General features: G+C 70.7%; 41 protein-coding genes and 4 tRNA genes. 10 read left to right on the top strand and 35 right to left on the bottom strand.

What is annotated here, in order from left to right:
• Window positions 1-41: 41 nt before the first annotated feature.
• The 5 genes from BIU90_RS11625 to BIU90_RS11605 all read right to left on the bottom strand — a co-directional run bounded on the left by BIU90_RS11625 (window position 42) and on the right by BIU90_RS11605 (window position 5,298).
• Entirely contained in the window at window positions 42-881 is an 840-nt protein-coding gene (locus tag BIU90_RS11625) for a carbohydrate ABC transporter permease (protein WP_071300318.1), read from the bottom strand.
• Complete coding sequence (locus tag BIU90_RS11620) at window positions 874-1,869, bottom strand: carbohydrate ABC transporter permease (protein ID WP_071300317.1); 996 nt, start codon at window positions 1,867-1,869, stop codon at window positions 874-876. The genes BIU90_RS11625 and BIU90_RS11620 overlap by 8 nt, the downstream gene beginning before the upstream one ends.
• A 122-nt stretch (window positions 1,870-1,991) precedes the next feature.
• Entirely contained in the window at window positions 1,992-3,299 is a 1,308-nt protein-coding gene (locus BIU90_RS11615; protein WP_071300316.1) for a sugar ABC transporter substrate-binding protein, read from the bottom strand.
• Between the two features lie 104 nt (window positions 3,300-3,403).
• Window positions 3,404-4,555 carry a Gfo/Idh/MocA family protein gene (locus tag BIU90_RS11610; RefSeq protein ID WP_071300315.1) on the bottom strand — a complete coding sequence of 384 codons (1,152 nt, stop codon included), beginning with the start codon at window positions 4,553-4,555 and terminating at the stop codon, window positions 3,404-3,406.
• Window positions 4,552-5,298, bottom strand: a complete 747-nt coding sequence (locus BIU90_RS11605) for a sugar phosphate isomerase/epimerase (RefSeq protein WP_071300314.1) — start codon at window positions 5,296-5,298, stop codon at window positions 4,552-4,554. The genes BIU90_RS11610 and BIU90_RS11605 overlap by 4 nt, the downstream gene beginning before the upstream one ends.
• A gap of 141 nt (window positions 5,299-5,439) precedes the next feature.
• Here BIU90_RS11605 and BIU90_RS11600 point away from each other — a divergent pair, with 141 nt between their 5' ends.
• The gene (locus BIU90_RS11600) at window positions 5,440-6,651 is read left to right on the top strand and encodes an ROK family protein (protein ID WP_175470198.1); all 1,212 of its coding nucleotides are present in this window, start codon (window positions 5,440-5,442) and stop codon (window positions 6,649-6,651) included.
• 178 nt (window positions 6,652-6,829) lie between these two features.
• Entirely contained in the window at window positions 6,830-7,405 is a 576-nt protein-coding gene (locus BIU90_RS11595; RefSeq protein ID WP_083403921.1) for a YqaJ viral recombinase family protein, read from the top strand.
• Here the strand turns inward: BIU90_RS11595 and BIU90_RS11590 are convergent.
• From BIU90_RS11590 to BIU90_RS11565, 6 genes are all read right to left on the bottom strand, one after another.
• A complete protein-coding gene (locus BIU90_RS11590) occupies window positions 7,402-8,016 on the bottom strand; it encodes a Pr6Pr family membrane protein (RefSeq protein ID WP_071300312.1) in 615 nt (204 codons plus the stop codon). The genes BIU90_RS11595 and BIU90_RS11590 overlap by 4 nt on opposite strands.
• A 76-nt stretch (window positions 8,017-8,092) precedes the next feature.
• Window positions 8,093-8,782: a 50S ribosomal protein L1 gene (gene rplA, locus BIU90_RS11585; RefSeq protein ID WP_071300311.1), complete on the bottom strand. Its 690-nt coding sequence runs from the start codon at window positions 8,780-8,782 to the stop codon at window positions 8,093-8,095.
• 89 nt (window positions 8,783-8,871) lie between these two features.
• Complete coding sequence (rplK, locus tag BIU90_RS11580; protein ID WP_056118868.1) at window positions 8,872-9,303, bottom strand: 50S ribosomal protein L11; 432 nt, start codon at window positions 9,301-9,303, stop codon at window positions 8,872-8,874.
• Window positions 9,304-9,442: 139 nt separating this feature from the next.
• Complete coding sequence (gene nusG / locus BIU90_RS11575; RefSeq protein ID WP_071300408.1) at window positions 9,443-10,552, bottom strand: transcription termination/antitermination protein NusG; 1,110 nt, start codon at window positions 10,550-10,552, stop codon at window positions 9,443-9,445.
• Window positions 10,553-10,755: 203 nt separating this feature from the next.
• Complete coding sequence (secE, locus tag BIU90_RS11570; protein ID WP_175470201.1) at window positions 10,756-11,019, bottom strand: preprotein translocase subunit SecE; 264 nt, start codon at window positions 11,017-11,019, stop codon at window positions 10,756-10,758.
• A 36-nt stretch (window positions 11,020-11,055) separates the two neighbouring features.
• Window positions 11,056-11,128 (bottom strand) — tRNA-Trp (locus BIU90_RS11565).
• A 138-nt stretch (window positions 11,129-11,266) separates the two neighbouring features.
• Here BIU90_RS11565 and BIU90_RS11560 point away from each other — a divergent pair.
• Window positions 11,267-12,499, top strand: a complete 1,233-nt coding sequence (locus tag BIU90_RS11560; RefSeq protein ID WP_071300310.1) for a pyridoxal phosphate-dependent aminotransferase — start codon at window positions 11,267-11,269, stop codon at window positions 12,497-12,499.
• A gap of 21 nt (window positions 12,500-12,520) precedes the next feature.
• Here BIU90_RS11560 and BIU90_RS11555 read toward each other — a convergent pair whose 3' ends face one another.
• From BIU90_RS11555 to BIU90_RS11545, 3 genes are read right to left on the bottom strand one after another with little or no spacing between them, the layout of a single operon-like run.
• On the bottom strand, window positions 12,521-13,549 hold the full coding sequence (locus BIU90_RS11555; RefSeq protein WP_071300309.1) for a UDP-N-acetylmuramate dehydrogenase: 1,029 nt from the start codon (window positions 13,547-13,549) through the stop codon (window positions 12,521-12,523).
• Window positions 13,546-13,977: a MaoC/PaaZ C-terminal domain-containing protein gene (locus tag BIU90_RS11550; RefSeq protein WP_071300308.1), complete on the bottom strand. Its 432-nt coding sequence runs from the start codon at window positions 13,975-13,977 to the stop codon at window positions 13,546-13,548. Before BIU90_RS11550 ends, BIU90_RS11555 begins: the two co-directional genes overlap by 4 nt.
• On the bottom strand, window positions 13,974-14,423 hold the full coding sequence (locus tag BIU90_RS11545; RefSeq protein WP_071300406.1) for a MaoC family dehydratase N-terminal domain-containing protein: 450 nt from the start codon (window positions 14,421-14,423) through the stop codon (window positions 13,974-13,976). Before BIU90_RS11545 ends, BIU90_RS11550 begins: the two co-directional genes overlap by 4 nt.
• Before the next feature lie 103 nt (window positions 14,424-14,526).
• On the opposite strand from BIU90_RS11545, the gene BIU90_RS11540 reads away from it, so the two are divergent.
• Window positions 14,527-14,907, top strand: a complete 381-nt coding sequence (locus BIU90_RS11540; RefSeq protein WP_071300307.1) for a hypothetical protein — start codon at window positions 14,527-14,529, stop codon at window positions 14,905-14,907.
• An 836-nt stretch (window positions 14,908-15,743) separates the two neighbouring features.
• Here BIU90_RS11540 and BIU90_RS11535 read toward each other — a convergent pair.
• The 5 genes from BIU90_RS11535 to BIU90_RS11515 all read right to left on the bottom strand — a co-directional run bounded on the left by BIU90_RS11535 (window position 15,744) and on the right by BIU90_RS11515 (window position 18,512).
• Window positions 15,744-15,817 (bottom strand) — tRNA-Met (locus BIU90_RS11535).
• A 32-nt stretch (window positions 15,818-15,849) separates the two neighbouring features.
• Window positions 15,850-15,921 (bottom strand) — tRNA-Thr (locus BIU90_RS11530).
• Window positions 15,922-16,011: 90 nt separating this feature from the next.
• Window positions 16,012-17,235, bottom strand: coding sequence for a M23 family metallopeptidase (locus BIU90_RS11525; protein ID WP_071300306.1), 1,224 nt, complete (start codon window positions 17,233-17,235; stop codon window positions 16,012-16,014).
• A gap of 147 nt (window positions 17,236-17,382) precedes the next feature.
• Window positions 17,383-18,204, bottom strand: a complete 822-nt coding sequence (locus BIU90_RS11520) for an inositol monophosphatase family protein (protein ID WP_071300305.1) — start codon at window positions 18,202-18,204, stop codon at window positions 17,383-17,385.
• A gap of 226 nt (window positions 18,205-18,430) precedes the next feature.
• Window positions 18,431-18,512, bottom strand: a tRNA-Tyr gene (locus BIU90_RS11515).
• A gap of 124 nt (window positions 18,513-18,636) precedes the next feature.
• Between BIU90_RS11515 and BIU90_RS11510 the strand changes: the two genes are divergently transcribed.
• Together BIU90_RS11510 and cls are read left to right on the top strand one after the other, a co-directional pair.
• Window positions 18,637-19,125, top strand: coding sequence for a YajQ family cyclic di-GMP-binding protein (locus tag BIU90_RS11510; RefSeq protein ID WP_071300304.1), 489 nt, complete (start codon window positions 18,637-18,639; stop codon window positions 19,123-19,125).
• Between the two features lie 30 nt (window positions 19,126-19,155).
• Window positions 19,156-20,616, top strand: a complete 1,461-nt coding sequence (cls, locus tag BIU90_RS11505; RefSeq protein WP_071300303.1) for a cardiolipin synthase — start codon at window positions 19,156-19,158, stop codon at window positions 20,614-20,616.
• 63 nt (window positions 20,617-20,679) lie between these two features.
• Here the strand turns inward: cls and BIU90_RS11500 are convergent, their stop codons facing one another.
• Genes BIU90_RS11500 through BIU90_RS11485 form a run of 4 tightly spaced genes read right to left on the bottom strand, consistent with a single transcriptional unit; the run spans window position 20,680 to window position 25,119 of the window.
• Entirely contained in the window at window positions 20,680-21,777 is a 1,098-nt protein-coding gene (locus BIU90_RS11500; protein ID WP_071300302.1) for a DUF418 domain-containing protein, read from the bottom strand.
• A 3-nt stretch (window positions 21,778-21,780) separates the two neighbouring features.
• A complete protein-coding gene (locus BIU90_RS11495; protein ID WP_071300301.1) occupies window positions 21,781-23,154 on the bottom strand; it encodes an FAD-dependent oxidoreductase in 1,374 nt (457 codons plus the stop codon).
• 47 nt (window positions 23,155-23,201) lie between these two features.
• Window positions 23,202-24,278: a polyprenyl synthetase family protein gene (locus BIU90_RS11490; protein ID WP_071300405.1), complete on the bottom strand. Its 1,077-nt coding sequence runs from the start codon at window positions 24,276-24,278 to the stop codon at window positions 23,202-23,204.
• A 49-nt stretch (window positions 24,279-24,327) separates the two neighbouring features.
• On the bottom strand, window positions 24,328-25,119 hold the full coding sequence (locus BIU90_RS11485) for a demethylmenaquinone methyltransferase (RefSeq protein WP_071300300.1): 792 nt from the start codon (window positions 25,117-25,119) through the stop codon (window positions 24,328-24,330).
• A 136-nt stretch (window positions 25,120-25,255) separates the two neighbouring features.
• On the opposite strand from BIU90_RS11485, the gene BIU90_RS11480 reads away from it, so the two are divergent.
• Window positions 25,256-26,515, top strand: coding sequence for an isochorismate synthase MenF (locus BIU90_RS11480; protein WP_071300299.1), 1,260 nt, complete (start codon window positions 25,256-25,258; stop codon window positions 26,513-26,515).
• Between the two features lie 224 nt (window positions 26,516-26,739).
• On the opposite strand, the gene menD is transcribed toward BIU90_RS11480, so the two are convergent.
• Together menD and BIU90_RS11470 are read right to left on the bottom strand one after the other, a co-directional pair.
• Window positions 26,740-28,407, bottom strand: a complete 1,668-nt coding sequence (gene menD / locus BIU90_RS11475; RefSeq protein WP_368086278.1) for a 2-succinyl-5-enolpyruvyl-6-hydroxy-3-cyclohexene-1-carboxylic-acid synthase — start codon at window positions 28,405-28,407, stop codon at window positions 26,740-26,742.
• 58 nt (window positions 28,408-28,465) lie between these two features.
• Window positions 28,466-28,819, bottom strand: coding sequence for a PLDc N-terminal domain-containing protein (locus BIU90_RS11470; protein ID WP_071300298.1), 354 nt, complete (start codon window positions 28,817-28,819; stop codon window positions 28,466-28,468).
• Between the two features lie 98 nt (window positions 28,820-28,917).
• Between BIU90_RS11470 and BIU90_RS11465 the strand changes: the two genes are divergently transcribed.
• Window positions 28,918-29,241, top strand: coding sequence for a DUF4229 domain-containing protein (locus BIU90_RS11465; protein ID WP_071300297.1), 324 nt, complete (start codon window positions 28,918-28,920; stop codon window positions 29,239-29,241).
• A gap of 30 nt (window positions 29,242-29,271) precedes the next feature.
• Here the strand turns inward: BIU90_RS11465 and BIU90_RS11460 are convergent, their stop codons facing one another.
• Genes BIU90_RS11460 through BIU90_RS11445 form a run of 4 tightly spaced genes read right to left on the bottom strand, consistent with a single transcriptional unit; the run spans window position 29,272 to window position 32,761 of the window.
• On the bottom strand, window positions 29,272-30,267 hold the full coding sequence (locus tag BIU90_RS11460) for a 1,4-dihydroxy-2-naphthoate polyprenyltransferase (protein WP_254787025.1): 996 nt from the start codon (window positions 30,265-30,267) through the stop codon (window positions 29,272-29,274).
• An 11-nt stretch (window positions 30,268-30,278) separates the two neighbouring features.
• The gene (locus tag BIU90_RS11455; RefSeq protein ID WP_071300295.1) at window positions 30,279-31,424 is read right to left on the bottom strand and encodes an AMP-binding protein; all 1,146 of its coding nucleotides are present in this window, start codon (window positions 31,422-31,424) and stop codon (window positions 30,279-30,281) included.
• Window positions 31,424-32,353: a 1,4-dihydroxy-2-naphthoyl-CoA synthase gene (locus BIU90_RS11450; protein WP_071300294.1), complete on the bottom strand. Its 930-nt coding sequence runs from the start codon at window positions 32,351-32,353 to the stop codon at window positions 31,424-31,426. The genes BIU90_RS11455 and BIU90_RS11450 overlap by 1 nt, the downstream gene beginning before the upstream one ends.
• Window positions 32,354-32,407: 54 nt before the next feature.
• A complete protein-coding gene (locus BIU90_RS11445) occupies window positions 32,408-32,761 on the bottom strand; it encodes a hypothetical protein (protein ID WP_071300293.1) in 354 nt (117 codons plus the stop codon).
• A gap of 351 nt (window positions 32,762-33,112) precedes the next feature.
• Here BIU90_RS11445 and BIU90_RS11440 point away from each other — a divergent pair, with 351 nt between their 5' ends.
• Window positions 33,113-34,102, top strand: coding sequence for an o-succinylbenzoate synthase (locus tag BIU90_RS11440; protein ID WP_254787024.1), 990 nt, complete (start codon window positions 33,113-33,115; stop codon window positions 34,100-34,102).
• 360 nt (window positions 34,103-34,462) lie between these two features.
• On the opposite strand, the gene ccsB is transcribed toward BIU90_RS11440, so the two are convergent.
• The 6 genes from ccsB to BIU90_RS11410 form a co-directional block, all read right to left on the bottom strand.
• Window positions 34,463-35,464, bottom strand: a complete 1,002-nt coding sequence (ccsB, locus tag BIU90_RS11435; protein ID WP_071300402.1) for a c-type cytochrome biogenesis protein CcsB — start codon at window positions 35,462-35,464, stop codon at window positions 34,463-34,465.
• Window positions 35,461-37,185 (bottom strand): cytochrome c biogenesis protein ResB, encoded by a 1,725-nt coding sequence (locus BIU90_RS11430; RefSeq protein ID WP_083403903.1) that lies wholly within the window; start codon window positions 37,183-37,185, stop codon window positions 35,461-35,463. Before BIU90_RS11430 ends, ccsB begins: the two co-directional genes overlap by 4 nt.
• Window positions 37,169-37,870 carry a cytochrome c biogenesis CcdA family protein gene (locus BIU90_RS11425; RefSeq protein WP_071300400.1) on the bottom strand — a complete coding sequence of 234 codons (702 nt, stop codon included), beginning with the start codon at window positions 37,868-37,870 and terminating at the stop codon, window positions 37,169-37,171. The genes BIU90_RS11430 and BIU90_RS11425 overlap by 17 nt, the downstream gene beginning before the upstream one ends.
• 45 nt (window positions 37,871-37,915) lie before the next feature.
• Window positions 37,916-38,539: a TlpA disulfide reductase family protein gene (locus BIU90_RS11420; RefSeq protein ID WP_071300292.1), complete on the bottom strand. Its 624-nt coding sequence runs from the start codon at window positions 38,537-38,539 to the stop codon at window positions 37,916-37,918.
• On the bottom strand, window positions 38,536-39,192 hold the full coding sequence (locus BIU90_RS11415) for a histidine phosphatase family protein (RefSeq protein WP_071300291.1): 657 nt from the start codon (window positions 39,190-39,192) through the stop codon (window positions 38,536-38,538). The genes BIU90_RS11420 and BIU90_RS11415 overlap by 4 nt, the downstream gene beginning before the upstream one ends.
• A gap of 67 nt (window positions 39,193-39,259) precedes the next feature.
• Complete coding sequence (locus BIU90_RS11410) at window positions 39,260-40,750, bottom strand: SulP family inorganic anion transporter (protein ID WP_071300290.1); 1,491 nt, start codon at window positions 40,748-40,750, stop codon at window positions 39,260-39,262.
• A 41-nt stretch (window positions 40,751-40,791) separates the two neighbouring features.
• Between BIU90_RS11410 and BIU90_RS11405 the strand changes: the two genes are divergently transcribed.
• The coding region (locus BIU90_RS11405; RefSeq protein ID WP_071300289.1) for a MerR family transcriptional regulator at window positions 40,792-41,083 on the top strand (292 nt) is incomplete at its 3' end.

Below are 41,083 nucleotides of genomic sequence, written 5' to 3'. Positions count from 1 at the left end.
GGGGATCTGTCGCTTCCGCGAGGGGGAAGGCGTGCTGGCGGCTACTTCACCGCGCCGGCGGTCAGGCCGGCGACGAACTGCCGCTGCACGACGAGGAACGCGATCACGACCGGGATCGACACGACGAGGCTCGCCGCCATGATCTGGTTCCAGTACACGTTCGTCTGGGTCGAGTACTGCTGCAGACCGACCGCGAGCGTCTGCCCGTTGCCGTTCGTCATCACCGAGGCGAACAGGACCTCGCCCCAGGCCGTCATGAACGAGTAGATGCCGACCGCCACCAGACCCGGACGGGCCGAGGGCAGGATGATCCGGAACAGCGCACCCATCGGGCCCGAGCCGTCCACCATCGCGGCCTCGTCCAGCTCACGCGGGATCGTCTCGAAGTAGCCCGCGAGCATCCAGATCGAGAACGGCAGCGTGAAGGTCAGGTACGTGATGATCAGACCGGTCCAGCTGCCGACCAGCTGGATGCCGAGCGAGTTCCCGAGGTTCGTGAAGATGAGGAACAGCGGCAGCAGGAACAGCACACCGGGGAACATCTGCGTCGAGAGCACCGTCGTGGTGAAGGCGCTCTTGCCCTTGAAGTTCCACCGCGACACCGCGTAGGCGGCGAACGTGGCGATGATGAGCGAGAACACCGTCGCGACCGTGCAGACCACGAGCGAGTTGATGAAGTACTGCCCCAGCGGCACCGTCGACCACATGTCGATGAACGGCTGGAAGGTGATGTTGGTCGGGATCCACGTGAAGTCGTTCTGCACGTCACCGAGCGGCTTGATCGCCGTGGTGATCATCACGTAGAGCGGCACGACCGTGAACACGGTCAGGAGTGCCAGGACGATGATCTTGAAGGACTTCGCGCCCACTGTTTCACGCACGGACGGACCTCCGGTTGGTCACGGCGAGGTAGATGCCGGTGACGACGAGCAGGAAGAGGAGCAGGAGCACGCTCATCGCGGCACCGGACCCGAAGTTCCAGGTGATGAACGAGGCGTTGTAGATGTGGAAGCTGAGCAGGTCGGCTGCCGGGGGCTGCGCCGTCGAGCCGAAGAGCACGTACGGCGTGTTGAAGTCGTTGAAGGTCCAGAGGAACATCACGAGCACGAGCGTCACGTTGACCGGGCGGACCATCGGCAGCGTGATCGAGCGCCACTGCCGGAAGGGCTTCGCGCCGTCGACCGAGGCGGCCTCGTACACGTCGGCCGGGACCGACTGCAGGCCGGCCATCAGCATGAGGAACGCGAAGGGCCAGGTCTTCCAGATCGCCACGACGACCACGGCCACGAAGGCGTTGTTGCCGATGAGCCAGAACGGCCCGCTGCCGCCCATCAGGTGCAGCTGGTCCACCAGGATGTGGTTGATCGCACCCGAGTCACGCTGGAACATGAACTTCCACGTGATGACGCCGGCGTACATCGGCAGCGCGTAGGGCACCAGGAACAGCGTGCGGAACAGGCCGCGGCCCTTGAAGGGCTTCTGCAGTGCGACGGCGGCCATCATGCCGAACGCCCACGACAGCCCCACGACCAGCACCGTGAAGGCGCAGGTGATGAGGAACGAGTTGAGCAAGCCCTTGCCGATGGCCTGGTTGAAGTCCACGGCCACCGAGTAGTTGCGGAGCCCGGCGAAGGGCGCTGCGCCCCAGTTGGCGATGAAGTACTTGGTGAGCTGGATGAAGCTGATCCAGATGCCGGTGAGCATCGGCACGATGTGGATCAGGAGCTCGAACAGGATCGCAGGGCCGACGAGCGCGTAGGGCAACCAGCGCAGGTGCTGCTTGCGCTTCGGCGGCGGACCCGAGACGTTCGGGGCCTTCGTGCGCGTCAGGTCGAGGGCCTCGGAATCGGGCAGGACCGTCGTGGACATGGGCAGTGCCTTTCGGCTTCAGGGAGTTCGGGTGCTGAGCCGGCCGTGGCAGCGGCGGCTGAGGGGGTGGAGACCCGGGGCGGTCCTTGCGGACGCGCCCCGGGCCTCCTGGCCGGTGTGGATCAGCCGTTCGCCTGGGACACCTGGTCCTGGGCCGTCTGGAGCGCCGACTTGATGTCGCTGTCCGAGACCGTGCCACCGGTGGCGATCTTGGCGAACATGTCGTTCATCGCCTTGCCCACCGTGGACTCGAACTGGTCCTCGGCCGGCACGAGCGGGAGCGGCTTCGCCTTGTTGTTGTAGATGTCGAGGAACGTCTTCGTCTGCTCGTCGGTGACCGAGTCCGCAGCCGAGGCGAGCACCGGCAGGGCCGAGTACGGCTTGTCGAGCGTCGTCTGCGTGTCCGAGCTCGTCATGTACTTGACGAACTTGAGCGCGCCGTCCTTGTTCTTCGTGTTCTTGAAGATCGACAGGTTGATGCCAGCCGGGAAGCTCGCGATGTCCTTGCCGCCCTGCGGGGCCGGGAAGGGGACCACGCCGAAGTCGTCGGCGGACATGCCGTTCGACGTGATCGTGGCGTTCGCGTTGTTCTGCGTCAGCATCATCGCGGCCTTCTTGTTCGCGAAGTCCGAGACCGCCTGCGTGCCGTTGTCGTACTGCGCGTTCGACGGGTTGACGACCTTGTCGCTCTGCATCAGGTCGAGGTAGCGCTTGATGCCGTCGACGTTCGCGGACGAGGTGAAGGTCGGCTTGCCGCTCTTGTCGAACCACTCGCCACCGTTCTGCGCCGAGTTGATGAACGCGAAGTGCGCGTTCTCGGTGTACGAACCGCCCGCGATGGTGAAGCCGTAGTTGCCGCCCGTGGTGAGCTTCTTGGCGTCCGCGGTCAGGTCCTCCCAGGTGGTGGGGGCTTCGATGCCGGCGTCCTTGAACATCTGCTTGTTGTAGTAGAGGCCGTAGGCGAGGCCGTAGAGCGGGACGCTCGTGACGGTCTTGCCGGGGGCACCACCGGTGGAGAGCGCGACCTTGCCGAACTTGTCGGCACCGCCGATCGCCTTCATCTCCGAGTCACCGAACTCCTGGAAGGCGCCGGTGGCCTGGAGCGAGGTCGCCCACGTGTTGCCGATGTTGACCACGTCCGGGCCCTGGCCCGAGGTGACCGCGGTCTGGATCTTGGTCTGGAGGTCGTTCCAGCCGATGACCTGGAGGTTGACCTTGATCCCGGTCTCCTTGGTGAACTTCTCGAGGACGGGGGTCAGCACCTCCTTGTCGTTCTGCAGGGACGTGCCCTGGTTCGACGCCCAGTAGGTGAGCGTCTTGGTGTCGCCGGAGGATCCGGATCCGGATCCGCCGGCGGAGCAGGCTGCGAGGCCGGTCACGGTGAGTGCCGCGGCCGCGGTGATGGCCAGTGCGCGGATGGCAGTGCGCATGACTCTCTACTTTCTCGTCGTTGAGATGGTGCAGGGATGGAGCGTTCGGGTGCTGCTGTGTGGTGCTGCGGTGCCGGACCGGGTCCGGTCCCGCGGGGTGCGGGTCAGACCAGGGTCTGCTCCGCGGGGTCCCAGCCCTCGGTGAGGGTCGGGGAGGGCGACACGGTGCTCGCGACGAGCACCGCCTCGCCACGTTCGGCTGCCTCGGCGATGGAGACCATCACGTCGAGGACGTGGAAGGCGAGCGCACCGGGGACCCGGTTCGTCTCGCCCGCGCGCAGGGAGCGGGCCAGGTCGACCACGCCGGTGCCGCGCGAGTACGTGGACCCCTCCGCGGGGATCGTTTCGGGCCCGTCGGCACCGTGCGCGTAGAGCTCGGTGTCGCCGTCGAAGTTGTTCGGGTCGGGGAACACCACGGTCCCGGTCTCGCCGGCGATCTCGACGAAGCCGGTCCGGCCGCGGTCGGACTCGAACGAGAAGACGCTCTGCGCGCTCCCCCCGTTCTCGAACTCGATGAGCGCGGAGTGGTTCGTGGGGACCTCGACCGGGAACTCGGTGCCCGCCTTGGGGCCGGAGCCGATCGTGCGCGTGGCGCGGGACTTCGACGCCGTGGCCGTGACCTTCGCGACCGGGCCGAACGCCTGCACCAGCGTGGTGATGTAGTACGGGCCGATGTCGAACAGCGGGCCGGCGCCGACCGCGAACAGGAACTCGGGGCTCGGGTGCCAGGACTCGGGGCCGGGGCTCTGGAACAGCGTCAGGCCGTTGAGCGGCGTGCCGATCCGTCCGTCGCGGATGGTGCGGAGGGCGGTCTGCAGCCCGGCGCCGAGGAACGTGTCCGGCGCGACGGAGACCGTCAGGCCCGCGGCTGCCGCGGCGTCGCGCAGCTGGGTGGCGCTCGACCGGTCCAGCGCGTAGGGCTTCTCCCCCCACACGTGCTTGCCGGCGGCGATGACCTGCAGCGCGACCTCGACGTGGGCAGCCGGGATGGTCAGGTTGACGACGATCTCGATGTCGTCGTCGGCGAGCAGCTGCTCGACCGAGCCCGATCCGGGGACGCCCCACTTCTCGGCCTGGGCGGCGGCGCGGGGCTCGTCGATGTCGGCGATGAAGCGGACCTGCACGTCGGGGAAGACGGTGAGGTTGGAGAGGTACTGGTCCGAGATGACCCCGGCGCCGATGACGCCGACCCCGACGGGGCCCGTCCGACGCGTGGTGTCCGTGGACGGGGTCGCGGTGGTGTCGGTGGTGCTCATGCGCGGACCCCCTGCAGGAAGGCGTAGGAGTCGGCGACGGCCTGGAAGACGTCACCGTCGTGGTCGTCGAGCTCGATGACGTGCTGCGCGTCCGGTGCGGCGTCGACGATCGCACGGATCGGCATGATGCCGTTGCCGACCGCGACCTGCTGCTTGTCGTCGTGCGAGCCGTCGCCGTCCTTGACGTGCAGGAAGCGGACCTTGTCGCCGTAGCGACCGATGACGGCGACCGGGTCGTCCCCGCCGACCGTGACCCAGTACGTGTCGAGCTCGAGCACGACGTCGTCCGACAGGGCGTCGGCGAAGACCTGGTAGGCGCTGACGCCCTCGATGCGGTTCGAGAACTCGAACGCGTGGTTGTGGTACCCGAGCGTCAGACCGTGGTCGGCGGCGCGGGGGGCGAGGGCGCTGAGCTCGCGGGCGATGGCCTCGACGTCCTCGCGGGTGGTCCAGCGGGCCTCGTCGATGTGCGGGTCGATCAGGGTGCCGGTGCCGACCGTCGCGGTCGCACCGAAGATGCGGTCGAGCTCCTGCGCGTCGGCGTCCAGCAGGCGGGCGTGCCCACTCGGGGCGACCAGCCCGGCGGCCTGCAGTGCCGTGGCGTACTCGTCGGCGCGGTCGACGTAGCCGAAGAGCTCGACGTCGGTGAAGCCGATGTCGGCGATGCGCTGCAGGGTGCCGGGAAGGTCGGAACCGAGGGCATCGCGGACCGTGTAGAGCTGGACCGAAAGCGGTTGGGTCACCAGGTTCTCCTCATCGAGTGGTGCGGTCGTCGTCGACCAGGCGTCACATTACGAGCACTTCTGTCGGCGGTCAAGCAGAAGTCCGCGAAACTTCGACGCACTTCGTTGCGTGCCTCGTTCGATGTGTGTTTCACTCCCTCCATGGTCGACTTGACTCGGACGGCAGCGTCGCCTCCGGTCGGGGCGAGCGAGCTCTTCCAGATCCTCCGCGACGGTGTGCCGCGGACCCGGGCCGAGCTCGCCGCGCTGACGGGTGCCGCACGCTCCACCATCGGCGTGCGTCTGGACGCCCTCATCGACGTCGGCCTCGTCGGTGCCGTGGAGACCGCCGCCTCCACGGGTGGCCGTCCGCCCGCACAGGTCGCCCTCCGGCCGACCTCACGCCTGGTGATCGCGGCCGACCTCGGCGCCTCCCACGGCCGCGTGGCCGTCACCGACCTGGTGGCGGCACCGCTCGCCACCCGCGAGGCGCAGATCGACATCGCCGCCGGCCCCGTGCCGACGCTGACGTGGTTGGTGCAGGCCGTCGACGAGCTGCTCGACGAGGTCGGTCGCACCCGTGACGACGTCGTCGCGATCGGCATCGGGGTCCCCGGGCCGGTCGAGTTCTCCACCGGACGCCCCGCGAACCCGCCGATCATGCCCGGTTGGGACGGCTTCGACGTGCCCTCGTGGCTCCGGCAGCACATCCCGGCGCACGTGCTGCTCGACAACGACGTCAACATCGCGGCGCTCGGCGAACGCGAGCACGGGTGGGCGGGCGTCGACCACCTGCTCTTCGTGAAGGTCGCGACCGGGATCGGCTCCGGCATCGTCTCCGAGGGACGGCTGCAGCGCGGCGCCCAGGGCACCGCTGGTGACATCGGCCACGTCCGGGTCTCCCGCGCCGGCGACGTGCCCTGCCACTGCGGCAACACCGGCTGCCTCGAGGCCGTGGCGTCGGGACCGGCCATCGCCCGGGCCCTCCGCGCGAAGGGCCACGACGTGCACACGAGCGCCGACGTCATCGCCCTGGTGAACCGCTCGGACCTGGACGCCATCTACGCCGTCCGGCAGGCCGGCCGCGACATCGGCGAGGTCCTCGCCACCTGCATCTCGCTCATCAACCCGTCCGTCATCGTCCTGGGCGGTTCCGTCACCCAGGCCGGCGAGCACCTGATCGCCGGTGTCCGCGAGGTCGTCTACGCGCGCTCCATGCCGCTCGCGACCGAACACCTGGTCATCGCGCCCTCGCGAGCCGGGGGTGTGGCGGCCCTCCAGGGTGCCGCGTCCCTCGCGATCGACTACGCGCTCTCCCCAGCCGGCGTCGACGAGCTCGTCGCCTACGCCGAGGGCCGCCAGCTGGTGTCCTGACCGCGCGCCGGATTCGCGTTGCGTCACCGGTCGGGGTGAGAATCGTCGGGTGACGATCGTGCAGCCCACCCTGTGGGACGACCTGGAGGCCCGGCCCGGGTCCGCAGCGTCGGTCACGTCGTCCGTCGCCTCGTCCACGGCCCGTCCCGCCGCTGGCGCGCACGACGCGTTCACCGCCCTGCGCGGGCACACCGAGCGCATCGTCGCCCACTCCTCCGACCGCGTCGCGTGGCTCCGCGCGCGTGCCGCGGGCATCACCGCGACCGACGTCGCGCGGCTGGCGTCCCTGCGCGGGGTCGAGGCCGTCGTGCTCGACAAGCGGTACGGCTCACGGTTCTCCGGCAACGTCTACACCGAGCACGGCAAGGACCGCGAACCCGTCATCGCCGCCTGGGTCGCTGCCACGCACGGCATCCTGCCCTCGGCGCACCTGTTCCACGCCGCCACGAACCGCGCCCACCTGGCCACCCCGGACGGCGTCGGACACGATCGCGACGGGCGGCTGCTGCTCGCTGAGATCAAGACGACCTCGAACGGGTGGAAGCGCATCCCCCGGCACTACCTGCGGCAGGTCTGGTGGCAGCAGTACGTGCTCGGGGCCGAGCGCACGCTGTTCGTCTGGGAAGAGCACGACGCCTTCGTGCCGATCGCCGACGAGCCCGAGTGCACGTGGATCGACCGCGACGACGACCAGATCCGCGGCCTCGTGGCCCTGGCCGACACCGTGCTCGACCGCCTGCGTCAGTCCCGCTAGACCTTCACGAGGCGCAGTCGACTCATGCCGACCACCAGGATGCCCATCAGCGCGATGAACACCGCGACGCCCAGGCAGTACAGCGCGACGATGCCGTAGCCCTGCGCGGGGTCCAGGAACGGGTAGGGCACCCAGCCGTCGGTCGCACCACGGATCAGGATGACCACGAGCCACACCGCGGGGTAGATCAGGAACCACCACACGTGGCGGAGCACCAGCCGAGCCCGGTCGGAGAACAGCAGCCAGTCGAGCACCGCGTACACCGGGATGATCTTGTGCAGGACGTCGTTCGACCACTGCACGGTGAACGAGTTGTCCAGCGTCGCGTTGACCAGCAGCGTGTTGTAGACGATGCCGGTCGTGGCGATGTAGACCGTCGCCGCGCCGCGGAGCACCGAGAGACCGAGCTGCCCGCGCTTCCGCCGCGCCGCCATCACCAGCGTCAGGGAGAACGCCACCGCGACGAAGATGTTCGACTGGATCGTGAAGTACCCGAAGAAGTTGAAGAAGTTGTAGACCGGGCTCTCGACGCTGCGCAGGAACTGCGCCACCACGGCGGCGACGATCGCGATCACGGCGATGAGCCGCAGGGCGTTGACGAGGGTGCGCACACCGCCAACCTATCGGCCCGCACGCACGAAGGCCCCGCACCGTTGCCGGTGCGGGGCCTTCGATGAGTCAGAGGACTCAGATGCTGTTGACGTCCAGCGGGATGCCGGGTCCGAAGGTCGTCGAGACGGCGCCCTTCATGACGTAGCGGCCCTTCGAGGCGCTCGGCTTGAGGCGGTTGATCTCCTCGAGCGCGGTCGAGATGTTCTCGTTGAGCTGCTCCGGCGTGAACGAGGCCTTGCCGACGACGAAGTGCACGTTGGCGTGCTTGTCGACGCGGAACTCGATCTTGCCGCCCTTGATGTCGTTGACGGCCTGCGCCACGTTCGGGGTCACGGTGCCGGTCTTCGGGTTCGGCATGAGGCCACGCGGGCCGAGCACCTTGCCCAGACGACCGACCTTGCCCATGAGCTCGGGGGTCGAGACGGCGGAGTCGAAGGCGGTGTAGCCCTCGGCGACCTTCGCGATGAGCTCGTCGCCACCGACCTCGTCGGCGCCGGCGGCGATCGCTGCCTCAGCCGCTGCACCCGTCGCGAAGACGATGACGCGGGAGGTCTTGCCGGTGCCGTGCGGCAGGATGACGGTGCCACGGACCATCTGGTCCGCCTTGCGGGGGTCGACGCCGAGCTTGAGCGCGACCTCGACCGTGGAGTCGGTCTTCGCAGAGCCGGTCTCCTTGGCCAGGGCGACGGCCTCGGTCGGGGTGTAGAACTTGTCGGCCTCGATCTTCGCGGCCGCGGCCTGGTAGGCCTTGGACTTCTTCGCCATGGTGGTCTCCTTGCGAGATACGTGGTTGACGAGCCGGCGAGGCTCTCCCACGGAAGGGTGTCGGTGTGTGGACCTGAGTGGGGTGAGGCCTAGGCCTCGACCGTGATGCCCATCGAACGAGCAGTGCCGGCGATGATCTTCGCGGCCTGGTCGATGTCGTTGGCGTTCAGGTCGGCCTGCTTGGTCTCGGCGATCTGACGGACCTGGTCCATCGAGATCTTCGCGACCTTGACCGTGTGCGGGGTCGCGGACCCCTTCTGCACACCCGCAGCCTTCTTGATGAGCTCAGCAGCCGGCGGGGTCTTGAGGACGAACGTGAACGAACGGTCCTCGTAGACGGTGATCTCCACCGGGACGACGTTGCCGCGCTGCGACTCGGTCGCGGCGTTGTACGCCTTGCAGAACTCCATGATGTTCACGCCGTGCTGACCGAGCGCCGGACCGATCGGGGGGGCCGGGTTGGCGGCTCCCGCGTTGATCTGCAGCTTGATCAGGCCCGTGACCTTCTTCTTCGGTGCCATGTTGTCTTTCCTCCTGGGATCGAACGCACGGGATGCCGTGCACTCTCCCGCTGAGCCGGCGGATCCGACTCGCGGTGACGAGCCTGCGACACGAGGTCACAGGCCCAAACTCGATGAGTGTACTGGATGTGTCTGAGCGCTAGAGCTTGGTGACCTGGTCGAAGCTCAGCTCGACCGGGGTCTCACGCTCGAACAGCGAGACCAGCACCGTGAGCTTGCCGCTCTCGGGCTTGATCTCCGAGATCGACCCGGGCAGACCCGCGAACGAGCCTTCCTTGATGGTGATCGTCTCGCCGACCTCGAAGTCGACCTCGGCGGTGGGCTGCGCCTGGGCCTGCCCGCCGGACTTGCCGCCCTTCGAGGGGGCCGTCTCGGCGACCTGCACCAGGGACTTCAGCATCCCGAACGCCTCGTCGAAGCGGAGCGGGGTCGGGTTGTGCGCGTTGCCGACGAAGCCGGTGACACCCGGGGTGTGGCGGACGACGGACCACGAGTCCTCGTTGAGGTCGAGGCGGACGAGCACGTAGCCGGGGATCCGGACGCGGGTGACCAGCTTGCGCTGCCCGTTCTTGATCTCGACGACGTCCTCCATCGGGACCTCGACCTGGTAGATGTAGTCCTCCATCGACATCGAGACCATGCGGTTCTCGATGTTCGACTTCACGCGGCGCTCGAAGCCCGCGTAGGAGTGGATGACGTACCACTTGCCCGGCTTCATGCGCAGCTCGGCCTTGAACGCCTCGTACGGGTCGACCTCGGCCGGCTCGTCGTCGTCCTCGGTCGCGATGGTGACCTCGGTGTCGGCGTCGAGGGCGACCTCGGACTCCGGGGCGATCGCACCGAGCGTGTCGCCGGCTTCCTCGGCCGCGATGGTGGCGTTCGCCTGCTCGGGCGACTCTTCCTCGAGCTCCGACTCTTCCTCGTCCTCGACGGCCTCGACGGCGGCTTCGGCCTCGTCGGCGGTGTCGATCTCGAGCGCGTCGTCGACGACGGCGTCGGCCTCTTCGTCGCGGGACTCGGCCAGAGCGGTCAGCGTCTCGTCGATCCCGTCGACGTCACCGTCGTCCGGGTCGGAGCTCAGACCGAGCGACTCGTCGTTCTCGTCCTCGACCTCGATCGCGCGCTCTTCGGCGGACTCGGCCGAACGGAGCTCGCCCGTCTCGACGTCGCCTTCCTGGTTCTCTTCCACCTCGGAGGACTGCTCTGCAGCGGTCGCGAGGTCGATGTCGTCGCGGGAGTTGTCAGACACTGTCGGTTCTTTCCGTTCGGTGGTGCGGATCGGGTCGGCGTTCGCCCTGGTCACTGCTCGCCGTCACTGTGGTCGGCATGCACTGTGGTCGGCATGCACTGTTTCAGCCTGCACTGTCTCGGCTTGCACTGGTCTCCCTGCGCAGGCGGTCACGCGCGGTTCCGGAACTGGACGACCCCGGCCGACGACGGCGGTCGACCCGGTCAGGCCGTCGGGCCGTTGCCGAAGACGTAGCCGACGCCGAGGCCGAACACGAAGTCCAGGATCGACACGAGGACCATCATCACGACGACGAAGACCAGGACCACGCCGGTGTAGCTGAAGAGCTCCTTGCGGGTCGGCGTGACGACCTTGCGCAGTTCGCCGATGACCTGGCGGATGAAGAGCGCGATGGCAGCGAAGGGGCCCCGGCGCGTGGCCCGGTCCTGCTTCGCCTTGGCGACGACGTCGTCCGCCGTCGTCTCCATGTCTTTGCTCGCCAACTTCGTCACCTTCCAGATGTGCAGGGCGGACAGGACTCGAACCTGCAACCTGCGGTTTTGGAGACCGCTGCTCTACCAATTGAGCCACCGCCCTTCAGAAGACGATCCGTCTTCCGGGTGGGACACGTCCGTCATCAACGGGTCGCGACCACCGCAGACGAGTGTACGGGAGTGCGTCACACGGTGTCCACTTGAGGGGTCCTCCGGCGTGCCGCGCCGATAGGCTGAGCGGGTGAGCACCGCAGCCGAAGGCCCCGAGTCCACCACCGCCCAGCGACCCCGGATCGCGTCGCGCATCGCCGCGATCGCCGAGTCCGCGACGCTCAAGGTCGATGCCGCGGCGAAGGCGCTCAAGGCCGCCGGGCGGCCGGTCATCTCCTTCGCGGCCGGCGAACCCGACTTCGCCACCCCCGCACACGTGGTCGACGCCGCCGTCGCCGCAGCGCAGGACCCGGCGAACCACCGGTACACGCCCGCGACGGGCCTGCCCGACCTCAAGAAGGCCGTCGCCGAGAAGACCGCCCGCGAGTCCGGCATCACCGTCGACCCCTCGCAGGTCATCATCACGAACGGCGGCAAGCAGGCGGTCTACCAGGCGTTCCAGACGATCGTCGACGCCGGTGACGAAGTCCTGCTCCCCGCGCCGTACTGGACCACCTACCCCGAGGCGATCCGGTTGGCCGGCGGCGAACCGGTCGAGGTCTTCGCCGGCAGCGACCAGGGTTACCTGGTCACGGTCGAGCAGCTCGAGGCAGCGCGCACGCCGAAGACCAAGGCGCTGCTGTTCTGCTCCCCCTCGAACCCGACCGGCGCCGTGTACTCCGCCGAGCAGACCCGCGCCATCGGCGAGTGGGCGCTCGAGCACGGCATCTGGGTGATCAGCGACGAGATCTACCAGGACCTGGTCTACGACGGGCTCCGGTTCACGGGCATCCTCGACGTGGTCCCGGCCCTCGCCGACACCACGATCCTGGTGAACGGCGTCGCCAAGACCTACGCGATGACCGGTTGGCGGGTCGGGTGGTTCATCGGCCCGGCCGACGCCGTCAAGGCCGCGTCGAACCTGCAGTCGCACCTGTCCTCGAACGTGTCCAACGTCTCGCAGCGCGCGGCGATCGCGGCACTGACGGGGCCGCAGGAACCCGTGACCGCCATGCGCGAGGCCTTCGACCGCCGACGTCGAGCGATCGTCGAGGGGCTCAACGCGATCCCGGGCGTCGTGACCCCGACCCCGCAGGGCGCCTTCTACGTCTACCCCGACGTCACGGCGCTGCTCGGGCGCGAGTGGGCCGGCTCGACCCCGACGACCACGCTGGAGCTGGCGGACCTGATCCTCGAGCACGCCGAGGTCGCGGTCGTCCCTGGGGAGGCCTTCGGCCCCTCCGGCTACCTCCGTCTGTCCTACGCACTGGGCGACGAGGACATCGCCGAGGGCGTCGCCCGCCTGGCCCGCTTCTTCAGCTGACGCCGGGAGGCGCGTGGTGCGTCAGGCGAGCAGGTCGCCGACCACGACGGGTTCCGGCACGAGCGTCACGCCGAAGCGGTTGAGGACGCTCACCTGGACGTAGCGCGCCAGCTCCGCGACCTGCGCCGCGCTCGCGCCGCCGCGGTTCGTCAGCGCGAGCGTGTGCTTCGTGGAGATGCCCGCACGGGACCCGGCCAGGGCGTACCCGCGGTGCACCCCTGCGTGCTCGATGAGCCAGGCGGCGCTGAGCTTGACGTCGTCGCCGGCGGGCCAGCGCGGGGCGTCGGCGGGCATCGACTCGGCGAACCCGGCCGACACGATCGGGTTCGTGAAGAAGGACCCGGCGCTCCACGTGTCCCGGTCCTCGGCGTCGAGCACCATGCCCTTCGACGCGCGGAGCCCGAGCACGGTCGAGCGCACCACGGCGGGATCGACCCGCTCGCCGAGCGCGACCCCGAGTGACCCGGCCAGCTGCGCGTACCGCACGGGGACGCCGCCCTCGACGTCGGTGCCGAGCGCGAACTCCACGGTCAGGACGACACCGCGGCGCCCGTGCTTCAGCGTGGACGTGCGGTAGCCGAGCTCCAGCTCGGCCGCGTCGAGCCACGCGCGCTCCCCCGTGGCCGCATCGAGGAACTCGACCCGGGTGAGCACGTCGGAGAGCTCGACCCCGTACGCCCCGATGTTCTGCACGGGGGACGCACCGACGGTGCCCGGGATGCCGCTGAGGGCCTCCAGGCCGGTCCAGCCGTGCTCCACGGTCGACGCGACGAACGCGTCCCACGGTTCACCGGCCGCGACGCGGACGGTGACGCCGTCGGCGGTGGCCTCGTGTTCGACGCCGCGGGTGCGGACCAGCACGACGGTGCCGTCGAAGCCGGCGTCCGCGACCAGCAGGTTGCTGCCGCCGCCGACGACGAGCCAGTCGTCGTCGGACCAGGCGTCACGGGTGTGGGCGACCAGCTCGTCGGTGGTGTCGGCGACGAGGAGTCGGCCAGCCGGGCCACCGACACCGAGGGTCGTGAGCGCTGCGAGGTCGGGCACGGTCAGCGGAACGCCACCGTGACCTGCGCCTTGCCGAGCACGGTCTGCCCGGCGGCGGTCACGGTGAGGTCGATGCGCTGCGGGCGGCCCTGGTCGTCGACGGTGCCGACCTTGGCCACGACGGTGACGGTCGCGCCCTGCTCGGGGTCGACGACGACCGGCCGCGTGAAGCGGACGCCGTACGACGCGACCCAGCCGCGGTCGCCGAGCCAGTCCGAGACCGGCTGGACGGCGAGGCCCATCGTGAGCATGCCGTGCGCCAGGACGCCGGGCAGCCCGACCGAGGCGGCGACGTCGTCGCGGTAGTGGATCGGGTTGAAGTCACCAGAAGCACCGGCGTAGCGGACCAGCGCGTCGCGGGTCAGGTGGACCTCGCGCTCGGCGACGACCGTCCCGACGGCAGTCTCGGCGGTCTCGGTGGCCTGGGTGCTCATGCGTCGTCTCCTCGGACCACGAGGGTGGAGGTCGCGGTGACGACGTGCTCCCCCGAAGCGTCGCTCATGGTGCTCTCGGCGGTGACCATGGCGTTGCCGCCGAGGGTCTTCACGCTCGTGACCGTCAGGGTCGCGGTGAGCTCGTCACCGGCCACGATCGGACGGTCGTACGTGAACTTCTGCTCGCCGTGCACGACGCGGGAGAAGTCGATGCCGGCGTCGGGCTCGGCCAGCAGCTGGGCGAGCGTCGCTTCCTGCACGACGACCGCGAAGGTTGCCGGTGCGACGACGTCCGCGTACCCGGCGGCCCGTGCGGCCTCGGGCTCGTGGTGGACGGGGTTCGTGGCGAAGGTCGCGCGCGCGAACTCGCGCACCTTCTCGCGACCGACGAGGTACGGCGGGGCCGGCGGGAACGTCCTGCCGACGAGCTCGGGGTTCACAGACACGACGGTCATCCTACGACGCTCAGCTTTCATGAGTTTGCATCGGCTATGATCACCGGGATGGCGCCGGGGGGCGTCGGGACCGTCTTCGTTCCGGGAGGGTGCGATGGAGACCACGATCGAGTACGCAGTGCACACGGGCGACCGGCGCACGGCCATGGAGCTCGCGGGAGCGGCGCTGCGATCGGACGGGCACCGCGTCGATGCCCTGCCCGGCTCGATCGTCGCCGAGGCCGGCAGTCGACTGCTCACGGTGCTGCTCGGCGCCTTGGTGCACCCGGGTCGGGAGTACCGCCGCTACGAGCTCGTCGTGTCGACCGCGGGCGGGCGTTCGACGCTGACGCTGCGGCACGCGGACCACGGGCCGGCGGTGGCGGGCGGGACGATCGGCGCTGCTCGGCGGCAGGAGCACTGGCGCCGCGTGACGGGGTCGGTCGAGCGGTCCCTCCGCTCCGCCGGGCTGCTCGTGGGGCGCGTCGAGCGCTAGGCGCGGGGCGCGCGCGGCGCAGCGGCGCGGACTGCGTCCGCACAACGCAACGCACACCGCGCCGCGCACTTCCGCGGCGCGGCATGCCTCCGGTTGTGCGGACGGGCGGCGACTGCCTGGAGGACCGGCGCCGGCCCGGCGGGCGTGCGCCGCGCCTCCAGACGGATCGCACCCCTGCGCGAACGTCGCACCCCGCCACAACGGGGTGCGACGTTCGCCACGGGGTGCGACGCGCAGCGGCGCGGACTGCGTCCGCACACCGCAACGCACACCGCGCCACGCCCTTGCGTGGCGCGGGGTGCTTCCGGTTGTGCGGACGGGCGGCGACTGCCTGGAGGCCCGGCGGGCGTGCGCCGCGCCTCCAGACGGATCGCACCCCTGTGCGAACGTCGCACTCCGCCACAACGGGGTGCGACGTTCGCCACGGGGTGCGACGCGCAGCGGCGCGGACTGCGTCCGCACACCGCAACGCACACCGCGCCACGTGATTGCGCGGCGCAGTGTGCCTCCGGTTGTGCGAACGGACGGCGACCGCCTGGAGGCCCGGCGCCGGCCCGGCGGGAGCGCGCCACGCCTCCAGACGGATCGCACCCCTGCGCGAACGTCACACCCCGCCACAACGGGGTGCGACGTTCGCACCGGGGTGCGACGCGCAGCGGCGCGGACTGCGTCCGCACAACGCAACGCACCCCGCGCCACGTGATTGCGCGGCGCGGCGTGCCTCCGGTTGTGCGAACGGACGGCGACCGACCGGCGGGCCCGCGCCCCGCGCCCCGCGCCCCGCGCCCCGCGCCCCCGGGAACGACGAAAGCCCGGCGCGGACGCCGGGCTTGCGGTAGCGAGGGCGGGACTTGAACCCGCGGCCCCACGATTATGAGTCGTGTGCTCTAACCAGCTGAGCTACCCCGCCACAGATCCGGCGATGAGTTCTCGCCGGGTCAGAGCCCCGAGTCAGGATTGAACTGACGACCCCTTCCTTACCATGGAAGTGCTCTACCACTGAGCTATCGGGGCGAGTACCGCGAGCGGCACCACACGAGGATAGCAGAACCCCGACAGTGGTCTGGAACCGACCACGACGCCCGGGCGTGCCGTCCTCGCGAGCTAGTTCGCGTTGGCCTCGAGCCACGCCATCGGGTCCACCGGGACCCCGTCGACGTGCACCTCGAGGTGCAGGTGCGGGCCGGTCGAGTTGCCCGTCGAACCGACCAGACCAAGCTCGTCGCCGACCGCGACCTGCTGGCCCTTCACGACCTTGAACGAGTTGTCCATCATGTGGCCGTAGACGCTCGTGAACTGCTTGCCGTCGACGTCGTGCTCGACCCAGACGTCGTTGCCGAAGCCGCCGTCGTTCGGCTGGACCTTGATGACGGTCCCGGCGGCGATGACCCGGATCGGGGTGCCGGCACCGGGAGCGAAGTCGATGCCCTGGTGGTTCGTCGAGCAGAACGAGCAGCCCTCGACCTGCCGACCGCCGAACCCGGAGGTGATCGGCACGCCGGTCAGGAACGGCCACTGGATCGTGCCCGCGGGGTCGTTCGTGAAGCTCGAGGAGTCGACGTTCTTGTACTGCGTCGCGTCGGAGACCGTGTAGGCGTCGCGGTTGATCTCGGCCTCGGTCGCGTCGCCGACGGCGAGCGACTGGGTGTCGCCAGCTGCGACGGTGCGCTGGGTCGTCGAGCCCGAAGCGGGCGTGTACAGCGCCTGCGCCGGTAGCGAGGTCGAGACCACGAGCCCGGCGGCGAACAGCAGCGCGCCGACGGCGGTCACACGCGAGGCGGTCCGACGGAAGGCACTCCCCCGCGGCGGCGCGGTCGCGGCAGCGGGACGGGCGGTGGCTCCGAGGTGCCGGGTCGCGCGGTCGGCACGCCGTTCGGCGACCGGAGCCGCCGGGCGTCCCGCCGGGGTGCGGCGACCTGACGGCGCTCGGTGCGGTGCCGTGGCGGTCGGACGGGAGGCCGTGGCTGCGGCCCGGCGGACCGAGGCCGGTGCGACGACGGGTGACGTCGGCGCCGGGGGCGTCTCGGGCTGCATGGTCGACGACGGCAGGACCGGGGACGCGGGTGCAGGGGGCGTCACCGGCAGCGCGGGCTCGGCCGCGGCGGACACCGCGGCGTCGAGGTCGGACGCCGGAGCGACGGGAGTCGCAGAACGGACCGCAGCCATCGGCGCTGCCGGTGCGGCCACCGACTGGTCGCGGCGCACGGACTGCTTGGCGGTGGCGCGTTCCGCTTCGATCCGGGCCCGACGGGTCAGATGGACGGCGGGGGCCGGTGCATCGGGGACCGCGTGGTCAGTGGCGTCGGGCGAGAGCGGAGTTCGTGGCATACGTGCGGTGCAGATCCTGATCGAGGCAGATGCGCTCGTTGGTAACGAGCAGATAACGGGACTCGGCGACGATACCAGGGGCCTGAACGGATCGCCAGTCTCGGTCGCCGTCACTCCACTCGCCGTCGTCCGGTCGCCGGAGCACCGTCAGTCGTGGAGGACCTCGGCTTCGGCGGCACGCACCAGGGCCTCGAGCGGTGCAGCGATCGCCGGTGCCGCGAACAGGAACGAGCGGGTCCCGCCTGCCTCCCACGTCCGGACGACGGCACCCGCCGACGCAGCCACCACCGCGCCGGCTGCCATGTCCCACGGGTTGATCCCCCGCTCGTAGTAGGCGTCGACGATCCCGGCTCCGACCGCACAGCAGTCGAGGGCGGCCGAGCCGCCGCGGCGGATGTCCCGGACCTCACCGAGCAGCCCGGCGAGGACCGCGACCTGCTCACGGCGACGCTCGGCGGTGTAGCCGAACCCGGTCGCGACGAGGGTCTCGGCGAGCGAGGCCGGCTCCGACACACGGATGGGCCGCCCGTTCACCGTCGAGGGCCCTCCGGCGACGGCTCGGTACACGTCCCCGGTCGCCGGCGCCACGACGACCCCTGCGAGTGGCTCCCAGTCGGCAGGATCGGGCCGTCCGCGGACGACGCCGATGCTGACGGCGTACTGCGGGCTGCCGTACAGGTAGTTGACGGTGCCGTCGATGGGGTCGACGACCCACGTGATGCCGCTGCTGCCGGTGCTGGCGCCGGTCTCCTCGCCGAAGAAGGCGTCGTCCGGGCGTGCTGCGGCGAGGCGGGCACGGATGAGGTCCTCGACCTCGTGGTCGGCCGCGGTGACGACGTCCACGATGCTCGACTTGCGTTCGGCGACCTCGACGCCCTCGGCTCGACGACGTGCGGCGAGTGCCGCTGCCTCGGTGGCGATGGCCTCGGCGAGGTCGGCGAGTTCGGTGGGGTCGGATTCGGCGCGCATGCCCCGATCCTCCCAGGATCGCTGCTGAGGCGTGGACCGCCGGACTGGAGGCACGCTGCCAGCCCGCCCCGAGCCTCCAGTCCGGCAGAACAGGGCCCCGTCGAGAAAGGAGCCAACAAGAAAGGACCCCGTCGATGACGGGGCCAACAAGAAAGGACCCCGTCGATGACGGGGCCCTGTCTCTTCGTCTTGTCTCGCAGAGCGTTCTTCAGCTCCAACAAGCACGTGGCAAGTGAGGGATTCGAACCCCCGAAGGCTACGCCGGCTGATTTACAGTCAGATCCCTTTGGCCGCTTGGGTAACTTGCCATGTGCGCACCCAGCCCGTGTAGTCACCAACCGGAGGCGCCAGAACAGCATAGCGGATGGTCGACGGTGGTCGTGACCATCCGCGACGCGACCGAGATCAGCCGTGATCGGTAGGCTGTCCGGCATGGCAGACAGCTCCTTCGACGTGGTCAGCAAGGTCGACAAGATGGAGGCGGACAACGCCCTCAACCAGGCCGCCAAGGAGATCGAGCAGCGCTACGACTTCAAGGGTGTCGGCGCCTCGATCGCGTTCAGCGGCGAGGACGTCCTCATCAAGGCGAACTCGGCCGAGCGCGCCAAGGCGGTGCTCGACGTGTTCGAGTCGAAGGCGATCAAGCGCGGCATCAGCCTCAAGAGCATCGACGCCGGCGAGCCCTACGCCTCGGGCAAGGAGTTCCGCATCGAGGCGAAGTTCAAGAACGGCATCGAGCAGGACGTCGCGAAGAAGATCGGCGCGTTCCTCCGGGCCCAGGCCCCGAAGACGGTGAAGAGCCAGATCCAGGGCGACGAGCTCCGGGTCTCCTCGAAGAGCCGCGACGACCTGCAGAACACGATCCAGCTGCTCAAGGGCGAAGAGTTCGACGTGCCGTTGCAGTTCATCAACTTCCGCTGACGCGCCGACCCCGCACCGAGTCGACACCCCGTGGAGCACTGGCTCACCGTCACCCTCATCGTCCTGCTCGTCCTGCTCGACCTGGCGATCCGTGCGTTCTCACTGATCTACGTCCCGATCAACCGGAAGCCCCAGACGGCGACGGGGTGGTTGCTCGCGATCTTCCTCATCCCCTACATCGGGTTCATCGTGTTCCTGGTCATCGGGTCGACGAAGCTGCCGAGGGCCCGGCGTGAGAAGCAGACCGAGATCAACGCGTACATCCTCGAGCAGACCGAGGGCATCGAGCGGGTGCGTCGTGACCATCCGTGGCCGCCGTGGTTCGAGAGCATCACGAACCTGAACCGGGAGCTCGGCGCGATGCCGCTCGTCGGTGGCAACTCCGCCGAGCTGTACCCGGACTACGACGACTCGTTCGCCGAGATGGCGAAGGCGGTCGACCAGTCTCGCCGGTTCGTGCACGTCGAGTTCTACATCGCGTCGCTCGACGACACCACGCGTCCGTTCTTCGAGTCCCTGGCGCGGGCTCAGGCACGTGGCGTGACGATCCGGTTCCTGATGGACCACTGGGCCAGCCGCGGGTACCCGGGGTTCAAGGACACGCTGGCGTTCCTGGACCGCGCGAACATCGAGTGGCACCTGATGCTGCCGCTCCAACCGCTGCAGGGGAAGTTCCAGCGCCCGGACCTGCGCAACCACCGCAAGATCATGGTGATCGACGGCTCGGTCGCGTTCACCGGGTCGCAGAACCTGATCGACCGGTCGTACGACACGAAGGCCCACATCGAGAAGGGCCTGGCCTACAAGGACCTGTTCGCCCGGTTCGAGGGGCCGGTCGTCGCGGGCATCAACGCGCTGTTCGTCACGGACTGGTACAGCGAGACCGACGAACTGCTGCTGCGCGAGAGCGACCCGGTGCAGCGTGCCGACCGCGGCGATGCCCTCGACTGCCAGGTGGTGCCCTCGGGCCCGGGCTTCGACGGTGAGAACAACCTGCGCCTGTTCAACGCGCTGCTGTACTCGGCGCAGAAGAAGGTGTCGATCACGTCGCCGTACTTCGTGCCGGACGACTCGATGCTCTACGCGATCACGACGACGGCGCAGCGCGGGGTCGAGGTCGAGCTGTTCGTCGGCGAGATCGGCGACCACGCCATGACGTGGCACGCGCAGCGCTCGTACTACGAGGGCCTGCTCCGCGCCGGCGTGAAGATCTGGCTGTACAAGGCGCCGACGATCCTGCACGCGAAGCACTTCACGATCGACGACGACGTCGCGGTCATCGGGTCGAGCAACATGGACATGCGCTCGTTCTCGCTGAACCTCGAGATCTCGGTCATGGTGCGCGGCGAGCGGTTCGTCAACGCGCTGCGTGGGGTGCAGAGCTCGTACCGGCAGGAGAGCACCGAGCTCGACCTGGAGACGTGGCTGACCCGTCCGCGACGCTCGCAGGTGCTCGACAACGTCGCGCGGCTGACGGCGGCGCTGCAGTAGCGAACCCGGGAGGCCCGGGTCACGCCCGGCACGCGGGTCGCGGATCCGCACGGCGCGCGGGCGTCAGCGGACGACGGACCGAACGATGCGGGCGACGAGCCGTTCGGCGGGGCCTCGGCCGAGGAACCGCTGCCACAGCATCGCGAACACGACGGCGCCGACCACGAACCCCCACCAGGTCGACGCCTGCTGCGGCAGCGCCGGGAACGCGGCGATCACGACGAGGTGCAGCGCGTAGACGGTGAGCGGCATCGAGCCCACCGCGGACAACGGCGTGACGATCCGCGCGACGACCGGACCCCGGCCGTCGACCAGGAGCGTGCAGAGGGCGATCACGGCCACGGCGACCCCGGCCGACCCGACGACGTCGACGATCGAGCTCGAGTGGTCCCGCGGCGACAGGAAGACCTGCGCCACGCTCTGCCCGAGCGTCGACCCGTCCGGCACGAAGGGGACGCCGGGGAAGGCGTACGCCGCGTCGACCGGGACCGGCGCCGTGAGGACGCCGACGACGTACGCGGTGGCCGCGACCAGCGCGCCGACCGCGAGGAGCGCGATCTGCGTGCCCCGCTCCTCCAAGCCGGACCGGGCGACCGCGAGCCCGACCAGCACGAACGCCAGGAAGGTGACCACGGGGTAGACCAGCCCGAGCTGGACGCCGAACGTGTCGGCGTCCGCGTAGAGCGGGACGATCGCGACGGCGACCGGCGCGGACACCAGCGCGCACACCCCGGCCGCGACGAGCAGCGTGCGACGACGCCAGCGCAGTGCCGGCAGCACGAGCAGGAACAGTGCGCCGTACGTGGGCAGGATCACGTAGACCGGGGTGCCCAGGCTCATCAGGACGAACCCGATCAGCACGATGAGCACGGCGCGGACCGCCAGCCGTCTGCGGATCCGGCCGATCGCCGGCGGGCCGGGCGGGTGCTGGCGACCGCTGACCAGCCCGACGGACACACCGGCGAGCACCGCGAAGAGCGTCGAGGACCGACCGTTCACCAGGGCGGACCAGCTCGAGACGTCGCCCCAGTCGAGGTCGTCGGCGACCCCGCCGACGTGCGCGGCGACCATGCCGAACAGCGCGACGGCGCGAGCGACGTCGACGCCCGACAGCCGGGCGCCCCGCACCTCGGTGTCGAGGGCGGGGCGCAGGGCGGTCACGGGTCAGACCCGATCGGCGGTCTCGCGGCCGAGGGAGGCGTCGATCATCGCGTCGCGCGGGACGACCTTCACGCGGGCGCGGCCGTGCGGCTCGCCGAGGGCGATCTCGTGCGCGTCGAGCCGGTGCCACCCGTCGAGGTCGGTGTACTCGACACCGCGCTCACGCAGCAGGGCCGGGATCGCACCTTCGGACGGGTCCGCCGGCGTCCACCAGCTGGCCTGGTCGCGGACGATGTGCTGGACCGTCTCCATCGCGTCGGACTTGGTGTGGCCGATGAGCCCGACCGGACCGCGCTTGATCCACCCGGTGGCGTACAGGCCGGGGATCTGCTGGTTGTCGTCGTCGAGCACCTGGCCCTCGTGGTTCGGGATCACGCCGTGGCGCTCGTCGAACGGCACGCCGGGGACCGGGGAACCGAAGTACCCGACCGCGCGGTAGACGGCCTGGATCGGGATCTCGCGGATCTCCCCCGTGCCCTCGACGCCGCCCTGGCCGTTCGGGCGGGTGCGCTCGTACCGGATCGCGGCGACACGGCCCTGGTCGTCGCCGACGAACTCGAGCGGCTTCGCGTAGAAGTGCAGGTGCAGGCGGCGGCTGGCCTGGCCGACCTCGCGCGTGCGCCACTGCTCGAGCACCCGATTGATGACCATGACCTGCTTGTTGGTCTGGATCGCGGTCAGGGACGCTTCGTCGTGGTCGAAGTCCTCGTCGTACACGACCATGTCGACGTCGGGGACCTCGCCGAGCTCACGGAGTTCGAGCGGCGTGAACTTCACCTGCGCCGGGCCGCGGCGACCGAAGACGTGCACGTCGGTGACCGGCGAGCGCTTGAGCCCCTGGTAGACGTTGTCGGGCACCTCGGTGGGCAGCAGGTCGTCCGCGTGCTTGGCGAGGATGCGGGAGACGTCGAGCGCGACGTTGCCGTTGCCGATGACCGCGACGCTCTCGGCCTCGAGTGGCCAGGTACGCGGGACGTCCGGGTGCCCGTCGAACCAGCTGACGAACTCCGCGGCGCCGTACGATCCCTCGAGCTCGACGCCGGGGACGTCGAGGTCGGCGTCCTTGATCGCGCCCGTGGAGAAGACCACCGCGTTGTAGTGCTGCTTGAGGTCGTCGAGGGTGATGTCCTTGCCGAACTCGACGTTGCCGAAGATCCGGATGTCACCGCGGTCGAGCACGTCGCGCAGGGCGTTGATGATGCCCTTGATGCGGGGGTGATCCGGGGCGACGCCGTAGCGGACCAGGCCGTACGGCGCGGGCAGCTGCTCGAAGAGGTCGATCGACACGTCGTAGGCGTGTGCTTCCCGCAGCAGGATGTCCGCGGCGTAGATGCCGGCGGGTCCGGCTCCGACGATGGCGAGGCGGAGGGTGGGCACTGATCGACTCCAGGTGTGTTGGTGGTGGTGCGTCGTGCGCAGCGGGCTCAGCGGCTGCGGTCGACGACGGACTCGGCGAACCGCGTGAGGGCGCGTTTCACGACGCCGTCCGGCAGCGGTGCGAGAGCGACGACGGCTTCGTCCGCCCACTGTGCGGCGACCGCCCGGGTGGCGGCGGTGGCCTCGTGGTCGCGCAGCGCGGCGACGGCGGACAGGTAGGCGTCGGTGGTGACCGCCTCGTCCGGGGCGTCGGTCACGTCGCGCTCGATCCGTTCGAGCAGGGCAGCGGCGCCGGGCTCGGTCGCCGCGCGGCGCTTCAGCTGGAGCAGCGGCAGCGTGTCGACGCCGGCGCGCAGGTCGTTGCCGGCGATCTTGCCGGTCTTGTCCTCGGCGGGCGCCAGGTCGATCACGTCGTCGACGAGCTGGAACGCGACGCCGACCTTCTCGCCGAAGGTCCCGACGGCGTCGAGGTAGGCGCGGTCGGCACCGGAGAACAACACACCGGCGCGCGCGGCCGTGGCGATGAGCGAGCCGGTCTTGTCGCTGAGCACCTGGATGTAGTGCTCGACCGGGTCGTCGTCCGGCTGCGGGCCCGTCGTCTCGTGCAGCTGCCCCATGCACAGGCGCTGGAACGTCTCAGCCTGCATCCGGATGCCCTCGGGCCCCAGGTCGGCGGTGATCAGGCTGGCGCGGGCGAACAACAGGTCGCCGGTCAGGATCGCGACGTTGTTGCCGTAGGTCACGTGCGCGGCGGGGACCCCGCGGCGGAACGGCGCCTCGTCCATGACGTCGTCGTGGTACAGCGACGCCAGGTGCGTGGTCTCGACGCTGACGGCGGCCTTCACGATCTGGTCGGTGACGCCGTTGCCGAGCTGGGCGATGAGCAGCGTCAGCGTGGGCCGGACGCGCTTGCCGCCCGCGGAGAGCAGGTAGCGGCTGGTGGTGTCGGCCAGGGTGTCGGCGGAGCGCATCGCGTCCTCGAGCCCCTGTTCGACGAGCTCGAGCCCGTCGTCCACAGCGTTGATGAACCGCCGTTCGGTCGGGCTGGCGAACAGGCGCTCGCCGATGCCGAGCGACGCTCGGAGACTCGGTGCGCGGCGTGCGACCGGGACGCTCGGGTTCAAGTGCTGCTCCGTCTTCGGGGGGAGGACCGTGTGCGGGTGGTGGGGCCGGTCAGCGGTCGGTCGGCTCGACACGCGGCTGTTCACCGGTGCCCTGGTGGTCACGCCGTGCCTTGGCCCGACGTGCGACGGACTCGCGGACGGTCCCGGCGACGGGCTTGCGACCGCGGTGCAGGGCGACGATGCCGGCCGTCAGGTTCCGGTGGGCGACCATCGTGAAGCCGACACCGCGGAGCCACTGGCTGAGGACCTGCTGCTCGGGCCAGGCCTCGATCGACTCGGCCAGGTAGCGGTACGCGGCCGGGTTGCTGCTCGACACCCGGGCGATGCCGGGCAGGACGCGCTTGAGGTACGCGCCGTAGCCGAGCCGGAGCGCGGCGAGCGGCGGCGTGGAGAACTCGCAGATGACGACGCGGCCGCCGGGCTTCAGGACGCGGAGCATCTCACCCAGGGCCTGGTGCGGGTCGTTGACGTTGCGCAGCCCGAACGAGATCGTGACGGCGTCGAAGGTGTCGTCCTCGAACGGCAGGTGTTCGGCGTCGCCCTCGACGAAGGTGATCTCCGGGTGGCGCTCACGACCGACGGCGATCATGCCCGCGGACAGGTCGAGCGCGGTGACCTCAGCGCCCTTCTTCGCGAGCACCGCAGCGCTCGTGCCGGTGCCCGCAGCGATGTCGAGGACCTTCTCGCCCGGCTGGGGGTCGACGGCGCGCACGGTGGCGACCCGCCACAGCGGGGCGTTGCCGGCGGAGAGGATGTCGTTGGTCAGGTCGTACTTCTCCGCGACGTCGTCGAACATGGCCGCCACTTCGTCCGGCCGCTTGTGCATGTCCGCTCTGCTCACCCGACCAATCCTAGAGGTCCGTGCCGTGCGTTGCCGGAACGCCGGACGCTCCGCGGACGCGGACTAAGACGTAGACGCAGACGCGGACGCGGACGCAGGCGCCGCCGGCGTCCGTGCCGACGCGTACGATCGATCCGTGACCCGAACCGCCACGGCGGCCCCGCCGCTCACGGTGTCGACCCGGATCCTCGACGACCCGGGCGCCGTGCTCCGCCACACCCTCCCCGACCAGCCCCTCGCCTTCGTGCGGGGCGGCGACGGCATCATCGGGATCGGTGAGGCGCTGCGGTTCACGTTCCGCGGTCCCTCGCGGATGCGCGACGCGGCCGAGGTCTGGCGCGAGATCGTCGCCCGTGCCGAGGTCGACGACCCCGTCCAGCTGCGCGGGTCCGGCCTGGTCGCCTTCGGGACCTTCGCGTTCGCCGACGACTCCGCTGCCACCAGCGTGCTGATCGTGCCCCGCGTGGTCGTCGGACGTCGGCGCGGCAAGGCGTGGTTGACGGCGATCGACACCACGCCCGACCCGGCGCGCCTCACCTTCACGCGGACGTCGGTGCCGGTCCCCCACGTCGGCGGACACCTCTCCGTCGCGCTGCGCCCGGGCCACATCGACGAGGACGCCTACGCCGCCTCGGTCGCCGAGGCCGTCCGCCGCATCACCGCCGGCGACGCGCGCAAGGTCGTGCTCGCCCGCGACCTGGTCGGCACCCTGCCGCCGGGTGCCGACCAGCGCGCGCTCCTGCTCGACCTCGCCGCGACCTACCCCCAGTGCGTCGTCTTCGCGGTCGACGGGCTGGTCGGCGCGACCCCCGAGACGCTGGCACGCACCGACGGCACCCGGCTGACCGCGCGGGTGCTGGCGGGCAGCGCGGCCCGCGGCGACGACCCGGCGTCCGACCGCGCCGCGGCCGAGGCGCTGGCGTCGAGCGCCAAGGACATCGAGGAACACGCCTTCGCGATCGCCTCACTCGTTGACGCGCTCCGTCCGCTGGCCGCAGACCTGCGCGTCGACCCGGAGCCCTTCCGCCTGCAGCTGCCGAACCTGTGGCACCTGGCCAGCGACGTACAGGCGACCCTGCCCGTCGGCACGACCTCGCTCGACGTCGCCGACGCGCTGCACCCGACGGCCGCGGTGGCGGGGACCCCGACCGACGTCGCCGTGCGGCTGGTGTCCGAGCTCGAGGGCGTCGACCGCGGCCGGTACGCGGGACCGGTCGGGTGGCTCGGGGCGTCCGGCGACGGCGAGTGGATGCTGGCGCTCCGCAGCGCGCAGATCGACCCCGACGGCACGGTCACCGCGTGGGCGGGCGCCGGCATCGTCGGCGGGTCGGACCCGCAGCGCGAGGTCGCCGAGACCGCGCTGAAGTTCCGCCCGATCCGCGACGCCCTGGCCTAGGCACGGGCCGGGCCGGGCCGTGCGCGCCGGACGCGCGCCGGGCCTCCCGTCCCGCACCGCGCCGGACGCGCACCATGCGCGGTTCGCACCGTGCGCGCGTCCCACGTGGTGCGAGGTCGACCGCGTGGTGCGAGCCGACAGGCACTCACCGAGCGGCGAACCCTGCACGGAGCGACAACCGCGCACCGTGCGCGGCACCCGCGCCCACCGCTGACACCGGCGCGTCAGTCGGCCAGCGGCACCTCGATGACGACCCGGTCGGCCGGGTCCGTCAACACACGCTCCAGGTCGCCCCAGGTCGCGGCGCGGCGGTACTCCCACCCGAGCCCCGTCACCACGCGCTCGACGTCGACGTGCTGCGGCGTCGTCATCATCCGCCGCATGTCCGCGGCCGGCGTGGTCTCGGCGACCTCGAGCCCGCGGAAGATCGCCCCGCCGACGTCGTTGCCGACGACGACCTGCACGCGGTGCGTCGGTTCCTCGGTGCCGGTCACGAACGCGCCGAGGTCGTGCAGGAACGTCAGGTCGCCGACCAGCACGCGCGTGGTGCCGCCGGCCGCCTGGGTGGTCTCGAGCGCGGCCGCGATGCCGAGCGCCGTCGACACCGTGCCGTCGATCCCGGCGAGCCCCCGGTTGGCGTGGACGCGGATCTTCTTGCCCGCCACGCGTTCGTCGGCGACACGGATGATCTGCGACGCCCCGAGCACCAGGCGGTCGTGCGGCCAGGTCACGCCCCACACCGCCTCGGCGAGCATCGCCCGGTCGACCGGACGCCGTCGGAGCGCCACCTCGTCCTTCAGGAACCGGTTGCGCTCGGCACGGTCCGCGGACCGCTTGGCGTCGAGGTCCGGCCCCGCGTCACCGCCTCCGAGCGCGGCACGGCTGGCAGCGACCCACCGGCCCACCCACGCACGGTGCGCCGGCCCGGTCCGTCCGGTCACCCGGACGTCGGAGACCAGACGGGAGGCCCGGCTCGGGTCGTACGGGTCGGCGCCGGCCCCACGGACCGTCACGACCTCGACGTCGTCGCGCTGCAGGAGCGCGGGGACCTCGCGCGAGAGCGTGGGGTGCCCGAGCACCACCGCTCGACGGACCCGACCGCCGAAGTCCGGGTCGCGCAGGAGCCGGCGGTACGTGACGACGAGGTTCCGACCGAAGTGCGCCCCGCTCGAGACCTCGGCGAGCAGCGGCGCCCCGAGCTCCCACGCGATCCGTTCGGCGTCCTCGCCGGCGTCGTGTCCGGCGATGACGACGGTCGCGGGCTCGTCGTCCGGTGCGAGGTCGGCGACGGGCAGCCCGGTGTGGACGCGCCGTGCGGCGAACGCCGTGTCGATCTCCTCGTCGGGCGCGCCCGCGACGTCGGTGAGCGTGGCCGACAGGGGTTCGCGGAACGCGATGTCGAGCTGTGCCGGACCCGGCTGCCCGGTGTGTCCGGACGCCGCGGCGACTGCCTGCCGGACGACGGCGCGGATCGCCGCCCGGGTGGTGTCGTCGACACCGTGGGCGGTCGGCGCCTCGACCTCGTGGACGAACGACACCGCGTGCGCGAAGATCCCCGGCTGGACGGTGGTCTGGTTGCTGCCGATCCCCCGGAGCTCACCCGGTCGGTCGGCCGACACCACGATCATCGGGACGCCAGAGTGGTGGGCCTCGAGGACCGCCGGGTGCAGGTTCGCCACGGCGGTGCCGGACGTCGTGACCACGAGCGCGGGGCGGGAGGTCTCGACGGCGAGTCCGAGGGCGAAGAAGCCGGCCGTGCGCTCGTCGAGCCGGACATGCACCGTGATGCCGCCGGCGCGCTCGAGGGCGACGGCGGCCAGAGCGAGCGCCTGCGACCGCGAGCCCGGGCTCACCACGACGTCGGTCACACCGGCGCGGGCGGCTTCCTGCAGCAGCGCGAGGGCGAAGTCGGAGGCGGGACTGCCCGACCCGGGTCGCCCCGGTTCACCGTCAGCGATCGGTGCGGCCGTCGTCGTCGGTGTCGTGGAACTGTTCTTCGAGGTTGCGGAGCGTGGCGTCGTCCTGGTCCTTGTCCGTTCGGGGCCGCTCGGGAGCGTGCTCGCCGAGGAAGTCCGGGTCGTCTTCGGGTCCACGGTACCGGGCGGCGGGGCCCTGGGCTGCGGGTGCACGGCCGAGCAAGAACCAGAGCAGCGCCCCGAGGACCGGCAACACGATGACGAGCAGGACCCAGACGGGCTTGCGGAGCGACCGGACGCGGGAGCGGGGCATCGTGGCGCAGTCGATGAGCGCGTACACCGTGAACGCCACGGCGGCGACAGCGACGACGAGCCACAAGCGGATCATGCACGGAGTCTAGGTCGCGAGTCTGTGACGGGCCTCATGGTCGGGCCCCCGCGATGCGCGACCAGGAGGACCCGACGACGGGTCCGTAGACTTGCCGGGTGAAAGCGTGGCTCGTCTACACCCTCGCCCGTCTCGGGATCTTCGCGGCGGCGCTCGTCGTCCTGTTCGTGGTCGGGCTCCCCTGGTACTGGGCGACCATCGGCGCGGCCCTGATCGGCCTGCTCGTCTCCTACATCGCGCTGCCACGCCTGCGCGAGCAGGTGACCACGAGCCTGGCGTCGCGCCGACCTGCTCCGGCGCACGACGCCGACTCCGACTTCGAGGACGACTTCGTCGACGCCGAGGACTCAGACGTGCCCGCCGCGCGCCCGGTGTCCGACGCCGACCGGCACGCCGACCGCCGCGAGCACCCGACCGACTGACGCCGCGCTGCCGCGGCTGGTCGGGCTCCGCTACGGCTGGACGGCGAGCGTGATGCCGAGCACCACGCCGTAGACCAGCGAGCTGAAGGACGACAGCTGCAGCGCGGTGATGAGTTCGCGCGGCTTCTTCGACGTCACGCCGATGAGCAGCGCCGGCAGGGCCAGCAGCAGTGAGAAGTACGTGAAGCCGGTCCGGAAGTACAGCAGCACGAACCAGAGCAGCGCCACGTAGGGCAGCATCAGGAACACGCCGTACAGGACCCGCGCCACCGGACGGCCGACCACGACCGCCAGGGTCCGCTTGCCCGCGGCGCGGTCCTCGTCGACGTCGCGGATGTTGTTCACCATGAGGACCGCGCAGGCGAAGAAGCCCGCTGCGACCGCGGCCACCCACCCGCTCGTGGTGACGCGACCGATCTGGGTGTACTGCGTGCCGAGGACCGCAACCAGCCCGAAGAACACGAAGACGAAGACCTCACCCAGGGCGTTGTAGCCGTAGGGCTTCTTGCCCCCGGTGTAGAACCAGGCGGCGACGATCGCAGCGGCACCGACGATCAACAGCCACCAGAGCTGGGTGAGCACCACGATCGCGATCCCGGCGACGGCGGCCAGGCCGAAGAACGTCAGGGCGACGGTCAGCACCGTGCGGGGCTTCGCCAGGCCGGCACCGGTCAGGCGCGCAGGACCCACGCGGAACTCGTCCGTGCCGCGGACGCCGTCCGAGTAGTCGTTGCTGTAGTTCACGCCGATCTGCAGGAACAGCGCGACGACCAGCGCCAGGACCGCCACGGCGAGGTGGCTGCCCTGGCCGAGGTAGGCACCGAAGTCGCCGGTGGTCCTGCTGTCGACGAAGCCCACGGCGGTGCCGAGCACGACGGGCACCACGCCGAGGGTGAGCGTGCGGAGCCGGGCGCCACCGATCCAGTCACGTGCGGTCGCCTTGCGGCGGACGTTCCCGGGCCGTGCTGCCTTCGCCGGGTTGCCGGAGCGGCCCTGCTTCTGGGTTGCGTTCTTCGATCGTGCCACGACCGTTGATCCTATCGGCGCGGCTCGTGACCGGCGACGAGCGCGGCGATCGCCCGACGGTCCGGCTTGCCGCTCGGCAGCATCGGCACCCGATCCACGACCAGGACGTCCGCCGGACGCGCGGCCCGACCCAGGGACCGTTCGACGTGGTCACGGACCCGCTGCAGGTCGACGGGCTCGGCCGTCACGACGACCGGGACCTCGCCCCACTCGGCCGACGACCGTCGGGTGACGACCGACGACTCCTGCCCGGGGAGCTCGCGGACGTGTCGTTCGACCAGGCCGAGCGGGACCTTCTCGCCACCGGAGATGATGACGTCGTCCAGACGCCCGAGCACCCGCAGGACGCCGTCCGTCACGGTCGCGGCGTCGCCCGTGCGGTACCAGCGCAGGCTGTCCTCGACGACGAAGGTCGCCGCCGTCCGGGCCGCGTCGTCCAGGTAGCCCTCCGCGAGCATCGGGCCGTGCAGCCAGAGCTCGCCGTCGACCAGTCGCGTCCGCACCGTGCCGAAGGGGACCCCGTCGTAGACGCACCCGCCGCTGGTCTCGCTCGCGCCGTACGTCGTCACGACGTGCACACCCGCGGCCTCGGCACGCGCACGGAGCGGCGCCGGTGTGGCCTGCCCGCCGACCAGCACCGCGTCGAACCGGGTGAGCTCCGCCGTTGCGTCCGGGTCGTCGAGCACCCGGGCGAGCTGCACCGGCACGAGCGAGGTGTAGCGGCGGGGCGCTGCGCGGGTGACCTGCAGCTGCCGGGCGGCCTCGGTGAACCCCTGCGCGGTGAAGTGGCCCGGCGCCGCGAGGCTCGGGACGGTGCCCGCGACGATCGACCGCGTCAGGACGTTGAGGCCCGCGATGTAGTGCGTCGGCAGGGCGAGGACCCAGCTCCCCGGACCGCCGAGCGCCTGGTCCGCGGCTGCGGCACCGGCCAACAGCGCGTCGGCGGACAGCGCCACGCGCTTGCCGGTGCCGGTCGACCCGCTCGTCTCGACCACCAGGGCGACCCGCTGCGCGACGTCGGCCGGTGGCGGCGTCGGCAGCGACGGAGCGCCTTCGGCGACGGGGAGCAGCGCGGGGCCGCCGGCGAGCGCAGCCTCCAGGCCGCGCAGCACGGCGGACGGATCGGAGGCTCCCAGCGCGACCAGCGGTCGGGTCATCAGTAGTGCCAGGGGAACGCGGTCCACTCGGGCGCGCGCTTCTCGAGGAAGGAGTCGCGTCCCTCCACCGCCTCGTCGGTGCCGTAGGCCAGACGGGTGGCCTCGCCGGCGAAGACCTGCTGGCCGACGAGCCCGTCGTCGACGGCGTTGAAGGCGTACTTGAGCATCCGGATGGCCGTCGGCGACTTGCCGAGGATCGTCTCGCCCCAGCGGATCGCCTCGCGCTCGAGGTCCGCGTGCGGCACCACCTTGTTCACCGCACCCATCTCGTACGCGCGCTGGGCGGAGTACTCCTCGGCGAGGAAGAAGACCTCGCGCGCGAGCTTCTGGCCGATCTGCTTGGCGTAGTAGGCGCTGCCGTAGCCGCCGTCGAACGAGCCGACGTCGGCGTCGGTCTGCTTGAACTTGCCGTGTTCCGCGCTCGCGATCGTCAGGTCGCAGATCGCGTGCAGCGAGTGTCCACCACCGGCGGCCCAGCCCGGCACCACGGCGATGACGACCTTCGGCATCATGCGGATGAGGCGCTGGACCTCGAGGATGTGCAGGCGGCCCATCGATGCCTGGGCAGCGGCGGGGTCGACGCCCTCGGGCGGAGCGCCCTCGTCGCCGACGTACTGGTAGCCGCTCCGGCCGCGGATGCGCTGGTCGCCGCCGGAGCAGAACGCCCAGCCGCCGTCCTTGGGGCTCGGGCCGTTGCCGGTGAGCAGGACGACGCCGACGCGGGGGTCCTGGCGGGCGTCGTCGAGGGCACGGTAGAGCTCGTCCACGGTGCGGGGGCGGAAGGCGTTGCGGACCTCGGGGCGGTCGAACGCGATGCGGACGATCCCCTTCGACACGTGCTTGTGGTACGTGATGTCGGTGAACGAGGCGGCTGCGGGAGCGGTCGTCCAGACGTCGGGATCGAACAGGTCGGACACGGTGTCGGGCATGGTCCCGACCCTATCGCCGGGGTGCGGGAGCGGGCTGGTCGGCCGGGCCGCGGTCTAGGACCCGCCCATGTCGGTCAGCATCTCCGGCGCCACGATGACGAGCAGCACGATGAGGATCACCGGGTTCGCGACGAAGGCCAGCACGACACCGATCGCCCCGTACCACCGGCCCATCCCCCCGACGGCCGCGATGAACCCGAGGATCGCGGCGATGAGCGTGAGGAACACGACGACGAAGCAGATGCCGAACGCGAAGGTCGTGTCGCCGCCCATGAACACCGCGAAGGCACTGGCATCGACCGCGGCGGAGACGACCGCCAGTCCGAGAGCGATCTTGCCGACGATCGGGCTGCGGCGACGCTGCCGGCTGGTTGCCTGCTCGCGGACGTCGACCGTGTTGCGCTGCATCAGGCGTTCGAAGTCGCCGGAGGAACCGGCGCCCGATCCGCGCGCGACGCCGGTCTTCGTCCCGCGCGCGGTGGGCTTGGACCCACGCGGGGTTGCGCCCGTCGCTCGTGACGTCGCCGCTGCCGTGCGTCCCGAGGGCGAGGCCGCTCCGGATGCGCGTGACGACCGCTCGTGCGGATCAGACGCCACGGAGCCTCCCTCTGGTCGTCGTGTCGGTGGTGCAGTGCTGGTTCGATGGTGCTTCGTCCGGTCGGACGTGTCCCTCTGGACCGGCACCGACCGCAGCATGCTATTGCGCTGCCCTGGCCTTCGGCTCCGAGGAACTGCCGTGTCCGCTGCGAGGATGGTCGGGTGCTCCCCGACCTCGCCGACCTGACGACCGATGCCCACGTCGTCGCCCTGCCGATGCGCGTGCGGTTCCGCGGCATCACCGCGCGGGAGGCCCTCGTGCTGCGCGGCCCGCACGGCTGGACGGAGTTCTCGCCCTTCGTCGAGTACGACGACACCGAGGCCGCCGCCTGGCTCCGCGGGACCATCGACTTCGGGTGGACCGACCACTCCCCCGCCGCGGACGCCGTGCCCGTGAACGCCACCGTGCCGGCCGTCGCGCCCGACGCGGTCGCGGACCTCCTCGCCCGCTACCCCGGCTGCACGAGTGCGAAGGTGAAGGTGGCGGAGCCCGGTACCACCATCGAGGACGACGTCGCCCGCGTCGCCGAGGTCCGTCGGGTGATGGGCCCGGACGCTGCGGTCCGCGTCGACGCGAACGGTCTGTGGACCGTCGAGCAGGCCGTCGTCGCCCTCGAACGCCTGGCCCCGTTCGACCTGCAGTACGCCGAACAACCCTGCCGCACGGTCGAGGAACTCGCACAGCTCCGGGGACGCATCGCCGGACTCGGAGTGCGGATCGCCGCCGACGAGAGCGTGCGCAAGGCATCCGACCCGCTCGCCGTCGCCCGCGCCGGCGCCGCGGACGTCCTCGTCGTGAAGGCGCAGCCGCTCGGAGGGATCACCGCGGCGCGGGCCGTCATCGCGGACGCCGGGCTGCCGTGCGTGGTCTCGAGCGCGCTCGACACCTCGGTGGGGCTCGGCATGGGTGCGTTCCTGGCGGCGGCGGCGATGACGCCGGGCTACGCCGCGGGCCTCGGGACGGCGGCCATGTTCGCCGGTGACGTCACCGACCGGCCGCTCCTGCCGTCGGACGGGAGGATCGGGGTGCGCCGCGTCGACGTCGCACCTCCGCTGCTGGCTCGGTACGCGGCGTCGCCGGAGCGCACGGCGTGGTGGATGGAGCGCCTGGCGCGGGTGCACGCGGTGCTGGCCGGCGGGGCGGGCGCCTAGGGCGCGTAGGGCGCTGCCCGCCGGGCACGCGTCGGGCGGGCGTCGAGCGGGCGTCGGGCGGGCGTCGGGCGGGTCACGGGCCCGCGTCCGGCGGGATGCTTCGAGGTGCCGGAATTCTGGAACCTCGGACCCGCTGACCGGGGACTCGCGGAACCTCGACGAACCCGAGCGGCGAGTCGTGCGACCTCAACGAACCCGACAGACGCAAACAGACAGCACGACGGCACGACGGCAGGACGGCAGGACGGCACGAGAGCACGACGGCAGGACGGCACGAACCACGACAGGCCCCAACCACGACAGGCACGGCGCGGGACGAACCCGCACCGTGCCTGGTGCACGCAGCCGTGCGTCAGCGGCTCACAGCCCGGAGTAGCTGTGCAGCCCCTTGAAGAACACGTTGACGACCGAGAAGTTGAACATGACCGCCGCGAAGCCGACCAGCGCCAGCCACGACGACCGCGCACCACGCCACCCGCGGGTCGCACGCGCGTGGATGTACCCGGCGTAGATGACCCAGATGATGAATGTCCAGACTTCCTTGGTGTCCCAGCCCCAGTACCGCCCCCAGGCCCGCTCGGCCCAGATGGCACCGGCGATCAGGGTGAAGGTCCAGAGCACGAAGCCGACGAGCAGCACGCGGTAGGTCAGGACCTCGAGCCGGTCGGCGTCGGGCAGGGTCTCCATGAAGCGGAGCTTCTTCGAGACACCGCTGTGGCCGAGCCGGTAGGTCTGGATGAGCTGCGACACCGCGAGTCCCGCACCGAGGGCGAAGAACCCGGTGCCGGCGATCGCCACGAACACGTGGATGACGAGCCAGTACGACTCGAGCGCGGGCACGAGCGGCCGGACGGGCACGTAGTAGTTGACCGTCGCGATGCCGAGCAGGATCAGCGTGAGGCCGGTGATGAAGACGCCGAGGAACTTCAGGTTCTGCCAGAGCTGCACGAGCAGGAAGATCGCGATGATCAGCCCGGTGCCGGTGAGCGAGAACTCGAACATGTTGCCCCACGGCACCCGGTCGGCCGCGATGCCGCGCAGCACGATCGCGCCGATGTGCACCACGAGCGCCAGGATCGTCATCGCCATGCCGACCCGCTCGAAGCGGGATCCGCGGCGGCCGGAGCCGGTCTTCGCCGGTGCCTCGACGCGTTCGAGCACGACCGTGCCCCCCTGCACCGTGGCGACGGTCTTGGCCTGCTGCGGCGCGGCGGCCGAGGCGACCGCGGCACCGTCGGCGCCCACCGTGACCTCGCCGGCACGCTTGGCCATGTCGAGTGCGAACGAGATGAACGCGATCACGTACACGGCCATCGCCGAGTAGGTGAGCACGACCGAGTAGGTCGCGATGTTCGTCGTCATGTCCACGAGGGAATCCTAACTCCGAGGTCTGACACGTGCTTGGTGGCGATGTCCGCGACGGCACGTTCGAGATTGGGGTCCTCGCCGCGGGCCAGGCCCGCGTACTCGAGGTCGTACTCGCCGTGCTCGGCGCCGGAGCGGGGCACGACCTTCACCCAGACCCGCCGTCGTGGGACGAAGAGCGAGGTCAGCAGCCCGAGGACGCTGAGGACCGCGAACCCGCCGACCCACAGCTGCGAGGGGTCGTGGTGCACGTCGAGCGACACGTAGCGCTTGACGCCGTCGAAGGTGATCGACCCGGCGCCCTGCGGCAGGGCCTTCGTCTGCCCGGGCTTCAACTCGATGCTCTTGGCGTCCGACTTGGTGCCGGCGATCTGCTTGAGCCCGCTCGTGTCGAGCTGGTAGACGCTGCGCGGCACACCGTCGTCGAGCCCGAGGTCGCCCGTGTACACCTGCAGCGTGAGCAGGGGGTTCTCGGCGTCCGGGTAGTTCGACGTGTACGCGCCGGTACCGAGCTTGACCGCGGTCGGGTAGAAGAAGCCGACCATGCCGAGCTGGTCCGGCGAGGCATCCGGCACCTTGATGACGCCGGTGGAGGTGTAGTTGGCGTCCGCCGGCAGGAAGGGCACGTCGTCCTTGAACGCGACGTTGCCGTCGCCGTCGCGGACCGTCACCTGCATCGCGTACCCGTTGCCGAGCAGGTACACGTTGGTGCCGCCGATCGACAGCGGCTCGTTGACGCCGAGGCGGCTGGTCTTCGCCTCGCCGCCCTTGGCCTGCGCCGTGACGGTCGCCGAGTAGTCGGTCGCCTGCCCGAGCGCGTCGAGGTTGCGCTCCTCGTACTTGGTGACGAACTTGTCGAGCGTCAGGTTGTAGCCCTTGAGGTCGGTCTGCTGGAACCACCGCCCCGGGTTGAACGAGTCGTACGAACCGAGCACGTTCGAGAAGGTCTGGCCCTCGACCAGCAGGCGCTGCCCGGTGTAGCCGAACCCGCCACCGATGCCGACCGCGATGAGCACGCCGACGAGCGCCGCGTGGAACACCAGGTTGCCGGTCTCGCGCAGGTAGCCGCGTTCGGCGCTGACGGAGTCGCCGAACCGCTCGACGCGGTAGCCGGAGCGCTTCAGCAGCGCCATCGCGCGGGTGACCGCGTGGTCGGCGGACGGGAGGCGCGTGGCCGGGTCCGTCCCGCGTGCACCGTCCGCCATGGTGTCGGCCTCGACCGGCACGATCCGGTAGCCGGCGAGCCGCGTCAGCCGGGCGGGGGTCTTCGGGGGGCGGGTGCGCAGGGCCTGCCAGTGGTGGCGCGTACGCGGGATGATGCAGCCGATCAGCGACACGAACAGCAGCAGGTAGATCGCCGAGAACCACACCGAGGTGTAGGTGTCGAAGACCTGCAGGGTGTCGAGGACCGGGAACAGCTGCGGGTGGTCGGCCTTGTACTGCACGACGCCGTTCGGGTCGGCGGTGCGCTGCGGCACGAGGGAGCCGGGGATCGCCGCCAGGGCGAGCATCATCAGCAGGAACAGCGCCGTGCGCATGCTCGTCAGCTGGCGCCAGAAGAACCGGACGTAGCCGACGAACCCCAGGCGCGGCTGGGTGACGTCGCCGCCCGAGCCGTCGCCGGGTCCCGAGCCGTCGACGTGGTCGGATGGCCGCATGGGGTCGGACGCGGTGCCGTTCTCGGCCCGGTCCTCGTCGGACTCAGACTGCCGGGACATAGCTCTTGATCACCGCCCCCACGCTCGACATGACGGCCGACCAGATGCCGGTGACCATGAGCAGGCCGATGACGATCAGGATGGATCCTCCGATGATGTTGACGACGCGCATGTGGCGCTTGACGGCGCGGATCGCCCCGGCTGCCCAGCCGGCTCCGAGCGCCACGAGCAGGAACGGGATGCCGAGGCCGAGGCAGTAGGCGACCCCGAGCCACATGCCCTGCCAGGCGCTGCCGGACTGCACGCTGAGCAGGTTGATCGCGGCGAGGGTCGGGCCGAGGCAGGGCGTCCAGCCGAGGCCGAACACGACGCCGAGCAGCGGTGCGCCGAGCAGCCCGGTCGCGGGCGTCCAGGACGGTTTGAGCGTGCGCTGCAGGAACGTGAACCGCCCGATGAAGACCAGGCCCATCAGGATCACCACGACGCCGAGGACCTGGGTGATCAGGTCACGCCAGCGGACGAGCCAGAAGCCGAGTGCTCCGAAGACCGTCGTGTAGGCGACGAAGACGGCCGTGAAGCCGAGGACGAAGAGCAGCACCCCGAGCACCACGCGGCCGCGGCCGCGCTGCCCCGCGTCGGCGATCCCGCTGACGTACCCGAGGTACCCGGGCACGAGCGGCAGGACGCACGGCGAGAGGAACGACACGAGCCCTGCGAGCAGGGCCACGGGCAGTGCCACGGCCATCTGTCCGCTCAGGATCGCGTCGGAGAAGGGGTTGCTGTTCACCGGTCAGGAGGCCTTGCCACCGGCGAGTTCGTCCCCGACCAGGGTGTCCAGGATGCTCGTGCCGTCGATCGCGCCGAGCACCCGGGCAGCGACGCGGCCCTTCGTGTCGAGGACGATGGTGGCCGGCACGGCGTTCGGCGCGATCTGCCCGGACAACGCGAGCTGCATCGTGCCCTTGTCGGCGTCGAGCACGGTCGGGTAGTCGACCTTGAACGTGCGCTCGAACGCGGCGGCGGTGGCGGCCTGGTCGCGGACGTTCACGCCGATGAACTGGACGTCCTTGCCCTGGTACTCCTGCTGCACGGCACTGAGGTACTTCGCCTCGGCACGGCACGGCGGGCAGCTGGCGTACCAGAAGTTGAGGACGACGACCTTGCCGCGCAGGGCCTTCGACGACACCGCGTCGCCGTTGCTGTCCTTCGCCTCGAAGTCCACGGTGTCCGTGCGCTTGTCGGCCGCGACCTCGGTCACCGCGCCGTCGCCGGAGATGTAGTTCTGGGTCGTGCCCTTGCCGTACTGCTGGGCGATGCCGTCGCTCCCGCTGGAGCACCCGGCGAGCGCGAGCGCGGCGACCACGGCCGCGGACGCTGCTGCGAGGACACGCTGATTCGTTCTGCGGGCGATCACACTGCTCCTTCGTCGACGGCACCGATCCGGAGTTCCAGCGCCGGGTCCGCGTACCCGACCTCGGTGAAGCGACCGCCGGACGTGGCGGGCACGCGCTCGAGGGTCGTGATGCTGGAGAGGTCGCACCGGCGTCGGCGCGGGTCGTGCCACAGGGACTCCCCCGCGAGACGACGGTGGACCATCCAGATCGGCAACTGGTGGCTCACGAGGACGACGTCGCCCTCGTCGACGCTCTCCCACGCACTGGTGACAGCGGCGAGCATGCGGTTGGCGATCGACTCGTAGGCCTCGCCCCAGCTCGGTCGCCACGGGTTCGCGATCCAGGGCCACTCGGCCGGTCGACGGATCGACCGCTTCGTGAACCCGGGCGGCTGGCCCTCGTACCGGTTGGTCGGTTCGATGAGCCGCTCGTCGAGGGCGACGGGCAGGTCGTAGGCGGCGGCCCAGGGGGCGGCGGACTCCTGCGTGCGCTGCAGCGGCGAAGCGACGATCCGGCGGACGTCGACGCCTGCGGTCTTCCACGTCGTGGCGGACGCGGCAGCCATGCGGTGGCCGAGGTCACTCAGTCCGAAGCCCGGCAGTCGGCCGTACAGCACACGGTCCGGGTTGTGCACCTCGCCGTGCCGCACGAGGTGGATCTTGGTCGCGGGCATGGGTTCCAGTCTAGGTCGGACGGCGGTTCCCACCGCCCACACAGTGGATTGCCTGCTTCGGGACCGCTCAGCCGAGGTGCCCGGACAGCTTGCCGTGCAGCGCCACCGACCCGGTGTTGAGGTTCACGACCTCGACGCGGGAGCCGTGCTTGGCGAACCGCTGCTCGATCCCGTCGAGGGCGGCGACCGTGCTGGCGTCGAAGACGTGCGCCTCCGACATGTCGATGAGCACGGTGGCCGGGTCCTCGGCGTACGAGAACCGCGTGACCAGGTCGTTCGACGACGCGAAGAAGAGCGCCCCGCGGACCCGGTACCGCACGGTGTCCTGGTCGACGCGTTCGCGGACGACCTCGACGACGTGCGCGACCCGACGGGCGAAGACGAGTGCTGCGACGACGACACCGACGAGCACGCCGGTCGCCAGGTTGTCGGTGACCACGACCACCAGGACGGTGATGACCATGACCGCGGTCTCGCCGAGCGGCATCCGCCCGAGGGTGCGCGGCCGGACGCTGTGCCAGTCGAACGTCGCGACGCAGACCATGAGCATCACGGCGGTGAGCGCCGCCATCGGGATCCGGGCGACGACGTCGTGCAGCACGATCGTCAGCACGAGCACCGACGCCCCGGCGGCGAAGGTCGAGATGCGGGTCCGGGCGCCGGCGGTCTTCACGTTGATGACGGTCTGGCCGATCATCGCGCAGCCGCCCGTACCGCCGAAGAAGGCGGAGGCGATGTTCGCGATGCCCTGCCCCCAGGACTCGCGCCACTTGCTCGACCCCGTGTCGGTCAACGCGTCGACCAGCTGCGCCGTGAGCAGCGTCTCGATGAGCCCCACGATCGCCATGCCGAACGCGTACGGCGCGATGATCGTCAGCGTGTCGAACGAGATCGGCACGGTGATGCCGTTGAACCCGGGCAGGGCGGTCGGCAGCGCGCCCTCATCGCCGACGGTGGGCACGGCGATCCCGAACACGACGGTGATCGCGGTGATGACCACGACCGCGATGAGCGGCGCCGGCACGGCCTTCGTCAGGTAGGGGAAGCCGACGATCACCGCGACGCCCAGCGCCGTGAGCGGCCAGACGACGAAGGGGACGTCGTGCCCGAACAGGTTCGGCAGCTGCGCCGTGAAGATGAGGATCGCCAGCGCGTTGACGAAGGCGAGGTTGACGCTCCGCGGGATGAACCGCATCAGTCGTGCGACCCCGAGGAACCCGAGCACGAGCTGGATCACGCCACCGAGCACGATCGTCGGCACCAGGTAGGCGATGCCGTGGTCGCGGACGAGCGGCGCGATGACGAGTGCGACCGACCCGGCCGCCGCCGACACCATGGCCGGTCGGCCGCCGACGATCGCGATGACGACCGCGATGACCACGCTCGAGAAGAGCCCGACCGCGGGGTCGACCCCGGCGACGACCGAGAACGAGATCGCCTCGGGGATGAGCGCGAGCGCGGTCACGACGCCGGCGAGGACCTCGCGCGAGAGCAACCGCGGTGAACGGAGGGCCGACAGGACGGTGGGGGCGGCCGGAGTGGGGGTGAGGGTCGTCATCGTCGGCAACCCTACCCTCACGTGAGGGTAGGGTTGCACGCATGCTCGATGAACAGCCCTCGGACACCATGCACATCGGCGAACTGGCCGACCGCGCGGGGATGTCCCTCCGCACGATCCGGCACTACGACGAGGTGGGTCTCCTCGTGCCGAGCGGTCGGACGGCCGGCGGGTTCCGGGTCTACACCGAGCGTGACCTGGAGCGCCTGCTGGTGATCCGGCGGATGAAGCCCCTGGGGTTCTCGCTCGACGAGATGGGTGACCTGCTCCGCATCGTCGACGTGCTGCCCAGTCCTGACGACGACGAGACGGACGACGACACCGCCCGTCCCG

It is taken from the genome of Curtobacterium sp. MCBA15_001, assembly GCF_001864835.1.
Classification (GTDB): Bacteria; Actinomycetota; Actinomycetes; order Actinomycetales; family Microbacteriaceae; genus Curtobacterium.
The sequence above is the reverse complement of the archived record's forward strand: the minus strand, read 5'-3'. Positions and strand labels throughout refer to the sequence as shown.

Coding starts and splice junctions, on each gene's coding strand:
- BIU90_RS11620 (WP_071300317.1), bottom strand. CDS start 1,869: ATGTCCACGACGGTCCTGCCCGATTCCGAGGCCCTCGACCTGACGCGC.
- BIU90_RS11615 (WP_071300316.1), bottom strand. CDS start 3,299: ATGCGCACTGCCATCCGCGCACTGGCCATCACCGCGGCCGCGGCACTC.
- BIU90_RS11610 (WP_071300315.1), bottom strand. CDS start 4,555: ATGAGCACCACCGACACCACCGCGACCCCGTCCACGGACACCACGCGT.
- BIU90_RS11600 (WP_175470198.1), top strand. CDS start 5,440: ATGGTCGACTTGACTCGGACGGCAGCGTCGCCTCCGGTCGGGGCGAGC.
- rplA (WP_071300311.1), bottom strand. CDS start 8,782: ATGGCGAAGAAGTCCAAGGCCTACCAGGCCGCGGCCGCGAAGATCGAG.
- rplK (WP_056118868.1), bottom strand. CDS start 9,303: ATGGCACCGAAGAAGAAGGTCACGGGCCTGATCAAGCTGCAGATCAAC.
- secE (WP_175470201.1), bottom strand. CDS start 11,019: ATGGAGACGACGGCGGACGACGTCGTCGCCAAGGCGAAGCAGGACCGG.
- BIU90_RS11550 (WP_071300308.1), bottom strand. CDS start 13,977: ATGAGCACCCAGGCCACCGAGACCGCCGAGACTGCCGTCGGGACGGTC.
- BIU90_RS11540 (WP_071300307.1), top strand. CDS start 14,527: ATGGAGACCACGATCGAGTACGCAGTGCACACGGGCGACCGGCGCACG.
- BIU90_RS11525 (WP_071300306.1), bottom strand. CDS start 17,235: ATGCCACGAACTCCGCTCTCGCCCGACGCCACTGACCACGCGGTCCCC.
- BIU90_RS11520 (WP_071300305.1), bottom strand. CDS start 18,204: ATGCGCGCCGAATCCGACCCCACCGAACTCGCCGACCTCGCCGAGGCC.
- BIU90_RS11510 (WP_071300304.1), top strand. CDS start 18,637: ATGGCAGACAGCTCCTTCGACGTGGTCAGCAAGGTCGACAAGATGGAG.
- BIU90_RS11470 (WP_071300298.1), bottom strand. CDS start 28,819: ATGATCCGCTTGTGGCTCGTCGTCGCTGTCGCCGCCGTGGCGTTCACG.
- BIU90_RS11455 (WP_071300295.1), bottom strand. CDS start 31,424: ATGACCCGACCGCTGGTCGCGCTGGGAGCCTCCGATCCGTCCGCCGTG.
- BIU90_RS11450 (WP_071300294.1), bottom strand. CDS start 32,353: ATGCCCGACACCGTGTCCGACCTGTTCGATCCCGACGTCTGGACGACC.
- BIU90_RS11445 (WP_071300293.1), bottom strand. CDS start 32,761: ATGCAGCGCAACACGGTCGACGTCCGCGAGCAGGCAACCAGCCGGCAG.
- ccsB (WP_071300402.1), bottom strand. CDS start 35,464: ATGACGACGAACATCGCGACCTACTCGGTCGTGCTCACCTACTCGGCG.
- BIU90_RS11430 (WP_083403903.1), bottom strand. CDS start 37,185: ATGTCCCGGCAGTCTGAGTCCGACGAGGACCGGGCCGAGAACGGCACC.
- BIU90_RS11425 (WP_071300400.1), bottom strand. CDS start 37,870: ATGGCCGTGGCACTGCCCGTGGCCCTGCTCGCAGGGCTCGTGTCGTTC.
- BIU90_RS11415 (WP_071300291.1), bottom strand. CDS start 39,192: ATGCCCGCGACCAAGATCCACCTCGTGCGGCACGGCGAGGTGCACAAC.
- BIU90_RS11410 (WP_071300290.1), bottom strand. CDS start 40,750: ATGACGACCCTCACCCCCACTCCGGCCGCCCCCACCGTCCTGTCGGCC.